This is a genomic window from Niallia circulans NBRC 13626 (genome assembly GCF_001591585.1).
Classification (GTDB): domain Bacteria; phylum Bacillota; class Bacilli; order Bacillales; family Cytobacillaceae; genus Niallia; species Niallia circulans.
Genome location: NZ_BCVE01000016.1, coordinates 1 through 57671, shown reverse-complemented (window position 1 = coordinate 57671; position 57671 = coordinate 1). Strand labels below are relative to the sequence as shown.

The 57671-nt window shown below is 36.0% G+C and carries 51 protein-coding genes, 1 tRNA gene and 1 other RNA gene (1 of these 53 running past the window's edge); 46 read left to right on the top strand and 7 right to left on the bottom strand.

Annotated features, from left to right (window positions below; translation table 11 throughout):
* Positions 1-2044, bottom strand: partial view of an MMPL family transporter gene (locus tag BCI01S_RS17510; protein ID WP_061800367.1) — the 5' portion only. Its footprint begins 158 nt before the window's first position; 2044 of the gene's 2202 nt are visible here — the first part of the coding sequence; the start codon lies at positions 2042-2044; its stop codon lies off the left edge, out of view.
* Positions 2045-2164: 120 nt separating this feature from the next.
* Positions 2165-2794: a TetR/AcrR family transcriptional regulator gene (locus BCI01S_RS17505; RefSeq protein WP_047943755.1), complete on the bottom strand. Its 630-nt coding sequence runs from the start codon at positions 2792-2794 to the stop codon at positions 2165-2167.
* A gap of 369 nt (positions 2795-3163) precedes the next feature.
* Here BCI01S_RS17505 and adhE point away from each other — a divergent pair, with 369 nt between their 5' ends.
* Positions 3164-5776, top strand: a complete 2613-nt coding sequence (adhE, locus tag BCI01S_RS17500) for a bifunctional acetaldehyde-CoA/alcohol dehydrogenase (protein ID WP_047943756.1) — start codon at positions 3164-3166, stop codon at positions 5774-5776.
* A gap of 59 nt (positions 5777-5835) precedes the next feature.
* On the opposite strand, the gene BCI01S_RS17495 is transcribed toward adhE, so the two are convergent.
* On the bottom strand, positions 5836-6861 hold the full coding sequence (locus BCI01S_RS17495; RefSeq protein ID WP_061800364.1) for an HD-GYP domain-containing protein: 1026 nt from the start codon (positions 6859-6861) through the stop codon (positions 5836-5838).
* Between the two features lie 248 nt (positions 6862-7109).
* On the opposite strand from BCI01S_RS17495, the gene BCI01S_RS17490 reads away from it, so the two are divergent.
* From BCI01S_RS17490 to trxB, 21 genes are all read left to right on the top strand, one after another.
* Positions 7110-7397 carry a hypothetical protein gene (locus BCI01S_RS17490; RefSeq protein WP_235844534.1) on the top strand — a complete coding sequence of 96 codons (288 nt, stop codon included), beginning with the start codon at positions 7110-7112 and terminating at the stop codon, positions 7395-7397.
* A gap of 215 nt (positions 7398-7612) precedes the next feature.
* Positions 7613-8479 carry an STAS domain-containing protein gene (locus BCI01S_RS17485; protein WP_061800362.1) on the top strand — a complete coding sequence of 289 codons (867 nt, stop codon included), beginning with the start codon at positions 7613-7615 and terminating at the stop codon, positions 8477-8479.
* 12 nt (positions 8480-8491) lie between these two features.
* On the top strand, positions 8492-8725 hold the full coding sequence (locus tag BCI01S_RS17480) for a CsbA family protein (RefSeq protein ID WP_047943757.1): 234 nt from the start codon (positions 8492-8494) through the stop codon (positions 8723-8725).
* A gap of 416 nt (positions 8726-9141) precedes the next feature.
* Entirely contained in the window at positions 9142-11121 is a 1980-nt protein-coding gene (gene uvrB / locus BCI01S_RS17475) for an excinuclease ABC subunit UvrB (protein WP_095258576.1), read from the top strand.
* Between the two features lie 7 nt (positions 11122-11128).
* The gene (gene uvrA, locus BCI01S_RS17470) at positions 11129-14005 is read left to right on the top strand and encodes an excinuclease ABC subunit UvrA (protein WP_061800359.1); all 2877 of its coding nucleotides are present in this window, start codon (positions 11129-11131) and stop codon (positions 14003-14005) included.
* A 356-nt stretch (positions 14006-14361) separates the two neighbouring features.
* Entirely contained in the window at positions 14362-15486 is a 1125-nt protein-coding gene (locus BCI01S_RS17465; protein WP_047943760.1) for a DUF4097 family beta strand repeat-containing protein, read from the top strand.
* Between the two features lie 124 nt (positions 15487-15610).
* On the top strand, positions 15611-15964 hold the full coding sequence (locus BCI01S_RS17460; protein WP_047943761.1) for a phage holin family protein: 354 nt from the start codon (positions 15611-15613) through the stop codon (positions 15962-15964).
* Between the two features lie 197 nt (positions 15965-16161).
* The gene (gene hprK, locus BCI01S_RS17455; RefSeq protein ID WP_047943762.1) at positions 16162-17091 is read left to right on the top strand and encodes an HPr(Ser) kinase/phosphatase; all 930 of its coding nucleotides are present in this window, start codon (positions 16162-16164) and stop codon (positions 17089-17091) included.
* Between the two features lie 47 nt (positions 17092-17138).
* On the top strand, positions 17139-17951 hold the full coding sequence (gene lgt / locus BCI01S_RS17450) for a prolipoprotein diacylglyceryl transferase (protein WP_061800357.1): 813 nt from the start codon (positions 17139-17141) through the stop codon (positions 17949-17951).
* Positions 17952-17972: 21 nt separating this feature from the next.
* Entirely contained in the window at positions 17973-18626 is a 654-nt protein-coding gene (ppaX, locus tag BCI01S_RS17445; RefSeq protein WP_095258577.1) for a pyrophosphatase PpaX, read from the top strand.
* Positions 18623-19156: an acyltransferase gene (locus BCI01S_RS17440; protein ID WP_061800355.1), complete on the top strand. Its 534-nt coding sequence runs from the start codon at positions 18623-18625 to the stop codon at positions 19154-19156. The genes ppaX and BCI01S_RS17440 overlap by 4 nt, the downstream gene beginning before the upstream one ends.
* A gap of 297 nt (positions 19157-19453) precedes the next feature.
* On the top strand, positions 19454-20638 hold the full coding sequence (locus BCI01S_RS17435; RefSeq protein ID WP_061800353.1) for an ATP phosphoribosyltransferase regulatory subunit: 1185 nt from the start codon (positions 19454-19456) through the stop codon (positions 20636-20638).
* Positions 20635-21279 carry an ATP phosphoribosyltransferase gene (gene hisG, locus BCI01S_RS17430; protein WP_047943767.1) on the top strand — a complete coding sequence of 215 codons (645 nt, stop codon included), beginning with the start codon at positions 20635-20637 and terminating at the stop codon, positions 21277-21279. Before BCI01S_RS17435 ends, hisG begins: the two co-directional genes overlap by 4 nt.
* Before the next feature lie 19 nt (positions 21280-21298).
* The gene (gene hisD, locus BCI01S_RS17425; protein WP_061800349.1) at positions 21299-22567 is read left to right on the top strand and encodes a histidinol dehydrogenase; all 1269 of its coding nucleotides are present in this window, start codon (positions 21299-21301) and stop codon (positions 22565-22567) included.
* Between the two features lie 41 nt (positions 22568-22608).
* Entirely contained in the window at positions 22609-23196 is a 588-nt protein-coding gene (gene hisB, locus BCI01S_RS17420) for an imidazoleglycerol-phosphate dehydratase HisB (protein ID WP_061800347.1), read from the top strand.
* Positions 23197-23820, top strand: a complete 624-nt coding sequence (gene hisH / locus BCI01S_RS17415; protein WP_061800345.1) for an imidazole glycerol phosphate synthase subunit HisH — start codon at positions 23197-23199, stop codon at positions 23818-23820.
* A 5-nt stretch (positions 23821-23825) separates the two neighbouring features.
* Positions 23826-24551: a 1-(5-phosphoribosyl)-5-[(5-phosphoribosylamino)methylideneamino]imidazole-4-carboxamide isomerase gene (gene hisA, locus BCI01S_RS17410; RefSeq protein ID WP_061800343.1), complete on the top strand. Its 726-nt coding sequence runs from the start codon at positions 23826-23828 to the stop codon at positions 24549-24551.
* Between the two features lie 26 nt (positions 24552-24577).
* Entirely contained in the window at positions 24578-25336 is a 759-nt protein-coding gene (gene hisF / locus BCI01S_RS17405; RefSeq protein WP_047943772.1) for an imidazole glycerol phosphate synthase subunit HisF, read from the top strand.
* Complete coding sequence (gene hisIE, locus BCI01S_RS17400; RefSeq protein ID WP_061800341.1) at positions 25333-25974, top strand: bifunctional phosphoribosyl-AMP cyclohydrolase/phosphoribosyl-ATP diphosphatase HisIE; 642 nt, start codon at positions 25333-25335, stop codon at positions 25972-25974. The genes hisF and hisIE overlap by 4 nt, the downstream gene beginning before the upstream one ends.
* Positions 25975-26170: 196 nt before the next feature.
* Positions 26171-27688, top strand: a complete 1518-nt coding sequence (locus BCI01S_RS17395) for a tetratricopeptide repeat protein (protein WP_061800338.1) — start codon at positions 26171-26173, stop codon at positions 27686-27688.
* A 526-nt stretch (positions 27689-28214) separates the two neighbouring features.
* Positions 28215-29165 carry a thioredoxin-disulfide reductase gene (trxB, locus tag BCI01S_RS17390; RefSeq protein WP_047943775.1) on the top strand — a complete coding sequence of 317 codons (951 nt, stop codon included), beginning with the start codon at positions 28215-28217 and terminating at the stop codon, positions 29163-29165.
* Between the two features lie 267 nt (positions 29166-29432).
* Here trxB and BCI01S_RS17385 read toward each other — a convergent pair whose 3' ends face one another.
* Positions 29433-30386 carry a nuclease-related domain-containing protein gene (locus BCI01S_RS17385; protein WP_082138400.1) on the bottom strand — a complete coding sequence of 318 codons (954 nt, stop codon included), beginning with the start codon at positions 30384-30386 and terminating at the stop codon, positions 29433-29435.
* A gap of 169 nt (positions 30387-30555) precedes the next feature.
* Here BCI01S_RS17385 and BCI01S_RS17380 point away from each other — a divergent pair, with 169 nt between their 5' ends.
* The 5 genes from BCI01S_RS17380 (at position 30556) to BCI01S_RS17360 (ending at position 34294) form a co-directional block, all read left to right on the top strand.
* A complete protein-coding gene (locus tag BCI01S_RS17380; RefSeq protein WP_047943777.1) occupies positions 30556-31014 on the top strand; it encodes an NUDIX hydrolase in 459 nt (152 codons plus the stop codon).
* Between the two features lie 21 nt (positions 31015-31035).
* Entirely contained in the window at positions 31036-31908 is an 873-nt protein-coding gene (gene rapZ, locus BCI01S_RS17375) for an RNase adapter RapZ (protein ID WP_047943778.1), read from the top strand.
* Entirely contained in the window at positions 31905-32861 is a 957-nt protein-coding gene (gene mgfK / locus BCI01S_RS17370; protein WP_047943779.1) for a gluconeogenesis morphogenetic factor MgfK, read from the top strand. The genes rapZ and mgfK overlap by 4 nt, the downstream gene beginning before the upstream one ends.
* Positions 32862-32927: 66 nt before the next feature.
* Positions 32928-33872 carry a DNA-binding protein WhiA gene (gene whiA, locus BCI01S_RS17365; protein ID WP_047943780.1) on the top strand — a complete coding sequence of 315 codons (945 nt, stop codon included), beginning with the start codon at positions 32928-32930 and terminating at the stop codon, positions 33870-33872.
* Between the two features lie 173 nt (positions 33873-34045).
* Positions 34046-34294 (top strand): HPr family phosphocarrier protein, encoded by a 249-nt coding sequence (locus BCI01S_RS17360; RefSeq protein ID WP_047943781.1) that lies wholly within the window; start codon positions 34046-34048, stop codon positions 34292-34294.
* Between the two features lie 127 nt (positions 34295-34421).
* On the opposite strand, the gene clpP is transcribed toward BCI01S_RS17360, so the two are convergent.
* Positions 34422-35024 (bottom strand): ATP-dependent Clp endopeptidase proteolytic subunit ClpP, encoded by a 603-nt coding sequence (clpP, locus tag BCI01S_RS17355; RefSeq protein WP_047943782.1) that lies wholly within the window; start codon positions 35022-35024, stop codon positions 34422-34424.
* A gap of 319 nt (positions 35025-35343) precedes the next feature.
* Between clpP and BCI01S_RS17350 the strand changes: the two genes are divergently transcribed.
* From BCI01S_RS17350 to BCI01S_RS17260, 19 genes are all read left to right on the top strand, one after another.
* Positions 35344-35415, top strand: a tRNA-Arg gene (locus tag BCI01S_RS17350).
* 571 nt (positions 35416-35986) lie between these two features.
* Positions 35987-37003: a sugar-binding transcriptional regulator gene (locus BCI01S_RS17345; RefSeq protein WP_047943783.1), complete on the top strand. Its 1017-nt coding sequence runs from the start codon at positions 35987-35989 to the stop codon at positions 37001-37003.
* Positions 37004-37057: 54 nt separating this feature from the next.
* On the top strand, positions 37058-38068 hold the full coding sequence (gap, locus tag BCI01S_RS17340; RefSeq protein WP_047943784.1) for a type I glyceraldehyde-3-phosphate dehydrogenase: 1011 nt from the start codon (positions 37058-37060) through the stop codon (positions 38066-38068).
* Between the two features lie 112 nt (positions 38069-38180).
* Positions 38181-39365 carry a phosphoglycerate kinase gene (locus BCI01S_RS17335; protein ID WP_047943785.1) on the top strand — a complete coding sequence of 395 codons (1185 nt, stop codon included), beginning with the start codon at positions 38181-38183 and terminating at the stop codon, positions 39363-39365.
* Positions 39366-39399: 34 nt separating this feature from the next.
* Positions 39400-40161: a triose-phosphate isomerase gene (gene tpiA / locus BCI01S_RS17330; protein WP_047943786.1), complete on the top strand. Its 762-nt coding sequence runs from the start codon at positions 39400-39402 to the stop codon at positions 40159-40161.
* Positions 40154-41689 (top strand): 2,3-bisphosphoglycerate-independent phosphoglycerate mutase, encoded by a 1536-nt coding sequence (gene gpmI / locus BCI01S_RS17325; protein WP_047943787.1) that lies wholly within the window; start codon positions 40154-40156, stop codon positions 41687-41689. Before tpiA ends, gpmI begins: the two co-directional genes overlap by 8 nt.
* Positions 41690-41714: 25 nt before the next feature.
* Entirely contained in the window at positions 41715-43010 is a 1296-nt protein-coding gene (gene eno / locus BCI01S_RS17320; protein ID WP_047943788.1) for a phosphopyruvate hydratase, read from the top strand.
* Positions 43011-43365: 355 nt separating this feature from the next.
* Entirely contained in the window at positions 43366-43599 is a 234-nt protein-coding gene (secG, locus tag BCI01S_RS17315; protein ID WP_031540682.1) for a preprotein translocase subunit SecG, read from the top strand.
* A 245-nt stretch (positions 43600-43844) separates the two neighbouring features.
* On the top strand, positions 43845-44588 hold the full coding sequence (locus BCI01S_RS17310; protein ID WP_047943789.1) for an alpha/beta hydrolase: 744 nt from the start codon (positions 43845-43847) through the stop codon (positions 44586-44588).
* Between the two features lie 66 nt (positions 44589-44654).
* Entirely contained in the window at positions 44655-46946 is a 2292-nt protein-coding gene (gene rnr, locus BCI01S_RS17305; RefSeq protein WP_373694335.1) for a ribonuclease R, read from the top strand.
* Between the two features lie 119 nt (positions 46947-47065).
* A complete protein-coding gene (gene smpB / locus BCI01S_RS17300) occupies positions 47066-47533 on the top strand; it encodes an SsrA-binding protein SmpB (protein WP_016203855.1) in 468 nt (155 codons plus the stop codon).
* Between the two features lie 158 nt (positions 47534-47691).
* Positions 47692-48050: a transfer-messenger RNA gene (gene ssrA / locus BCI01S_RS17295) on the top strand.
* Between the two features lie 480 nt (positions 48051-48530).
* Positions 48531-50381 carry a BglG family transcription antiterminator gene (locus BCI01S_RS17290; RefSeq protein ID WP_047943791.1) on the top strand — a complete coding sequence of 617 codons (1851 nt, stop codon included), beginning with the start codon at positions 48531-48533 and terminating at the stop codon, positions 50379-50381.
* A 62-nt stretch (positions 50382-50443) separates the two neighbouring features.
* On the top strand, positions 50444-50890 hold the full coding sequence (locus BCI01S_RS17285) for a PTS sugar transporter subunit IIA (RefSeq protein ID WP_144546312.1): 447 nt from the start codon (positions 50444-50446) through the stop codon (positions 50888-50890).
* 25 nt (positions 50891-50915) lie between these two features.
* A complete protein-coding gene (locus tag BCI01S_RS17280) occupies positions 50916-51218 on the top strand; it encodes a PTS sugar transporter subunit IIB (RefSeq protein ID WP_061800333.1) in 303 nt (100 codons plus the stop codon).
* Positions 51219-51236: 18 nt separating this feature from the next.
* Complete coding sequence (locus BCI01S_RS17275; RefSeq protein WP_061800330.1) at positions 51237-52661, top strand: PTS galactitol transporter subunit IIC; 1425 nt, start codon at positions 51237-51239, stop codon at positions 52659-52661.
* 158 nt (positions 52662-52819) lie between these two features.
* A complete protein-coding gene (locus BCI01S_RS17270; protein WP_061800329.1) occupies positions 52820-53878 on the top strand; it encodes a galactitol-1-phosphate 5-dehydrogenase in 1059 nt (352 codons plus the stop codon).
* Positions 53879-53946: 68 nt separating this feature from the next.
* The gene (araD, locus tag BCI01S_RS17265) at positions 53947-54642 is read left to right on the top strand and encodes an L-ribulose-5-phosphate 4-epimerase (protein WP_047943795.1); all 696 of its coding nucleotides are present in this window, start codon (positions 53947-53949) and stop codon (positions 54640-54642) included.
* A gap of 465 nt (positions 54643-55107) precedes the next feature.
* A complete protein-coding gene (locus BCI01S_RS17260; protein ID WP_061800328.1) occupies positions 55108-56586 on the top strand; it encodes an aldehyde dehydrogenase family protein in 1479 nt (492 codons plus the stop codon).
* 83 nt (positions 56587-56669) lie between these two features.
* Here the strand turns inward: BCI01S_RS17260 and BCI01S_RS17255 are convergent, their stop codons facing one another.
* Together BCI01S_RS17255 and BCI01S_RS25805 are read right to left on the bottom strand one after the other, a co-directional pair.
* Positions 56670-56876: a YozQ family protein gene (locus tag BCI01S_RS17255; protein WP_047943797.1), complete on the bottom strand. Its 207-nt coding sequence runs from the start codon at positions 56874-56876 to the stop codon at positions 56670-56672.
* Between the two features lie 611 nt (positions 56877-57487).
* Positions 57488-57671, bottom strand: a 184-nt coding sequence (locus BCI01S_RS25805) for a hypothetical protein (protein WP_218009479.1), incomplete at its 5' end; no start/stop codon positions are given.

Genomic DNA, 57671 nt, shown 5'->3' with positions numbered 1-57671 from the left:
GTAAAGTCGTAAGTACCATAAAGGTAGCAGCTAAAATGACTCCAGCAGAAGTAATAACACCGCCAGATTCTGCTACACCTTCTTTCACCGCTTGTAAGAGGGGCTTTTCTTTGCGTTTCTTCCATATGCTTGAAATCATGAAGATATTATAATCTTCTCCTAATGCCACAATGAATACAAAAGAGTATAGCGGAATTAATCCTTGAATTGCCTCCACTCCGAATCCGTAATGAAGGATAATCCAGCCCAATCCTAATGCGCTAAAATAGGAAAGCAGAACGGTTGCAATCAAATAGATGGTTGCTGTTATAGAGCGTAAATAAATAAGTAAAAGGATGGCAATCATGGTTAAAATAACAGGAATGACCATTTGCGCATCATCATTTGTTAATTCTCTTGTATCGTATTGCTCTGCAGTAATTCCAGCAATCCAAACATTATCGTTCGCATTTTTGATACTATTCTCCTGAAGCACTTCTTCCAATGTTTCCCGAATTGCTGGTAGTTTATCCATCGCTTCATTTGAATAAGGATTAGTTTGAAGCTCCACTGAATATTTGATTAAATCAGGATTCTTTTTCCCTGCTTCACCCTCTGAAACCTTTGCGATAAAATCTAATTGCTTCAATGACTCCTCGACTTTTACAGCTTCTCCTTCGGTGTTAATAATAACCGATAAGGGAGCAAGTTCCCCTGCATTAAAATGATCTTCAATTAAAGTAAAGCCTTCTCTTGAGGGCATATCATCCGGAAATGAGGATAATAAGTCATACGTATACTCTGTTTTAAGAGAAAAAAGAGCAAAAATTCCAAGTAATATTGTCGTGAGAATCGTCACTTTCCATGGATGTTTTGTTACTACTGTACCAATCGCGTTTCCAAGTGATTTTCTTTTTTTCGCTGTTTTTTTCATGCCCTTTTTTGCTAATAATTCTTCTGTTCTAGGAACGAATGGATAAAAAGATAGTCTCCCGATAATAGCTAAAATGGCAGGGACAATACTTAAACTAGCAATCATCATTATGAGTATAGATAAGCTAAATGGAATGGCAAATCGGTGAACTGCCCCATATTGAGCTAATAATAATGCAATGAGGGAGAAAAATACTGTTAAACCACTCATCGCCACGGCTCCGCCAGAACGTTTTAAGGCTTTTTGCATCGCAATTTCCTTTACTGATTCTTGTGTTAGTAACGTACGATATCTACTGATAATGAATAAACAATAGTCTGTACCGGCTCCAAAAAGCAATACGGTCATAATAGCAATGCTTTGAGAATCAAATTCAATCCACCCTAACTCACCTAAGAAGCCAAGTAAAGGACTGATAACTCCATAAGCGATTCCAACTCCGATTAGCGGGATTAACGCTAATACTGGAGAACGATAAATGACAAGCAAACAAATTAAAACTATCATAACTGTGCCAATGAGTAATGATAAGTCACCTTGGCTAAACAGCTCTGTCGCATCAATAGAGATACCTACTGGACCGGTTGTTCTTGCATGTAATTTTGTTTCATCTTTTATAGAGGTGTTAAAAGGATTTTCTCCCCATAAGTTACTAGCAGCTTTTTCTAATTCCTGAACACCTGTCTTGAGTTCACTTGTTGCTAAATTATTTTCAAATAAAAGCGGGAGAACGAATGTTGTTCCATCTTCAGAAATTTGTCGCTTTACTGCCTCTATCGGTAGTTGATGATAGGGAATAATCATTTCTTGATGGATTAGCGGCTTCTCTGTTAGTTGTTTGGTAAGCTCTTGGATTTGTTGTAAATCTTGATTAGATAATCCTGTTGATCGATACCAAGCAATTAATGCCGGCGTTCCTTGTTCATTGGGAAATTCTTCTTTCATTTTTTCCTCTGCCTGCTGTGATAAAGCAGTAGTGGGAATATTTCTAGCTAAATCATTTTTCTGTGAGCTAGCCTGAGGTAAAAACATGCTTACTATTCCGACAAGGAGAAGCCAGGCAATTAAAGTAATCCACTTTCCCTTTTTACTGGTTACTGCAGTAAAATATCGCTGAATATAATGTTTCATTTTTCCACTCCTTAAAGACGTAACTTATCAATCGATAAGTAAGATGTAAAAAAACTTATCGATTGATAAGTTGAGTATATAATTAATACAGAAAGAAATGAAGTGTTTTTTACAAAATCATTACCTATCTACTAGGCCGAATAAAAATAAATGAACAATTAACTTTGCCTTTCGCTGGATTTCTTTTTTTTGTTGATTAGAAGATAGTTCTTTCATATAAGAAGGCTGCATTGCTGTTTGAATATATTGAAGAAACATCAAGGCAATTTCTTTGCTATTAGTGTCTATTTTATTGTAGGAAATATTTGCATTGTTTTTTTCCTCTTGATCAAATACATGTATAATGGGATTCAAAAATCCTTCCTGCCAGCGAATTCTTAAATGTGTTTGGACATCAGACGGCATTTCATGCTGTAAGTCATGAAACATTTGCATTAAATCCTCTTGATAATTTTCTAAAAAGTAAATAGCAATTTGATAGAGACATTCTTCAAGATTCTCAAATTCTTTCGTAATGTTTAAGAGAGCATGTTCTGTTTGCTTTATAGATGTATTAATTACTTCTTTATAAATATCTTGTTTATTTTTAAAATGATGATATAAAGCTGGCTGTGTAATTCCACAATGTTCTGCAATCATCCTTGTACTAACCTTCCGATATCCTAATTCCATAAATAACTGATAGGAAACATGGATAATGAAATGATAGGTATCATGATTGGTATTTGACTTAACTATTTTTTTATTCACATTGTAAACCCTTTCATTGTTGAATTTATCACATTTAATATTATAGAAAAAATAAAGGGATATTTCAAATTTGAATAAAATGTGAACAAGTTTGTGAAAATATGAACAATTTTATTTAAATAGGCTTGAAGGTTTTTGCGAGTCGTTATATGATAAGCATGTAAAGAAAAACTAACGAGAATTTGCAAAAAAGCAACAAGAACTGTAAGTTGGTAGGAAAATTAAACTACTATATTAGTAGTTTTTCTTTAAAGAAGAATTTGTGAAAATAATCACAAACAGACTGCTTTTGTAAAGTGGTTTTTTCTTTAAAGTTATATGTGAAAACATTCACATAATTATCATTCTCTATAATTGGAGGGATCTACAATGTCAGTTGTTGAAAAAGAAGTAAAAGGGAAAAATGAACAAGTTGATGTGCAAGCAGTTATTGATGAAATGGCAGCGAAAGGAAAAAAAGCACTAAAGGAGTTTATGTCCTTAAATCAAGAGCAAGTAGATGAAATTGTAAAAGCAATGGCTCTTGCTGGCTTAGATAAGCATATGTATTTAGCTAAACTAGCAGTAGAAGAAACCGGAAGAGGTATTTATGAAGATAAAATAACAAAGAATATATTCTCTACTGAATATATATACCACAATATTAAATATGATCGTACAGTTGGGGTAATAAATGAGGACCAACAAACAGGAATTGTCGAAATCGCTGATCCAGTTGGAGTGATTGCAGGAGTAACACCTGTTACAAATCCTACATCTACTACAATGTTTAAAGCTATTATTGCTATTAAAACACGCAATCCAATTATTTTTGCTTTCCATCCTTCTGCACAAAAATGCAGCAGTGAAGCGGCTCGAATCTTAAGGGATGCAGCTGTAAAAGCAGGAGCACCAGAGAACTGTATTCAATGGGTTGAAAAGCCTTCGATTGAAACAACAAAAGCACTAATGAACCATAACGATATTGCGCTGATTCTTGCAACTGGTGGACCAGGTATGGTTAAATCTGCATACAGCTGTGGCAAACCAGCACTGGGAGTTGGAGCCGGTAATGTACCTTGTTATATTGAAAAAACAGCAAAAGTTAAAAGAGCAGTCACTGATTTAATTCTTTCTAAAACATTCGATAATGGAATGATTTGTGCCTCTGAACAAGCAGTAATCATTGATAAAGAAATCTATGAAGAAGTGAAAAATCTATTAGTTCGTAATAGCTGTTACTTCTTAAATAAAGAGGAATTAGCTAAAGTAGAAAAACTAGTAATTAATGAAAACACATGTGCTGTAAATCCTGATATCGTTGGTAAATCTGCTCATTATATCGCAGGATTGGCAGGAGTAAAAGTTCCGGAAGATACTAAAATACTTCTTGCAGAATTAGAGGGTGTGGGACCAAATTACCCGCTATCAAGAGAAAAATTAAGTCCAGTCCTTGCATGCTATAAAGTAGAATCAACAGAAGAAGGAATCAAACGTGCAGAAGAAATGCTAGAATTTGGCGGTTTAGGACACTCAGCAGTTATTCACTCTGAAGATCCAAAAGTAATCGAAAGCTTTGCGCTAAGAATGAAAGCATGCCGCATTATTAACAACGCACCATCTTCTCAGGGTGCGATCGGTGATATCTACAATGCCTTCATGCCATCTTTAACACTTGGTTGTGGATCTTATGGTAAAAACTCTGTATCTACTAACGTAACAGACATTCATTTATTGAATGTAAAAAAACTAGCAAAAAGGAATGTAAATATGCAATGGTTTAAAGTTCCATCAAAAATCTATTTTGAGAAAAACTCTGTACAGTATTTACAAAAAATGAAGGACATTTCTAGGGTGTTTATCGTAACTGATCCATATATGGTCAAATTTGGATATGTAGATAAATTACTTTATAACTTAAGAAAACGTTCAAATCTAGTGCAAGTAGAAGTATTTTCCGATGTAGAGCCAGATCCATCTATTGAAACAGTTGTTAGAGGAACAGAAATGATGGCTAAATTCCAGCCAGATTGTATTATCGCTCTTGGTGGGGGATCTCCAATGGATGCAGCAAAAGGAATGTGGTTATTCTACGAACATCCAGATGAAGAGTTCTTCGGCTTAAAGCAAAAGTTCTTAGATATCCGTAAAAGAGTATATAAATATCCAGCGTTGGGAGGAAAAGCTAAATTTGTGGCAATTCCAACTACTTCTGGTACTGGTTCTGAAGTAACATCCTTTGCGGTTATTACAGATAAAGAGCAAAATATTAAATATCCTTTAGCAGATTATGAGCTAACACCAGATGTAGCAATCATTGATCCACAATTTGTGATGACAGTTCCACCATCCGTTACAGCAGATACAGGTATGGACGTACTAACACATGCTGTGGAGGCATATGTATCAAATATGGCAAATGACTATACAGATGCATTAGCAGTTAAAGCTGTTCAATTGATCTTTGAATATTTACCAAGAGCATATCGCAATGGAAATGATGAAGAAGCACGTGAAAAAGTGCATAATGCTTCTACGATTGCTGGTATGGCGTTTGCAAATGCGTTCTTAGGAATTAACCATAGCTTGGCACATAAATTAGGAGCCGAATTCCATATCGCACATGGTCGTTCCAATGCAATTTTATTGCCACATGTTATCAGATATAATGCAGAGAAACCAAAAAAATTCATGTCATTCCCTAAATATGAATACTTTAAAGCAGATGAACGTTATGCAGAGCTTGCCAGAATTCTTGGATTGCCAGCAAATACAGTTGAACAAGGTGTAGACAACTTTGTGAAGGCAGTAATTAGACTAGGGAAAGAACTGAATATTCCTATGAGTATTGCTGCCCAAGGCGTAGATGCAAAAGAATTTGAAGCAAAAGTGGATTATTTAGCGGACCGGGCTTTTGAGGATCAATGTACAACAGCTAACCCTAAATTACCATTAGTTACAGAGTTGGCAGATATTTATCGTAAAGCCTATAAAGGGGTTTGAAAAATCCCTGAATAATAAAAAAAATGGTCAAATCTTTGTGATTTGACCATTTTTTTTATTCAATTTGCTAATCCAGTAATCTTCAAAGAGGAAGTCCTGCGTAAATCAATATAGGAATCCTTTAGCCGAATCAATGGTAAATGAGGTTCATTTTGATGAATAAAGATAATTTCTGCCGTTTCATTATTAGATAGTATGACTTTTTTAAAGAGCTGCTTTCTCATAATGAAATTGGTAAATGGAATAACAATAGCAGGATTTAAAGCATTTCCATAGGATTCATTTATTAATTCATCGATAGCTTCAATGTAGGTTTTCTTGTCTTTATACGTATTAGAAGTACACATGCTATTAAATATGTCTGCAACGGAAACGATTTGGATCAAGAAGGGAATATCCTTTTCTGTACGCTGAGAGGGATAGCCTTTGCCATTTATTTTTTCATGATGTAACAGAGCAGTTCGCGATATTAATATATCCAATTGCGGAACTTGAAATAAGATGCCTTTTCCATAGATCGTGTGTTTTTGCATTTCTTTATATTCTGTTTGTGTTAAACGAGCAGATACTTTTAAAATGGATGGATCCAATTTTAACATGCCGATATCATGAAATAATCCCATTTGACTAAGCAGATGGCATTGCTTTTTAGGTAATCCTAAAATTTTCCCAATAATGGCAGAAAGGATTCCAACATTAATACTATGCTGGTAAATATAATCATCTGGTGAGACTTCTTTATGAAGAATTTCTAAAATAGCTAATTCTTGAAGAGAAGAATTAATAGTGTTTTTAAAATCATGCAGAAGTTTCTCCACCGTGCTGTTATCTTGTTTGATGATGCGATGGAAAGTTTCTTTTACCTCATCTAGCAAATTAGTAAATTCCTTATTATCGGAGGAGGCAGAGGTTTCATCTGTAGGTTCAATTACATCAAATGGATTAACCTGATGCTTTGTAAGTAAGTCAATATGCTTCTTCGTTAAGATGGAGTTCTTTTTTAGTAGAAATAAGCCTTCAATAGAGTTTGAATAAACATCCCTTTTTATACGATACCCAACAATATTCATAGTTCCTTTTCCCATATTATTTGTCTCCTTTACATAATGGCTATATATTGCTGCTTCGCATCCCCTTATTAGTAAATATTACCTTAGCTCTATCGTAGATAAAACAGACTTTCTGACTAGTTATCACACTTCTTATTGCCTATTTTAGTAGAATTTACTAGGGATTAAGGCCTTCTGTATATTTTTCCTATTATAATAGCTATATATTTAACAAAAATAGAATAGAAGAAGATGCATAGATACATATAGAGAGGAGCATAAGGATGAAGAAGAATCGATTGAATAAAAATACATTTTCTTTACATAAGCAAAAGAAATATCAACATCATATTAATTTCATTCATAATGAATTGAGGAAGTATCGTACGATTGATATACCAAATCGTACGATAGTCATTAAGAATCAGGATTTGGAAGATTGGATTGTGGAAGAGTTAAGTCATGAAGAAGTAGATGATATTATTGTATTGCTAGAGCATGCTAAGAAAAGAGCATCTTCTGTGAAACCAATCTTTCAAGTGATTGCAACAAGCTTGTTAAAAAATACATAAGGATTCTACTTCTAGAAAAAAGACTTCTTGCTTGTTTCACTATGAGGAGAACTATATAATAGTATATATTTATCGATAAACACTAGAACGGTTTTTAAGAAAACAAGTAGAATATCAACAATAGACAGTTGTGGATGCTACTGTTATTGTATTGTGAGAAATAGCCATATAGAAACCTAATGAAGCCTTGTTTCTTGAATTAGGAGGAGAATTAGTTGGAACCTTGTATGCAAAGTTTATATACTTATTTAAATGACCATCTTGTTGATATGCGTAAAGAGTGGCTAAGCAAGATAGAAAATAGTATTTCATCCTTTTATTCAGTCAATAAATCAGCAGAGAATATGGAAGAACTAATTACCGCACATCAAACTCTTTTAGAAAATGTAATAAAGGTTTTTATTGAGGAAGAAGAAGTGTATTCAGCAAATATTTTTGAATGGGCTATTAAAGTTGCAGAAAAGCGGGCGAAAGAATTAGTTCCGATTTTAGAATCTATTGAACAGCTTAACACGGTTAAAGGGATTCTTTTATCATATGTAGAGAAGTTTTCTGCGGAGACTACTGCTCATTTAACAATTCCTACACTCTTTGAATGGATACGATTAATTCATTATGCATTTGATTTATTTGTAAATATTTTTATTGATTCTTATGATAAATATAAATTTCAGCAATTGATGGCACAGCAAGAAACTATATATGAATTAAGCAGCCCAGTTATCCCGATTACGGAGGGAATTGGTGTTCTTCCATTAATCGGAGATATTGATACAAAGAGAGCGCAATTAATTATGGAGAATACACTAAAGGAATGTAACGAGAAACGATTTAATCACTTATTTATTGATTTATCGGGTGTGCCCCTAATTGATACAATGGTTGCGCATCAAATTTTCCAAGTGATTCATGCTTTGCGATTAATTGGTGTCAAAGGTTATCTTTCAGGATTAAGACCAGAGGTGGCACAAACAGCTATTCAACTAGGTGTAGATTTTAGCCAGATACCAATATTTAATAATTTAGCAAGTGCGCTAGGAAAATTTGGATTAACGGTCAATGAAGTGAAATTTGTTAAATAGAGGTGTATATAGATGGGGAAATATCTAGCTGCACTATTTTTCCCGTGCCTATTGGTAATCCTTTTTTCAAAAGCAACCTATTATCCAATTATTGGTTTAGTCTTAACCGTAGCTTTAATAGCTGCTTCGGTTTATAGAGGATATACTGATACATTTTTATTAATTGTTGTTGATGCTTTTTCTATGACTATTGGTTATATGATCAGTAGAAATTGGAAAGAGAGATTAGCAAGTAAGGATACTTAATAGAAGAAATATAAAAAAGAATAGAGAAGAAGAATGACTAAACGATTTTCCGTCGATAAAGAGGATAGGTATTCGTGTAGTCATTTTTTTATAGGGAAATGTTTTTTGTCTTAATTCTAAATTATATTCAAAAATAAATCGAATGTTTGTTCTCTTTTTTGTGGTTTGAAATGGAAGGTTTGTGGTAGAATGATGTTATATTGATTACATAGGTAGGAATTATAAAAAAGAAATGGTAAAAATCGCCTTTTCCATTTTTGTTGTTTTCCTTAATATGACGCTTTTTGTGAAGAATTTAAATCCTTAAAACAACAGAGTTACGAAAATAACTTCTAAATATAATGGATTATTAACATAAAGCAGCAAAGGAATGGATGAATAAGCAGGCGTGCTTATATAGATCGGAGGATGGTTTAGTGAGTCATGATTTTGAATTAGTTTCAAAGTATACTCCTCAAGGAGATCAGCCAGAAGCAATCAAAAAATTAGTCTCAGGTATACAAGCAGGAGAGAAGATTCAAACCTTGCTGGGGGCAACTGGGACGGGTAAAACGTTCACCATAAGCAATGTGATTAAAGAAGTTAAAAAGCCAACTTTAATTATTGCTCACAATAAAACCTTAGCAGGTCAATTATATAGTGAGTTTAAAGAATTTTTTCCTAATAATGCAGTAGAATATTTTGTTAGCTACTATGATTATTACCAACCAGAGGCTTATGTCCCGCAAACGGATACGTTTATTGAAAAGGATGCAAGCATCAATGATGAAATTGATAAGCTCCGTCACTCAGCAACATCTTCTTTATTTGAAAGGGATGACGTAATAATTATTGCCAGTGTATCTTGTATATATGGATTAGGTTCTCCAGAAGAATATCGAGAAATGGTTGTATCATTAAGAACCGGTATGGAATTGGAAAGAAATCAATTGCTTCGTAAATTAGTGGATATTCAATACGATCGAAATGATATTGATTTTAAACGGGGAACTTTTCGTGTCCGTGGTGATGTAGTCGAAATTTTCCCAGCGTCCCGAGATGAACATTGTATTAGAGTCGAATTTTTTGGAGATGAAATTGATCGGATTCGGGAAGTGGATGCATTAACTGGTGAAATTTTAGGAGAACGAAATCATATTGCTATTTTTCCGGCGTCTCACTTCGTAACAAGAGAAGAGAAAATGAAAATAGCAATTGAAAACATTGAAAAAGAATTAGAAGAACGATTAGAGCAATTAAGAGCAGATAATAAATTATTAGAGGCTCAGCGTCTAGAACAACGCTCCCGCTATGATTTAGAAATGATGCGAGAAATGGGATTCTGTTCAGGAATAGAAAATTACTCAAGACATTTAACATTAAGACCTCCTGGATCTACTCCTTATACATTGCTGGATTATTTTCCAAAAGATTTCTTACTTGTGATTGACGAGTCTCATGTTACATTGCCGCAAATTAGAGGAATGTATAATGGTGACCAAGCGCGGAAAAACGTATTAGTAGAGCATGGTTTTCGCCTGCCGTCAGCACTTGATAACCGCCCGTTAACGTTTGGAGAATTTGAGAAGCATATTAATCAAATGATTTGTGTTTCTGCAACACCAGGACCATATGAAATCGAACATACTCCTGTTATGATTGAACAAATAATCCGTCCAACTGGATTGCTTGATCCAACCATTGATGTTCGTCCAATTGAAGGACAGATTGATGATTTAATAGCGGAAATCCATGAGAGAATTAAACGAAATGAACGGGTATTGGTAACAACACTAACGAAAAAAATGTCAGAGGATTTAACAGATTATCTGAAAGAAATAGGGATAAAAGTACAGTATCTACATTCCGAAGTAAAAACATTAGAACGGATTGAAATTATTCGAGAGTTACGTCTTGGGAAATACGATGTATTGGTAGGAATTAACCTATTGCGAGAAGGCTTGGATATTCCTGAAGTCTCACTCGTTACGATTTTGGATGCAGATAAAGAAGGATTCCTTCGTTCAGAGCGGTCCCTTATTCAAACAATCGGACGTGCAGCGAGAAATTCTAATGGTCAAGTCATCATGTACGCTGATAAGATAACCCATTCAATGGAAGTCGCCATCAGTGAGACGAAAAGACGTAGAGAAATTCAAGAAAAGTATAATGAAGAACATGGAATTACCCCGCAAACTATTCAAAAAGGAATTAGAGACACAATCCGTGCTACGCAAGCAGCAGAGGAGCCTGAAGAGTATGGAACAACTACAAAACTTGATAAATTAACGAAAAAAGAAAAAGAAGCAATGATTGCACAAATGGAGAATGAAATGAAAGAAGCAGCAAAAGCATTAAACTTCGAAAGAGCTGCAGAACTTCGCGATTTATTGCTTGAATTAAAGGCTGAGGGGTGAGAGAACAATGGCAAAAGATAAACTTATTGTAAAAGGTGCACGTGCAAATAATTTAAAAAATATTGATATAACAATACCGAGAGATCAATTAGTAGTGATAACTGGTTTATCTGGTTCAGGAAAGTCTTCTCTTGCTTTTGATACGATTTATGCAGAAGGACAAAGAAGATATGTAGAATCTTTATCCGCCTATGCGCGGCAGTTTTTAGGACAAATGGATAAGCCTGATGTTGATTCAATAGAAGGCTTATCTCCCGCTATTTCCATTGATCAGAAAACGACAAGTCGAAATCCCCGCTCCACTGTGGGGACTGTAACCGAAATTTATGATTATTTGAGATTATTATTTGCGAGGGTAGGAAGACCAACTTGTCCAGAGCATGGTATTGAAATTTCTTCTCAGACAATAGAACAGATGGTAGACCGTATTCTCGAATATCCTGAGAGAACTAGACTGCAAGTACTTGCGCCAGTTGTATCAGGGCGCAAGGGTACACATGTGAAAGTACTTGAAGATGTAAAAAAACAAGGGTACGTTCGTTTGCGCATCGATGGAGAAATGTTTGAAATTGGTGATGATATTTCTCTAGAGAAAAATAAGAAACATAATATTGAAGTAGTTATCGATCGACTTGTTGTCAAAGAGGGAATAACTGCTCGTCTGGCAGATTCATTGGAATCAGCCTTACAATTTGGGAATGGAAAAGTCATTATTGATGTGATGGGACAAGAGGAATTACTGTTTAGTGAACATCACGCTTGTCCAATTTGCGGTTTCTCTATTAGTGAATTAGAACCAAGGTTATTTTCTTTTAATAGTCCATTTGGAGCTTGTCCAGATTGTGATGGCCTCGGAAATAAACTAGTTGTAGACGTAGATTTAGTTATTCCTGATTGGAATTTAACTTTAAAGGAAAATGCGATAGCTCCATGGGAATCTATTAGTTCTCAATACTATCCGCAGCTTCTTGAAAGTGTATGTAATCATTATGGGATTGACATGAATATACCTGTAAAGAACATTCCGAAGAATCTAATGGATAAAATCCTTTATGGATCTGGAAAGGAATATATCCATTTCCGTTATGAAAATGACTTTGGCCAAGTGAGAGAAAATGATATCCAATTTGAAGGCGTTATTAAAAACGTGGAAAGAAGATATAAAGAAACTAGTTCTGACTACATCCGTGAGCAAATGCAAAAATACATGGCGGAACAGCCTTGTCGCACATGTAAAGGATATCGCCTAAAGAAAGAGGCTTTGGCTGTTTTAATTAACGGACAGCATATCGGTAAAATAACTGAAAAATCAGTGGTGGAATGCTATGAATTTATGGAGAAGGTTGATTTAACAGATAAAGAAAAACAAATTGCTAACTTAATTCTTCGAGAAATAAAAGAAAGAGTTGGATTTTTGATCAATGTTGGATTAGATTATCTAACACTAAGTAGAGCTGCAGGAACTTTATCTGGTGGAGAAGCACAAAGAATACGTTTAGCAACACAAATTGGTTCAAGGCTTACGGGTGTACTTTATATTTTGGATGAGCCTTCTATTGGGCTTCACCAAAGAGATAATGATAAATTAATCGATACACTAAGACAGATGCGTGACATAGGGAATACATTGATTGTTGTAGAACATGATGAAGACACTATGATGGCTGCTGACTATTTAATAGATGTAGGACCAGGTGCGGGTGTCCATGGTGGCGAAATTATTTCTGTTGGAACACCAAAAGAAGTAATGAATGATCCGCAATCGATAACTGGTCAGTACTTATCTGGAAAGAAATTCATTCCACTTCCATTAGAGAGAAAACAAAGTGATGGCAGATTTATTGAAATTACCGGGGCAAAAGAAAATAATTTAAAGAATGTAAATGTAAAAATACCGCTCGGAATGTTTATTGCTGTGACAGGGGTTTCTGGTTCAGGAAAAAGTACTTTAATTAATGAAATTCTTCATAAAGGCTTGGCTCAAAAGCTAAATCGTGCGAAGGCAAAGCCAGGTGCCCATAAGGAAATTAAGGGAATTGAACAATTGGAAAAAGTCATTGATATTGACCAATCTCCAATTGGCCGAACACCAAGATCGAATCCGGCAACCTATACTGGAGTGTTTGATGATATACGTGATGTTTTTGCGACAACCAATGAAGCAAAGATACGCGGTTATAAAAAAGGACGCTTTAGTTTTAATGTCAAAGGTGGAAGATGCGAAGCCTGCCGTGGAGACGGAATCATAAAAATTGAAATGCATTTCCTTCCAGACGTTTATGTTCCTTGTGAAGTTTGTCATGGCAAACGATACAATAGGGAAACATTAGAAGTGAAATATAAAGGGAAAAATATTTCCGATGTATTGGAAATGACAGTAGAAGATGGCGTATCCTTTTTTGAAAATATACCGAAAATTCATCGTAAATTGCAAACAATTGTGGACGTTGGTTTAGGATATATTAAACTCGGACAACCAGCGACTACTTTATCAGGCGGAGAGGCACAAAGGGTAAAACTAGCATCAGAACTACACCGCCGATCTACGGGTAAGTCCTTTTATATTTTGGATGAGCCGACAACAGGCTTACATGTTGATGATATTTCAAGACTATTGATTGTTCTTCAGCGACTAGTCGAAAATGGAGATACAGTACTAGTTATTGAACATAATCTCGATGTCATTAAGACAGCAGATTATATTATCGACTTAGGACCAGAAGGCGGAGATAAAGGTGGCACAATATTAGGAACAGGGACTCCTGAGGATATTGCCAATCTAAAAGGGTCTTATACAGGGAAATATTTAAAGCCAATCCTAGAGAGAGAACGGCAAAGAATGAAGGATAGTATCATAGAAGCTGAAAAGATCGCTACAACTTAAATCAAGAGACGAGGAAAGTAGAAAAGCTGAATTAATTATTCAATTCGGCTATCTGCTAAGCCTCGTCTCTTTTTTTCTTACTTACGCAGAAGTTCTTCTGAATTAGAAAATCGCTACATAAAATAAAAAGGTCAGAAAGTATTCAGATTGAAACTTTTGCAGGGGTGATTCCGTATTAACATATAGGAGTCCGTACTGTTGATTAGTAATTTCAACCACTGAGCGGCTTTGGAAGTGTTTTTTCCTTTAACAAAATAGTCTTTACATTAGCAAATGAAAATAAGCAGTGTTTTAACGTCTTATTTATGTGAAAAGTACTAAAAAGAATAAAATCGTTATTTTGAGGAGGATTTACAGTGGCAGACGAGAAAAAGCGAATTTTAGAATTAGTGGAAAGTGGAAAATTAACTGTAGATGAAGCGTTAAAGCTAATGGAAAAGGTTGATGAAGTGAATGAGAAGAAGTCTTTAAATGAAGAAGAAAAGATAATTTTAGAAGATTTTCAAAAGGAAACAAAGTTTCATGAAAAGAAGAAAGAAACATCTTCAAATTATGGATTTAATTTTCAAGCAGCGAAAGATAAGCTTTTTGACATAGTTGATACAACCATAAAAAAGGTGAAGGAAGTAGACCTTGATTTAAACTTTGGTCATTTTGAAGAAGTTTCTCACATTTTTCAATACCATAATATTGCCCCAAAAAAGGTGGATATCGATATTCCCAATGGGGAAGTGGAGCTGATTCCATGGGATCAAGAGGAAGTAAGTATTGAGTGTAAAGCTAAGGTCTATCGAGTGAATTCTTTAGAGGAAGCAAAAAAGGTATTTCTCAAGGAAGTAGATGTAATCGTAGATGAGGAGCGCTTAGTATTGAAAACGAACCATAAGTGGATGAAAGTGAAAACACAGGTTTATATTCCACAAATTTCATATGAATCGGCCATTATCCGTTTATTTAATGGACCAATTACTACTTTTGATGTTAAAGCGGAAAAATTGTATGCTAAAACAGCAAATGGTAAAATAACGCTAAAAGCTGGTGAAAATAAAAAAGTGGAGGCAGACGCTGCAAACGGCAGTATTAAAGTTGAAAAAGGAAAGATGGAAAAGCTGGATGCAGAAACAATAAATGGCTCTATTACGGTTGATGGTTATTTTAATAAAGTTGATTTACAAGCCTTCAACGGCAGTATTTCTTGTGTGAATCATTCAGAAGCCTGTGACATCCTTGAACTTCAAGGAACAACAGGAAGCATTGAAGTAAGTTTACCAGAATCTTTAGCGGTTAGTGGTGAATTAAAAACGAATTTTGGTGGATTCAATGTAGAATTAGAGGGAATACAAATAATAGAAGAAAAAAATGAAGTTCTGCAAAAAACGTTACAATTTAAATCAATCCAATCAAGTGAGCATCATACAAAAATTGAAGCTAATACTAAAACAGGATCGATTAAAGTGAAGAAAATTGATAAAAGCAATTAATTTTAATAGAAGAATTGGATAAGATACATGGACTGCACGTTGGAGAAGACAAGAAATAAAAAGTTGTCTTCTTCTGTATCTTAAATTAATCAGCTTCTTCTGTGTTTAATAAGGAGTAATTGGAATGAGATGGATAATCGGAATACTGATTAATGCTATTTTCTTTGTAGCATTAGCTGGTTTATTTCAGGAACAATTTTATTTATCGGGAATAGGTGCGGCAATTGGGGCAAGTGTGATTTTATCCTTGCTAAATATTATTGTCAAACCAATTTTAATTTTATTGACGTTACCTGTAACAGTGTTATCGCTTGGGCTATTTTTATTTGTCATCAACGCTATTACGCTGTCATTAACAGACAGGCTAATGGGAGATAGTTTTGAAATTTCGAGTTTTGGTATGTGTTTACTTTTTAGCATTCTGCTGTCACTTTGCAATATAATTGTTCAAAACACAGTTCTGCGAGGAAAAGGATAAAAGCTGCCGAGTAAAGGAGTGGAGAAAAGACCATTGCTTTACTTAGCAGCTTTTCTTATTATTTTGACTGAATTCTAGCATATATTTAGAGTTTAATGCTAAAATAAGGTGAATATGGAATTCTAAAAAAAACTACCTTAAACACCCTATACTGTTTATAAAAACTTAACAGCAATGACCTTTAAAGGAGGAGCTTCATGGCAGCGAAAGTACTAATAAAAGATGTTATCGAAGAGTTTGATTTAGAAATTGTAAGTGGAGAAGAGGGAATTAATCGACCAATTACAGTTAGTGATATATCAAGACCAGGTCTCGAGATGGCCGGCTATTTTAATTATTATCCAGCAGAACGTGTTCAGTTGTTAGGGAAGACAGAACTGACCTTTGCCGAACGGTTAAGTGAGGAAGATAGAGCAAATCGCTTAACTAAATTATGTAGTGATACAACGCCTGGAATTATCATTACACGAAATATGGAGGTGCCTCCTCAATTAATAGAGGCATCAGAAGAATTAGCTGTACCTGTACTACGATCCAAGCATAAAACATCGCTTTTTTCCAGTCGTCTTACAAACTTCTTAGAAAGAAAATTAGCACCAACGACAGCAGTTCACGGGGTACTTGTTGATATTTATGGTGTGGGCGTTTTAATTACTGGTAAAAGTGGTGTTGGTAAAAGTGAAACAGCCCTTGAGCTTGTAAAGCGCGGGCATCGATTAGTTGCTGATGATTGTGTGGAGATACGCCAAGAAGATGAGAATTTAATTGTTGGTAGTTCACCAGAGTTAATTGAACATCTATTGGAAATCCGTGGATTAGGTATCATTAATGTCATGACGCTTTTTGGAGCTGGGGCTGTACGTACCCACAAAAAGATATCTTTAGTTATGTCTCTGGAATTATGGGAGCAGAACAAGCAATATGACCGTTTAGGTTTAGATGAAGAAAAAATGAAAATAATTGATACAGAAGTAACAAAGCTGACAATTCCAGTTCGCCCTGGGCGAAATTTAGCGGTAATTATTGAGGTCGCAGCAATGAATTTCCGTTTAAAAAGAATGGGTGTTAATGCAGCCGAACAATTCACGAATAAATTAAACAATGTTATATCTGACGAACGAAAATAAATAGCTAGAAGTAAATAGTAAAAACATGGGAAATAGGAGGAAATCGAATGGAAGATATACAACCAATTGATCCAATTGCTTTTTCGTTAGGGCCGATTGATGTTAGATGGTACGGACTTATCATTGGCTCTGGATTGATTCTTGCTCTTATTATTGCAATGCGAGAAGGAAATAGAAGAGGACTTGGAAAGGATGACTTCCCTGATTTAATGTTATGGGCAATCCCGATTTCCATTATATGTGCGCGAATTTACTATGTCATTTTTGAATGGAGCTACTATAAAGATCATCTAGGGGATATACCGAAAATTTGGAATGGTGGAATTGCCATTCATGGAGCTTTAATTGGTGCAATCGTAACTACTTATATTTTTACAAAGAAAAAGGATATTTCCTTCTGGAAAATGGCAGACATCGCTGCACCTAGTCTAATTCTGGGACAAGCTATTGGCCGTTGGGGCAACTTTATGAATCAAGAGGCACATGGCGAAGAAGTCACACGTTCCTTTTTAGAAGGCTTACATTTGCCGAATTTTATTATCGATCAAATGTATATTAACGGCACTTACTATCATCCTACTTTTTTATATGAATCATTATGGAATATTGTTGGATTCGTGATTTTACTAGTTTTACGGAAAGTGAACTTACGTAGAGGAGAAATCTTTTTATCTTATGTTATTTGGTATTCGATTGGAAGATTCTTTATCGAAGGAATGAGAACAGACAGCCTTATGATAGGTGACTTACGGATGGCTCAATTAATTTCTTTAGCGTTAATTGTCATTTCTATTATCTGTATCGCTTATAGACGGAAAACGGGTATTGCGAGTGAACGTTATTTAGATGCAAATGGTTAATCATGGAAAGGAATGTTTAGGTTGACTGGAAAGATTAATACAGCATTATTTGATTTGGATGGAACGCTAATAAATACAAATGAATTAATTATTTCCTCCTACTTACATACATTAAATCATTATTACCCAGGAAAATATAAACGAGTTGATGTCATTCCTTTTATGGGACCACCATTATTGGAAACATTTGAGTCGATTGATAAAATGCGTGCTCCAGAAATGATGGCAATGTACCGCTCTTATAATATTGCGAATCACGATAAGATTGTTACGATATTTGATGGTGTGTACGATGCTATGAAAGAATTAAAGCAAAGAGGCTTTAAGCTGGCAATTGTATCAACGAAACTTTCCGATGTAGTGGAAATGGGCTTGAAATTGACGAAGCTAGATGAATTTTTTGATGTAGTGGTTGCTTTAGATCATGTAACAAAAGCTAAACCAGATCCCGAGCCGGTTCTTCTTGCTCTTGAAAAATTAAAGGCTTCCCCTAGCGAAGCGATTATGGTTGGAGATAATAAACACGATATTTTGTCTGGGAAAAATGCAGGTACTTTAACAGCGGGTGTTGCTTGGACGCTAAAGGGGAAAGAATTTTTGCAGGCATATAATCCTGATTATATTTTTGAGAATATGAAAGACATCCTTTCTATTCCTGAAGTACAACAAACATGAGAAAAACGACGAGATATCCGGTTAGTGGATCAAATTCCTTATGGCATGTTTATAAAACAGTTCCGTTTTTGAAAGTAATTAAAAATTTTATTGTTATTCAGACAGCAAGATATATGCCTTTTTTGAAAGTGAAAAATTGGATGTACCGAAAGCTATTAAAAATGCGGGTGGGAGAACAAACCTCCTTTGCTTTAATGGTAATGCTTGATATTATGTTTCCAGAAAAAATTAAGGTCGGCAAGAATAGTGTCATAGGCTACAATACCACTATTCTTGCCCATGAATATTTAATAGAGGAATATAGGCTAGGAGAGGTTGAAATTGGCGATGAAGTCATGATTGGCGCCAATACCACTATTCTTCCAGGTGTGACAATTGGTGACCGTGCGATTGTATCTGCAGGTACATTAGTACATAAGGACGTCCCGGCAGGAAGCTTTGTTGGGGGAAATCCGATGCAAATCATTTATACCGCAGAACAAATGGAAGAACGTAAACGAAATGAGCCTTCCTATGTTTTAGATGAATAAATAGAAATACCTATCTGTCCATTATTTCAAGAATAAGTTTCTAGGAGTAATGAAAAGATAGGTCTTTTTTAAAATATCAGAATAAATAAAAAATAAAGAGGGGTATAACAATAAATGGAATTTATCGAAAGAATTATATAAGGAATTTATTAGTCTTGGATTTTTTAGAAAGATCTAATAAATGAAACTTTTCTCTTGACCTCGAATCAGACGAAGAGTACACTAAAAACAACTCTTTAATTTGGTAGTATATTAGCGAACTAAAGCATTCGGAATTTTAAAACACGAGGTGTAATGATGAGTAGCTTATTTATGTTTGAAAAGCCATTAGGCATGAGAGATACATTACCAGCGATTTACGAAAGAAAATATAAAGTAAAACAAAAAATAGATACAGAAATTAAAAAATGGGGTTATCAATTTATTGAAACTCCGACATTAGAATACTATGAAACAGTCGGCACAGCCTCCGCTATTTTAGACCAGCAGCTTTTTAAATTATTGGATCAGCAGGGACACACACTAGTTCTTCGCCCAGATATGACCGCGCCAATAGCAAGAGTAGCGGCATCTAAGCTTCTATCAGAAGATTTGCCATTACGCCTTGCCTATAATGCGTCCGTGTTTCGAGCACAGCAGCGGGAAGGCGGCAGACCGGCGGAGTTTGAACAAATAGGTGTTGAATATATTGGCGATAAAACCATTAGTGCGGATGGAGAAGGAATTTCTCTACTTATTTCCTCTCTTCAACAAGCAGGAGTGAAAAACTATCAAGTTTCGGTAGGACATATTGGCTTTGTCCAATCATTTTTCCAACAAATTCTTGGAACAAAAGATAGAGTGGACAGTTTAACCAAATACCTATATGAGAAAAATTATGTCGGCTATCGTCAGCATGTAGAACAGCTTGCTTTATCAAGTATTGATAAACAGCGCTTAAATGACTTCCTAACGCTTAGAGGAAAAGAAGAAGTGATTAACCTTGCCTATCAATTAATGGAAGGAGATCAAGGCATAAAAGCAATAGATGACTTAAAACAGCTAAAGGACATTCTCATAGATTACGAAGTAGCAGATAGAGTGACATTTGATTTATCACTTGTCAGTCATATGAGCTACTATACTGGCATTGTATATGAGGTATATGCAGAAGGCGTGGGCTTTCCCATTGGAAGTGGGGGCCGGTATGATTTGCTATTAGAAAAATTCGGCAAAGACACTGGAGCAACTGGTTTTGCTATTCGAGTGGATCGACTATTAGAAGCATTAGGTAAGGTGGCAAAAACGACCATAATCGAATGTATTTTATTTAGTAATGAACGCAGAAAAGAAGCGTTTCTATTAGCACAAGAAAAAAGGCGTGCTGGCATCCATGTCATTACGCAAGATATTAATGGAGTGAAAGATGTAGATGCCTGTACAAAACAGTATAGTGAAATCACACTATTGGTCGGGAAAAAACGGGTGGAGGTGATCAAATGAATGACATGCTAACTATCGCAATGCCAAAGGGAAGAATTTTCGAAGAGGCAGCTGATTTATTAAGAGATGCAGGCTTTCGTTTACCAGCAGAGTTTGACGACTCCCGGAAATTAATTATAGAGGTTGAAGAAGAAAACTTTCGCTTTATCTTGGCTAAGCCCATGGATGTTCCTACCTATGTGGAGCATGGAGTAGCAGATTTGGGGATTGCAGGAAAGGATGTCATGCTTGAGGAAGAAAGAGACGTATATGAATTGCTAGATTTACATATTAGTGCCTGTTATTTAGCAGTAGCAGGGCTTCCTCATACAGAACTGAATGAAATTGCTCCTAGAATTGCGACAAAATATCCTAATGTGGCAGCAGCCTATTTTCGTGAACAAGGCTCTCAAGTAGAAATTATTAAGCTGAATGGTTCCATTGAGCTTGCACCAATTATCGGCTTAACAGATCGAATTGTCGATATTGTTTCGACAGGAAAGACACTCGCTGAGAATGGCCTGATTGAATACGAAAGAATCGTAGATATTACTTCAAGATTAATTGTCAATCCTGCAAGCTATCGATTGAAGGACAGACGAATTAGTGAATTAGTAGAGCGGCTTCAGCCAGTAGTAAAGTCGAAACAAAGTGTGAAATAACGAATAAGGAGTATTCTAGATGAGAATTGTGACAGATATTGAGAATATTAGTTTAAAGCGCTCTGTTGATGCAGGTACGGAAGAACAGCGAAAAGCGGTCCGGGAGATTATGGGAGAGGTAAAAAGAAGTGGTGATCAAGCTTTAATTGAATATACAAAAAAATGGGATAAAGCCGAATTGACATGTCTTCGGGTGAAGGAAGAAGAGGTAGCAGCTGCTTACAATCATGTAGAAGAGGAAATGGTTTCAATTATAAAAGAGGCAGCCGCAAATATTAAAGAATACCATCAAAAGCAGCTGAAAACCTCATGGGATTTTACCCAAGACAATGGCTCCGTTCTTGGTCAACGGATTCTCCCATTAGATTCCGTTGGTGTTTATGTTCCAGGGGGAACAGCAGCTTATCCTTCGTCTGTATTAATGAACGTCATTCCAGCATTAGTTGCAGGAGTTCAGCGGATAGTTATGGTATCTCCACCGAATGAAAATGGAATTCTTCCTAGTGCTGTCTTAGTAGCAGCTGATATTGCTGGGGTAAAGGAAATTTACAAAGTGGGAGGCGCTCAAGCTATTGCAGCATTAGCGTACGGCACGGAATCAATTGAGAAAGTTGATAAGATTGTCGGCCCTGGAAATATCTTTGTTGCCCTTGCAAAAAGAGAAGTTTTTGGCGATGTTGCTATTGATATGATTGCAGGACCAAGTGAAATTGCCATTATAGCTGATGAAACAGCAAGTGCCAAAGAAATTGCTGCAGACTTATTATCACAGGCAGAGCATGACGAAAGAGCTTCCTCTGTTCTTGTTACTACTTCTATTTTATTAGCTAAAGAGGTCTCTCAAGAAGTGAAGCAGCAGTTAAATGATTTACCACGTAAGGAAATAGCGGAAAAATCAATTGACCAATATGGATTAATAGTGGTTGTAGAAACATTGGATAAGGCTGTCGCAGTCATCAATACCATTGCGCCAGAACATTTAGAAATCCTAACAAAGAATCCATACGATATCCTCGAACATATCCGTCACGCAGGATCCATTTTTATAGGAAGATATAGCTCAGAGCCAGTCGGAGATTATTTTGCTGGAACAAACCACGTTTTACCGACAAATGGAACAGCAAGATTCTCCAATCCACTAAACGTAGATGATTTCCAAAAGAAATCAAGTATCACTCATTATAGTGAAGCAGCATTTAAAGAAAACGCCCATAAAATAGCCAAATTTGCCCGCTTAGAAGGGTTAGAAGCTCACGCAAGAGCAATAGAAGCGCGATATGATGATTAGACGCTAGTTGAAAGACCTACATAATAAAAGGAGGAAGGAAAATGGCAAGGACGGCTGCAATTAGTAGAAAAACAGGTGAGACGAACATTCAGTTATCGTTTAATGTAGACGGAGAAGGAGTTTCTGAACTAGATACAGGTGTACCATTTATGAATCATATGCTCGACTTATTTACCAAACATGGCCAATTTAATTTAACAGTCCAAGCGAATGGAGATATTGAAGTAGATGATCACCATACGACAGAGGATATTGGGATATGTTTAGGATTGGCTATTAAAGATGCGCTTGGAAATAAAAGAGGGATTAAACGCTATGGGAATAGCTTTGTGCCGATGGATGAAACATTAGCACAAGTGGTTATCGATTTAAGCAATAGACCTCATTTAGAATTCCGAGCAGAGTTTCCAAATGATAAAGTAGGAACCTTTGATACAGAACTGGTTCATGAGTTTCTCTGGAAACTAGCGTTAGAAGCTAGAATGAATCTTCACGTTATTTTGCATTATGGGAAAAATACTCATCATATGATCGAAGCAATCTTTAAAGCAATGGCACGAGCATTAGATGAAGCAACAACAATTGACCCTAGAATAAAGGGGATTCCTTCCACGAAAGGGATGCTGTAAATGATCGGAATTATTGACTATGGAATGGGGAATTTGTTCAGCGTAAGTAAAGCGTTAGAAAGATTAGATGCTCCCTATTTTATTTCAGAGGATAAAGATAGATTACTTCAGGCAGATGCATTGATTCTTCCAGGCGTAGGAGCGTTTAAAGATGCAATGGAAAAATTAAAGAAGACGGGCCTATCTGAAATGATTTCTGTATTTGTTGATAGTGGGAGGCCTTTGTTAGGCATTTGCTTGGGGATGCAGTTATTGTTCGAATCAAGTGAGGAGTATGGATATAGTGAAGGGTTAAATTTATTACCTGGAAAAGTGGTTCGCTTTCCTGGCATTACAGGTGATGGTACTGCCTATAAAGTTCCTCATATGGGCTGGAATAAGCTGCATTTTAAAAGAGAGTCTTTAGTCACACCTGATTTGAACGATGATTTCGTTTATTTTGTGCATTCTTATTATGCAGAAACAAAAGAAGACGTTATTATAGCAAGCTGTTCCTATGATAAAGAGGTTCCAGCAGTAGTAGGAAGAAACAATGTGTTTGGCATGCAATTTCATCCAGAGAAAAGTAGCAAATTGGGAATGCAATTATTAAGCAACTTCGCTAATTTAATACAGAAAGGATAAACAAGATGACCTTTACTTTATATCCAGCCATTGATATGCGAGGCGGAAAGTGTGTTCGTTTACTGCAAGGGGATTATGAAAAAGAAACTATTTATGGAGATTCACCATTTGATATGGCAAAAAGCTTTGTAGACCAAGGTGCGAAGTGGATTCATATGGTTGATCTAGATGGTGCGAAGGACGGCAAGAAAGTAAATGATCAATTTGTCATTGATACAGCAACAAAATTAGGGGTAAAAGTGCAAATTGGTGGCGGTATTAGGAAAGAAGAAGATATTGTCCATTACCTTGAGAATGGGATAACAAGAGTAATAATTGGCAGTATCGCTGTTTCACAGCCAGACTTTGCGATCAAGATGATCCGCAAATATGGAAAGGGAATAGTGATAGGTATCGATGCAAAAAATGGATTTGTTGCGACACATGGTTGGCTGTCCACTTCAGAAGTAAAAGCAGTAGAACTTGGAAAACGCTTTGCAGATGCTGGGGCGGAAACTTTTATTTTTACGGATATTGCAACAGATGGAATGCTAAGTGGACCCAATGTTAAAGCGATTGAAGAAATGGCTCTGATAACGAAAAAAGAAGTGATCGCATCTGGAGGAATCAGCAGTATACAAGATTTGAACCAACTAAAGGAAAGCGACTCTAAAGGTGCCATTATTGGTAAAGCATTATATGAAAAAAAATTCACGCTCCGAGAGGCTTTAGAACGATTGAATGGGAAGTAACTGGATATGGTGAGAGGAGTTTATTAATGTTAACGAAGCGAATTATTCCATGTTTAGACGTAAAAGAGGGACGTGTGGTCAAAGGAATTCAATTTGTTCAATTAAGAGATGCGGGGGATCCCGTTGAATTAGCGCGTTTCTATGATGAACAAGGAGCAGATGAGCTTGTATTTCTCGACATTTCTGCATCACATGAAGGTAGAAAAACAATGGTGGAGGTAGTAAAAGAAGTTGCATCCGAGCTTGCCATTCCTTTTACTGTTGGAGGAGGAATAAACTCCCTAGAAGATATGAAGAAGATTCTGCGGGCTGGTGCCGATAAAGTATCTTTAAATACAGCAGCAGTGTTAAATCCTGCTTTGATTGAAGAGGGAGCTAATTTTTTTGGATCTCAATGTATCGTTGTTGCCATTGATGCTAAATATGATACTGAGCTTGGTACATGGCGTGTCTATACCCATGGTGGAAGGAAACCAGTAGATAAGGATGTAATCACATGGGCAAAAGAGGCTGTTGCTTTAGGAGCAGGGGAAATATTATTAACAAGCATGGATACGGATGGGGAGAAGAAGGGATTTAACTTAGCATTGACCAAAGCGGTAAGTGAGGCTGTTTCTGTTCCAGTAATCGCTTCTGGAGGAGCCGGCAACGCCGCACATTTTGAAGAGGCATTTAAAGATGGCAAAGCTGATGCTGCACTTGCGGCTTCCATTTTCCATTATAAAGAAACATCTGTTTTGGAAGTGAAGAGCTATTTAAAGGAAAAAGGAGTGCTTGTAAGATGATATTAGATGAATTGAAATTTGATGAAAAAGGATTAATACCTGCTGTCGTACAGGATGTTGTGACAAAAGAGGTGTTAACCCTGGCTTATATGAATAAAGAATCATTAGAAAAATCCATGAGCACCGGAGAGACATGGTTTTATAGCAGGTCTAGACAGGAATTATGGCATAAAGGAGGAACAAGTGGAAATACACAATCTATTGTAGAAATAAAATACGACTGTGATCAAGATGCATTAGTAGTACTGATTCAACCGAATGGACCCGCTTGCCATAATGGAACAACAAGCTGTTTTGTAGACAGTATGTATCAAAACAAAGAAAGGGATGTAACTTCAGCGGACTTTCAAATTCTTGCTAACTTAGAAAAAGTTATTGAAGAAAGAGATATTAAGCGCCCAGAAGGTACCTATACAACGTATCTATTTGAAAAGGGAGTAGATAAAATTCTCAAGAAAGTTGGCGAAGAAGCCGCCGAAGTTATTATTGCTGCAAAAAATCGCGACTCAGAAGAATTGAAGTGGGAAGCATCTGACCTTCTTTACCATTTATTTGTCTTATTACGAGAACAAAAACTTCCATTTTCTGAGATTTTGCAGGTGCTAGAAGCGCGCCATGAAGAAAAGACAGGGAAGTAAGCAAACTAGAGAATGGTTCATCTAGAGGGCCGCTCTCTTTTCCACACATGTCTCTTTTATTTAAATTCTCTCCTCTAAAAGTTTTTCCAAAAAGGCATTGACTCTTCTCGGATTTGTATTTAGTATGGTATACTTGTTGAGTTAATAGGAACTTTATAATGCAGCTTGATAAGGGAACATATATATTGGAGGATTTATGAATAAAAACTCAGATAGAGTACAACCAGTGGGTAAACTTATTACATTTAATCCTACAGGCGAATTTTATTTTAACAAAGGAATTAAGGCATATCATCAAAGAGATTATTATAAATCCCTTAAATATTTGCAAAGAGCACTGGCGTTAGAACCGGGAGAACCAATGATTGCATGTCAGCTTGCAGTCGTTTATGCAGATATTGGAGAATATCAAAAATCTAATGAACTTCTCCATGTTATTATTGAAGAATTAGATGAGGACATGGTTGAGTGTTATTATTTCCTAGCGAATAATTACGCCCATTTGGGATTTTTTAAAGATGCATATTATCATGCAAAACTATATTTAAGTTTAGATAAAGATGGGGAATTTGTAGAGGATACGGAAGATCTTATGGAAGTGTTATCTCTTGAATCAGAGGAGCTCGAGGAAGAGGAAGCTAACGAGGAAGAAGATCTTATTACAAGACAGGAACTGGCAAGGGCTCTGCTTGAATCTGGTAACTTTGCGCAGGCTGTGGAAGCTTTAACAAAGGTTATTCAAGATTATCCAGAATATTGGTCAGCATATAACAATTTAGCGTTAGCACACTTCTACCTAGGACAATCGGAAAAGGCCAGTGAGATTTTGGAGCATGTTTTAACGAATAATATCGGAAACTTACATGCTTTATGTAATAAACTTGTATTTGCTTATTATCAAAATAACGATAGGCATGTGAAAGAAATGGCTGCTATATTAAGAAAAATCAACCCTATTTCTATTGATCATCAGTTCAAACTAGGGACCACTTTCGCACTTATTGGTGAATATGATACAGCCTATTTCTGGTTGAAGAAGATTTATAAACAAGGATTTCAGGGAGACGGTTCTTTTTACTATTGGTTATCTTACGCAGCTTATTACACAGGAAATAAGCAAACGGCAAAGAAAGCATGGAAAAAGGTAATGGATATTCATCCTGAAAAAGAAGGACAAGAGCCTTGGAATAATTTGGAATATACAATCAATGGATTTGAGGAGCATGTAAGCTCCATTCTCAAAAGATTTGAAAGCAGCCATGCTGAGGAGCGAATGTTTGCTACTTTTTTAACTTCAATATCTTCTCAAAAAGATAAGATTCTGTCTTCTTCTGTTTTTCAGCAACAGAATGTTTTTACACAAATAGAAAAAGATTATCGTGATTTTGTGAAGAATGGCACTGAGATAGAGGATCCATTCTTATATGTTGCACATCATACAGCCGAACAAATTTATACCAACTATCATCCAATTGGTACGGAAGAAACTAGTTTATATTTATTATGGTTTTCAGCTGTCATGGAAATGCAAACAGCTGGAGCTTTATTTAAAAATTGTATTGCGAGTGCAGCTGCTATTGACTATCTGTGGAGTCAATCTCGCGAGAAGAAAAAAACTCAGCAAGAAATTGCTAATCATTATGGACTTTCTACCTCTACTTTACAAAAATATATAAAATCAATGAAGAATTTTATGCAGCCCATCTATAGCTAAGATTCCATTATTTTGATGTTTTATGCATTTATTGAATAAATAGTAGTAAGAAGCAGTTAGGAATTGGACTGCTTCTTTTTTATAAGCTTTTAAAAAGCCTAATTAAATATATAATAAAAACAGTTATAATTAATCTATGTGATGCATGATATGAAGTTTTCCATATAAGTAAAATCCAAGATGTTGAGTGCCATACAATTTATCTCCTCGTTTTAAGAGTAATTTTTAAGTAAAAAGGAGAATTAAAAATAAAAATTGGGGAATTTTTAAATTCGGCATGATAAAGAACTAGATTTATTAAATCCAAATTGGGAAAATAATAAAAAGGCATATAGTGATAAAGAAATCAAGAAGAAAATGAGGCAAAGAAATTAAAGAACTTATTATAACTATTTATGAGCAGATATTTGGACGGATAAGGGATTGTTTTATAGGATAGTAATAGATAATCATACTTATAATAATAAATGGACAATGTGGATTCTAATAGATGCATTGGGTAGTTAATGGAAAAGGAGTTTTTGAAATGACGGAAGAAAAAATTTATGATGTTATTATAATTGGAGCAGGACCAGCTGGAATGACAGCTGCCGTATATACATCTCGTGCTAATCTTTCTACATTAATGATTGAAAGAGGAATACCAGGCGGGCAAATGGCAAATACAGAAGATGTAGAAAATTTCCCTGGATTTGAAAGTATCTTAGGACCAGATTTATCCAATAAAATGTTTAATCATGCGAAAAAATTCGGTGCAGAATACGCATATGGTGACATTAAGGAAATAGTGGACGGAAAAGAATATAAAACAGTTAAGGCTGGATCAAAAGAATTTAAAGCAAGATCTATTATTATCTCAACAGGAGCAGAATATAAAAAAGTTGGAGTTCCTGGGGAAAAAGAATTAGGTGGACGCGGCGTATCTTATTGTGCTGTTTGTGACGGAGCATTCTTTAAGAATAAGCGATTATTCGTCATTGGAGGCGGAGATTCAGCTGTTGAAGAAGGGGTATACTTAACTCGTTTTGCTTCCCAAGTTACCATTGTGCACAGACGTGACGAATTAAGAGCACAGAAAATCCTGCAAAAAAGAGCGTTTGATAATGAAAAAGTGGACTTTATCTGGAACCATACCATTAAGTCCATTAATGAAAAAGAGGGCAAAGTCGGCAGTGTGACACTTGTTTCAACAGTAGATCAGACCGAGCAAGAATTAGAGGCAGATGGTGTCTTTATATACATTGGCATGGTACCATTATCTAAACCTTTCGAAAGCTTAGGAATTACCAATGAAAATGGTTATATTGAAACGAATGACCAAATGGAAACGAAGGTGCCTGGAATTTTTGCAGCTGGTGATATTCGTGAAAAAACACTTCGTCAAATTGTTACAGCAACAGGAGACGGAAGTATCGCAGCGCAAAGTGCACAGCACTATGTAGAAGAGCTGGCTGAAGAGCTAAAACAACAAGCATAAGAAAGTGTCATTACGTTTTAATTGGAATGTAACAGTAGTGAAACATAGTTAGGATATCATAGAAATAGAAATTGACCCCCTTTTAAGATATATTTTTTAGCATAGGCTCAAAAATGGAGCCTATGCCTTTTTTTATGGATTTTGCTCGATTTAGGCTTTGGCTGATAAATGTTATTTTTCGCGAATAACAGGAATGTTTTCGCGAATACTTTGTGTATTTCGCGAATTTAAGAGGTAATTACGCGAATATAGTGTAATAACTGCTACTTATTCCAAAAAATCTTTTGTCGGGTAATAAATTCTTCCTCGATTTTCACCTGTATAAGGTAATTTCATCGAGACAAGAAGTCGATTAGCGGTATCTTTGGAAGAAATATGGACAAATTCACGAAATTCCTTACTGGTTATAGAAGGTTTGATTAAAAGGAAATAATCTTCCACTGCTTTAATATGGGCTTTTCTATCAAATGTGGAACAGGATGGACAAAACCAGCTGCGCTTTTTTCTAACCATTGCAAATGCCATGCAATGTGGACACTGAACGCCTGTTATAATATCCTCTTTGCTTAAATTGTATTTTTCCAATACATTAGTATGATCTGGAGTGTGATGCTTGCGCAGGAATTTGGAGATTTTGCGAAGGTTTTTGTCATCGAGAATATTTCCTTTGTATTTTCTTTGTAATTGATCCCATTTTTCAAGAAAACTATGACTGTGTAGAACATGACTTTTTATCGAGGGATTTCCTTTTATGATAGTAGAAGGTTTGGATATAATAACGATTGGCTCGATAGGAGGAATAGGAAAGTGGCGTTTTTGTAAGAATGATTCTAGTTGGTGCTTTAATCTTTTTACTTGAGAGATGGGATCCAGGTAACCCTCTTCTTGATTATTTCGTGTTCGGGTAAATTGGTTTAAGTTTGTATCAAATAGTAATGTGCCTAAATAGTTTTTACAATCAATAATAATAAAAAAGCAATGTGTCAACAAGAGATAGTCGATTTGAAAATAAGATTTTCCATCGTATAAACGAAGGTTATGAATAATAAAGCAATCTTTCTCAGGGATAAAATCGAGATAATAGGTTAGATGCTTTTCTCCTTTATAGCCGCGTAAATAAATCGAAACATCTTTTTTGATGGCCGAATGTTTATCTCCGCGTTTTAAGAGTGCTTCTAATTTTCTTAACTTTAAATCCTTTTTAACAAGGTTAACATACAAAAGTACCCACATCCTTTTCTAAAGATATATAATCATTTCTCTGTCAGGAATAAAGAATCCTTCATAATTGGAAAAGGCAATTGATTGTGGGGGCATGACAATAATAGTATAATAAAAGGAATGGATAAAAAGCAGTGCCTACATATAGAGAAAATTGGGGTGAATAATTTTGCAACGTGTGACGAATTGTTTGTTACTTAAAGATAATAAAGTCTTATTGCTACAAAAACCAAGACGTGGCTGGTGGGTAGCGCCTGGCGGAAAAATGGAGCCGGGAGAGTCTGTGAGAGATTCCTGTATTCGTGAGTATAGAGAAGAAACAGGTATTTATTTACGAAATCCTAACATCAAAGGAATTTTTACCTTTATTATTAAAGAGGGAGATAAAATTATATCGGAGTGGATGATGTTCACCTTTTTCTCTACGAATGCAGATGGTGTCAATGTAGACGAATCAGCTGAAGGGAAAATTGTCTGGCACGATTTAGATGATGTGAAAAATTTGCCAATGGCTGAGGGCGATTATCATATTTTAGATTACATGATCCATGGAAATGGAATAATCTATGGAACATTTACTTATACACCAGATTTCGAATTAATTAGTTACCGATTAGATCCAAGCTAAAGATTTATAGGGGGAATTAAAATGGAACCACAAGTCGTAATCATCACAGGAATGTCAGGAGCAGGAAAGACAGTTGTTATTCAAAGCTTTGAAGACTTAGGTTTTTTTTGTGTGGACAACTTACCACCTACACTTTTACCTAAGTTTCTCGAACTTATGAAAGAGTCGGAGAATAAGATGAATAAGGTTGCTCTTGGGATGGATTTGCGGGGGAGAGAATTTTTTGATGATTTGTTTACTGCATTAGATGATTTGGCAACTTCCTGGGTTGTTCCCAAGATTCTTTTTCTTGACGCTGATGACAGCGCCCTTGTTAGAAGATATAAGGAGACTAGAAGAGTTCATCCCCTTGCACCGGCTGGGCTTCCTTTAGAAGGAATTAAATTGGAACGAGAATTGTTAGAAGAACTCAAAGGGAGAGCACAAATTATTTATAATACATCACAAAGCTCTCCGAGAGAACTACGCGAAAAGATTTTAAAAGAATTCTCTGTTAATAAACAATCTATCTTTACTGTAAATGTGATGAGTTTTGGATTTAAACATGGACTTCCTATTGATGCGGATTTAGTATTTGATGTGCGTTTTTTACCAAACCCTCATTACGTTGAGCATATGAGACCAAAAACTGGATTAGATGTAGAGGTATCTAGTTATGTATTGAAATGGACGGAAACAGGCCAATTTTTAGAAAAAGTCATTGATTTATTAACATTTATGCTGCCCCAATATAAGAGAGAAGGAAAATCGCAGCTTGTTATTGCGATTGGCTGTACCGGGGGACAGCATCGATCTGTTGCATTAGCTGAGTATATCGGCCATCATTTTGAAAAAGAATATAATATTGCTATTGCTCACCGTGATATGGAGAGGAGAAAGGACCAACAGGCATGAGTGAAAAGGAACAGCCAAGAATTGTAATCATCGGAGGAGGAACTGGCCTTTCTGTGCTTCTGCGTGGATTGAAAAAGTATCCAGTAGATATAACGGCAATCGTAACAGTAGCCGATGACGGAGGAAGCTCTGGAAGGTTAAGAGAGGACCTCGATATCCCTGCTCCTGGAGACGTTCGTAATGTGTTAGCCGCGTTATCGGATGTCGAGCCCTTAGTGGAGGAAATGTTTCAACATCGCTTCACGAATAGCAAGGATTTAGATGGACATTCATTAGGTAATTTAATCTTAGCTGCCATGACTTCCATTACTGGTAATTTTACCTATGCGATTCAAGAAATGAGCAAAGTACTTAATGTTCGTGGTAAAGTATTACCTGCGACTAGTCATAGTGTTATCTTAAATGCGGTAATGGAAGATGGAACGGTAGTAGTGGGAGAATCTAATATTCCGGAGGCTGGTAAAAAGATAAAGAAAGTTTTCCTTACTCCCGAAGATTCTGAGCCGCTTCCTGAAACGATACATGCTATCGAGCAAGCCGACTTAATTGTGATGGGGCCTGGAAGCTTATACACTAGTATCTTGCCAAACTTAGTAGTTCCAGAAATCAAAGAGGCAGTCCGAGAAGCGAAAGCAAAAAAAGTTTATGTGTGCAATATAATGACACAAGCAGGAGAAACATCCGATTATACGGCGAGTGATCATGTGAAAGCATTATATGAACATGTAGAAAAGCCATTTATTGATACAATAATCGTGAACAAAACGAATATTCCTGCAAATATACAACAAAGATATGATGAAGAAAAAGCAAAGCCTGTAGTTTTTGATATTAATCGGCTGGAACGGATGGATTTGGATGTAATAGCTGGTGATATCATTAAGCTTGATCAAGGTGTTATTCGCCATAACACACTAGAAGTGGCGAAAATTCTCTATTCAATTATTGATTGAAGGAAGAGTAACTTTTTAGACAAGGTATTGGAAAAATATGCTCCGAGTCTATAAGGGGGGAAGGACATGTCTTTTGCTTCAGAAACTAAAAAAGAATTAACAACAATTGAAGCCAAAAATTGTTGTGGAAAAGCAGAATTATCAGCACTAATTCAAATGAATGGGACACTTTCCTTTTCTAACCAGAGGCTAGTTGTAAATATCCAGACAGAGAATGCAGCTATCGCAAGAAGAATTTATACTCTAATAAAAAGATATTTTGATATCCCGGTTGAACTATTAGTCCGCAAAAAAATGCGTTTAAAAAAGAACAATGTCTATATTGTGCGCATTTCTAATCAGGGCAAAGAAGTGCTTGAGGAACTGAGTATACTTAAAGAAGGTTTTGTGTTTACTCATGAAATCTCACCAGACCTAATTAAGAAAAAATGCTGTAAACGATCTTATTTACGCGGAGCCTTTCTAGCAGGAGGTTCGGTTAATAACCCAGAAACTTCTTCATACCATTTGGAAATTGCTTCTTTATATAAAGAACATATTATCGCGCTCAGTGATTTAATGAATACATTTGGATTAAAAAGCAAGACGCTAGAAAGAAAAAAAGGTTTTATTGCTTATTTAAAGGAAGCAGAAAAAATCACCGAATTTCTTAATATTATCGGAGCCCATGGAGCACTTCTTCGTTTTGAAGACATTCGAATTGTGAGAGATATGAGAAATTCAGTTAACCGCTTAGTCAATTGCGAGACGGCTAATTTAAATAAGACAATCGGGGCTGCATTACGACAGGTTGAGAATATTCGTTATATTGATAAAACAGTTGGCTTACAAATTCTACCTGATAAACTTAGAGAAATTGCAGAACTTCGAGTTGCCTATCAAGATGTAACTTTAAAAGAATTAGGAGAAATGGTGTCATCTGGTAATATCAGTAAATCTGGCATCAATCACCGTCTAAGAAAAATAGATGAAATTGCCGATGCACTTCGTCGTGGAGAAAAAGTCAATTAATAAGAATGGATAATATATCAAGTAAACGATATATATTATCCATTTTTATTTTTTAGAATTATTATCAGAAAAATTATTCTAAACTGAATATTATTGGAGGTGAATCGAGCAAAAATTTCCTTTTCCTTGTATAATAGATATTATTACTACATTGATGAAGGGGAGGATGTTCGATGGTAGAGCAAGAGATTACAGTGGACTTAAAATCTGGACTTCAAGCACGACCCGCAGCTTTATTTGTTCAAGAGGCAAGTAACTATTTATCTGAAGTGTTTATTGAAAAAGATGGAAGAAGAGTGAATGCAAAGAGTATCATGGGGATAATGGGTTTAGCCATTCATTCAGGAGCAACAATAAAATTAATAGTTGATGGCAGCGATGAAGTGGAAGCGCTTCAGAATTTAAAAGGATTATTAAAGTAAAGCTGTTTAATATGTAGAATACTCTCCTAATAAAAAAGGCTGTTCCAAATAGGAAGATTTTATAGAGGATATCATCTATAGAAATCTAATTTGGAACGACCTTTTTTAATTATTAAGAGTTCTTTTATTAATTTTTCTTGTCTTCAAGAGAATTACGACTGATAACATGGTCAACTAAACCATATTCTTTTGCTCTTTCAGCAGTCATAAAGTTATCGCGTTCTGTATCTCTTGCGATTACCTCCATTGGTTGACCAGTTCGCTCAGATAAAATACCGTTTAATTTATCGCGTAGGAATAAGATACGTTTAGCAGCAATCTCAATTTCAGTTGCTTGACCTTGTGCTCCGCCAAGTGGTTGGTGAATCATCACTTCACTATTAGGCAATGCATAACGTTTACCTTTTGCACCAGCAGCAAGTAAGAATGCACCCATAGAAGCAGCCATACCAATACAAATTGTTTGGACATCCGGCTTAATATACTGCATTGTATCATAAATTGCCATACCTGCAGTGATGCTTCCACCAGGGCTGTTGATATAAATAGATACATCTTTTTCTGGATTTTCTGTTTCTAAGAATAAAAGCTGTGATACGATAGAGTTAGCAACATTATCATCGATAGCACTGCCAAGCATAATAATACGGTCTTTTAATAAACGAGAGTAGATATCGTAAGCACGTTCTCCTCTATTTGTTTGCTCAATAACTGTAGGAATTAAATTCATTTAAAATCCTCCTTTTTAATATCTGTTCGTAAAGCATAAGTATTTGTTTCTTCAGAAAGATGCATAACATCTAAACTGTATGTATTCCTAATGATACACGGATGGTCAATTAAGGTCAAACGTTAAAGCTTGATTCCCTGAAAATATCATTCGACATCTTTTTCATTATTGGAGATATAGAAAGCTATTATCAAATACCATCCCTTTATTCCGGTTACAATCCTTTCTCCATGATACCCACTGCACCTTTTTTTAAACATCTTCTATTGCAATAAACGGAAAGTTCGCTTATAATATGAAAGCGTAACTTTAACATAATGCCCTCGTGGTGCAACGGATAGCACGTAAGATTCCGGTTCTTAAAATGGGGGTTCGATTCCCTCCGAGGGTGCTAAGCATTCCTGTAAAAGGGTTTATCTAAATTTTTGGGGGTATTCATCCAATTATTTAGATAGACTCTTTTTTCAATCAGTTAACGCTCTTTTCAGATTTATCCTTTCCTTATTAATATTCTACCCTTTTTGGTTTTGCAGATAAATCAGAAGTATGGATGATATTCCCATAATTAAGGCTGAAAACTCTAATTTGTGGCTAATCCTCAGCGTTACTGCTAAAATACCCAAACTTTATCCGATTTCGTATCATGATGAAAGTTATTCTCATAAAATGATTAGTATAGTAAATGAAGGCTTTTCTTATAAAGAAAGCATATTTAAAGGTATATTTTCTTAACAAATCAATAACATGAATAATAATTAGTTTTTTCCAAATAATATGAAAAGATAGAACGACACTTTTTCGCCAAATTTAACAAAAAATAGACACTTATCAGTTGAATTCATACTATACTGGTGTTAGAATTGTTCTTGTAGCAAGGAATTATTTTTTTGTAGTACCCGGGACGGAAAATGTCTATGTGGGACTTCTGACGACCACTGTAAGTGAAGGAGCGCATCAAAAGCATGGTTTCATTTATTGAGATTCAAAAAAGATTATTACCAGATTTACTTACAGTTATGCAAAAAAGGTACTATATTCTGCAGTATATCAAGAATATGCAGCCTGTCGGAAGAAGAAGTCTGGCAGTGAGCCTAGGACTGACCGAAAGAGTCTTGAGAAGTGAAGTCGAGTTTTTAAAGGATCAGCAGCTTATACATATTTCAAACATCGGCATGACAGTCACTTCGATAGGGGAAGAGGTGTTGGAAAGTCTTTCCAGTGTAATGAGAGAAGTAACGGGTATTAACGAAATGGAGCAGCTGCTGCAAAGAAAACTAGGTATTAACCGAGTTATCATTGTAGCTGGGGACAGTGATCACTCTCCATGGGTAAAAAAAGAATTAGGACTTGCCACAGCAAATTGTATGAAATCTCTTCTAAAGGGAAATAATATCATCGCAGTTAATGGTGGGACTACTATGTCCTCTGTTGCAGAGGCACTGACACCTAGTATTGCAGATGGAGAATTATTATTTGTCCCTGCACGTGGTGGAATAGGAGAAGATGTTAAAAATCAGGCAAATACAATTTGTTCCATGATGGCAGATCATACTGCATCTAAACATCGAGTTTTATACGCTCCTGATGAGGTCAGCGAAGAAATGTACAAAAGCATTTCCACAGATCCTCGTATAAGCGAAGTATTAAAACTCATTCGTTCCGCAAATCTTTTAGTTCACGGCATTGGCGAGGCGCTTACAATGGCGAATCGCAGAAATACCAGCAAAAGTGATCTAGAAAAGATTAAAAATGCAGAAGCTGTTGGCGAAGCATTTGGGTACTATTTTAATGAAGATGGAGAAGTTGTCCACAAGGTTCAAACAATTGGCCTTAGACTGGAAGACTTATCTACTGTACCTAATATCATCGCTGTAGCAGGTGGAGCATCGAAGTCAAAGGCTATTCGTGCTTATCTTAAAGAAGCACCAACTTCAACTATTTTAATAACAGATGAAGGAGCCGCCAAAAAGTTGATATAATGGGAAATCCCTTTATATATTTAATACTCTTAAAATTAGAGGAGGAAATTTACAATGACAGTAAAAGTAGGTATTAACGGTTTTGGACGTATCGGACGTTTAGCATTCAGAAAAATCATGGAAAACCCAGAATTAGAAGTGGTTGCAATCAATGATTTAACTGATACTAAAATGCTAGCACATCTTTTAAAATATGATTCATCTCAAGGAACTTTCCAAGGTGAAATCGAAGTACACGAAGGTTACTTCTTAGTAAATGGTCAAAAAGTTGTTACAACTGCTGAAAGAAACCCAGCTGATCTTAAATGGGGAGAACTTGGTGTAGATACAGTTATCGAATCTACTGGTTTCTTCACAACAAAAGAAAAAGCAGAAGCTCACATTCAAGCAGGTGCTAAAAATGTAGTTATCTCTGCTCCAGCAACTGGCGAAATGAAAACAGTTGTTTACAATGTTAACCATGATGTTCTTGATGGAACTGAAACAGTTATCTCTGGTGCTTCTTGTACTACTAACTGTCTTGCTCCAATGGCACAAGTTCTTCAAAATAAATACGGTATCGTATCTGGTTTAATGACTACAATCCATGCTTACACTGGCGACCAAAACACTTTAGATGCTCCACATCCAAAAGGTGACTTCCGTCGTGCTCGTGCAGCTGCTGAAAACATTATTCCTAACTCAACTGGTGCTGCAAAAGCAATCGGTTTAGTATTACCTGAACTACAAGGTAAATTAGACGGAGCTGCTCAACGTGTTCCAGTTAAAACTGGGTCATTAACTGAGCTTGTAACTGTTCTTGATAAAAAAGTTACAGTTGAAGAAATCAACGCTGCAATGAAAGAAGCTGCTAACGAATCTTTTGGTTACACTGAAGAAGAGCTTGTTTCTTCTGATATTATCGGAATTAGCTACGGTTCATTATTCGATGCAACTCAAACAAAAGTTATCACTGTTGGTGATCAACAACTTGTTAAAACAGTTGCTTGGTATGACAACGAAATGTCTTACACTAACCAATTAGTAAGAACTGTTAAGCACTTTGCACAACTTGCAACAAAATAATTTCCCTTTATAAATGGAATTATGTGCGAGTTAATAAGCACCCCCTTTAATCTAACAGCGGAAACAACTTTGTTTCCGCTATTTTAAAAATATGCAGTGGAGGGTACCTATAATGAACAAGAAAACAATTCGTGATATTGATTTAAAAGGGAAAAAAGTATTTGTTCGTGTTGACTTCAATGTACCGATGAAAGATCAACAAATTACGGACGAAACAAGAATTCAAGCAGCACTTCCAACAATTAAGGAATTAGTTGAGAGTGGTGCAATTGTTATTCTAGCAAGTCACTTAGGACGTCCAAAAGGTGAAGTTGTAGAAGAGCTGCGTTTAACTCCTGTTGCAAAACGCCTTTCTGAATTACTAGGGAAAGAAGTTGCGAAAGCAGATGAGTCATATGGTGAAGCTGTTAAAGCACAGATCAGCAAGTTATCAGAAGGGGATGTAATCCTTCTTGAAAACGTACGTTTCAATGCTGGTGAAGAAAAAAATGATGCAGAATTAGCAAAACAATATGCAGAGCTTGCAGATGTATTTGTAAATGATGCATTTGGTGCTGCACACCGTGCCCATGCTTCAACAGAAGGAATTGCTCATTATATTCCAGCAGTATCTGGATTATTAATGCAAAAAGAACTAGATGTTCTTGGCAAAGCTTTATCCAATCCTGACCGTCCGTTCACAGCAATCATTGGGGGAGCGAAAGTTAAGGATAAAATTGGTGTAATTGATAACCTTCTTGATAAAGTAGATAACTTAATTATCGGCGGAGGCTTAGCTTATACTTTTGTTAAATCTCTTGGCCATGAAATTGGTAAATCTTTATTAGAAGAAGATAAAATCGATCTTGCTAAATCTTATATGGAAAAGGCAAAAGAAAAAGGCGTTAAATTCTATATGCCTGTTGATGTTATCGTTGCAGATGATTTCTCAAATGATGCAAACATCAAAGCTGTTTCTATCGAAGAAATCCCAGCTGATTGGGAAGCATTAGATATCGGACCTAAAACACGTGAAATCTATGCAGATGTTATTAAAAATTCTAAATTAGTAATTTGGAATGGACCAATGGGTGTGTTCGAATTAGATGCATTCGCAAATGGTACAAAAGCAGTAGCTGAAGCACTTGCTGAATCTCAAGATACATATTCAGTAATTGGTGGTGGAGATTCTGCAGCAGCAGTTGAGAAATTTGATTTAGCAGATAAGATGAGTCATATTTCTACTGGCGGCGGTGCTTCATTAGAATTTATGGAAGGTAAAGAACTTCCAGGGGTAGTGGCTTTAAACGACAAATAATATCTTTATAGATATGCATGAAAGGATGTTTAACATGCGCAAACCAATTATTGCGGGTAACTGGAAAATGAACAAAACGCTTCCTGAAGCTGTTGAGTTTATCCAAGAAGTAAAAGCATCTGTTCCATCAAGTGAAAAAGTGGATACAGTTGTTTGTGCGCCTGCGTTATTTTTAGGACAATTAGTAGAATTAACTGATGGCACAGATGTAAAAATCGGTGCACAAAATATGCATTTCGAAAAAAATGGTGCATTCACTGGCGAAATCAGCCCAGTTGCATTAGAAAATATCGGTGCAAAATATGTAGTACTTGGACATTCAGAGCGTCGTGAGTTCTTTAATGAAACAGATGAGTCTGTTAACAAAAAGACAATCGCTGCATTTGAAAATGGTTTAACTCCAATTGTTTGCTGTGGGGAAACACTAGAGCAAAGAGAAAATGGCGAAACAAATGACTTTGTTGCAACTCAAGTAACAAAAGCACTTAATGGTTTAACTCCAGAACAAGCAAAAGCAACAGTTGTTGCATATGAGCCAATCTGGGCAATTGGAACAGGTAAATCTTCTACTTCTGCAGATGCAAACGAAGTATGTGCACATATTCGTAAAGTAGTAAGTGAACAATTTTCACCAGAAGTTGCAGAAGAAATCCGTATCCAATACGGTGGCAGCGTTAAGCCTGAAAATATTAAAGAATATATGGCGCAGCCAGATATTGACGGAGCATTAGTAGGCGGAGCTAGCCTAGAAGCTCAAAGCTTTTTAGCTTTATTGGAGGCAGGTAAGAATGAGTAAATCTCCAGTAGCTTTAATCATTTTAGATGGTTTTGCTTTAAGAAGCGAACGCATGGGTAATGCAGTAGCACAAGCAAATAAGCCTAATTTCGATAAATATTGGAATTCTTATCCTCATGCTACTTTAGTAGCCAGCGGGGAAGCTGTTGGTCTTCCAGAAGGACAAATGGGTAACTCTGAAGTTGGACATTTGAATATCGGTGCCGGCCGGATCGTATATCAAAGTTTAACAAGAGTGAATCTGTCTATAAGAGAAGGCGAATTTTACAAAAACGAAACTTTTGTTAATGCAATTAAGCATGTAAAAGAAAAAGGCAAAAATCTTCATTTATTCGGATTATTATCCGATGGTGGAGTTCATAGCCACATTGAGCACATGTTTGCACTTCTTCGATTAGCTAAAGAAGAGGGAGTAGAAAATGTATACATTCACGGTATCTTAGATGGTCGAGACGTCGGTCAAAAGACTGCTGAAAAATACATTAAAGCTACACAAGAAAAAATCGCTGAATACGGTGTAGGCGAATTTGCTACTATTTCTGGACGCTACTATTCTATGGATAGAGATAAGCGTTGGGACCGAGTAGAAAAATCATACCGCGCAATGGTATATGGAGAAGGACCAGCATATTCCGATCCATTACAGGTAGTGGAGGATAATTACAATAACGGAATCTTTGATGAGTTCGTGCTTCCATCTGTTATCACAAAAGAGAACGGCGAACCAGTTGCAACGATTGAAGATGAAGATGCTGTAATTTTTTATAACTTCCGTCCTGACCGTGCTATTCAAATCTCAAATACATTCACAAATGAGGACTTCCGTTCATTTGATCGTGGAGAAAAACATCCAAAAAATCTTTACTTTGTATGTTTAACTCATTTTAGTGAAACAGTAAACGGGTATGTTGCATTCAAGCCAACAAACCTTGATAACACTTTAGGGGAAGTTCTTGCACAAAATGGCTTGACTCAGCTTCGTATTGCGGAAACGGAAAAATATCCACATGTTACATTCTTTATGAGCGGTGGACGTGAAGCAGAGTTCCCTGGTGAAAAACGTATTTTGATCAATTCACCAAAAGTAGCAACTTATGATTTAAAACCTGAAATGAGCGCATATGAAGTAACAGATGCGCTATTGAAGGAAATTGAAGCAGATAATTTTGATGCAATTATTCTAAACTTCGCAAACCCTGATATGGTTGGGCACTCCGGAATGCTTGAACCAACAATCAAAGCGATTGAAACAGTGGATGAATGTTTAGGAAAAATTATCACTTTAATTGAACAAAAAGGTGGTAAAGCTATTATCACTGCTGACCATGGTAACTCTGATGAAGTGGTAACACTTGAAGGAAAACCAATGACAGCACATACAACAAATCCAGTACCTGTTATCGTAACAGATAAAAATGCTGAATTACGTACAGATGGTATTTTAGGAGATTTAGCTCCTACAATGTTAGATTTATTAGGTGTAGAAAAGCCAGCAGAAATGACTGGAACATCTATTATTAAAAAATAAGATATTTTAAAAGGAGAGAAAAATTATGCCTTATATTCAACAAGTATATGCTCGTGAAGTATTAGATTCACGTGGTAACCCAACAGTAGAAGTAGAAGTATTAACTGAATCAGGATTCTTTGGTCGTGCACTAGTTCCATCTGGTGCTTCAACTGGTGAATACGAAGCAGTTGAATTACGCGATGGTGACAAATCTCGTTACCTTGGTAAAGGTGTTCTTAAAGCAGTAGAAAACGTAAACGAAGTAATTGCTGAAGCAATTATCGGTATGGACGTTACAGATCAAGTTGGAATCGACAGAACAATGATCGAACTTGATGGTACAGAAAACAAAGGTAAATTAGGTGCTAACGCAATCCTAGGTGTATCTATGGCTGTTGCACATGCTGCTGCTGAAGTAGTAGGTCTTCCATTATACCGTTACCTTGGTGGATTCAACGCGAAGCAATTACCAACTCCAATGATGAACATCATCAACGGTGGTTCTCATGCTGATAACAACGTTGATTTCCAAGAATTCATGATCTTACCAGTAGGAGCTCCAACTTTCAAAGAAGCTCTACGTACTGGTGCTGAAGTATTCCATGCATTAAAAGCAGTTTTACATGCAAAAGGTTTAAACACTGCTGTAGGTGACGAAGGTGGATTCGCTCCAAACCTTGGTTCTAACCGTGAAGCATTAGAAGTAATCATCGAAGCAATCAAAAAAGCTGGATACGAGCCTGGTAAAGATGTATTCTTAGGTATGGACGTTGCTTCTTCTGAGTTCTACAACAAAGAAACTGGTAAATACGATCTTGCAGGAGAAGGCCGTACTGGTTTAACTTCTGAAGAATTAGTAAGCTTCTATGAAGAATTAGTTAACGAATTCCCAATCATCTCTATTGAAGATGGTTTAGATGAAAACGACTGGGAAGGTCACAAATTATTAACTGACCGTATCGGTTCTAAAGTACAACTAGTAGGTGACGATTTATTCGTTACAAACACGAAAAAATTAGCTGAAGGTATCGAAAAAGGAATTGCAAACTCAATCCTTATCAAAGTTAACCAAATTGGTACTTTAACTGAAACTTTTGAAGCTATCGAAATGGCTAAACGTGCTGGTTACACAGCAGTAGTTTCTCACCGTTCTGGTGAAACAGAAGATGCTACAATCGCTGACATCGCGGTTGCTACAAACGCTGGTCAAATCAAAACTGGTTCATTATCTCGTACAGACCGTATCGCTAAATACAACCAACTTCTTCGCATCGAAGACGAGCTTGGCGAGTTAGCAGTATACGATGGTCTTAAATCTTTCTACAACCTTAAAAAATAAGGAAGTTAAGCCTGTCTTAACTTGATAAGCACTCTAGCTTTAGGAGTTTTCCTTTAAGCTAGAGTGTTTTTGTTATAGTTGAGAATGTGCTTTTGTTAGGAGAGATGGAGTATCCATTAGCTAGCTGGATACCTGAAGAAGGGAACAGAGAGTCATTCTCTCTACTCGTAAACATAACAGACATAAAAACGAAATACCTATATCCTTTTTAAGAGACTTCTCAATCATTATCTACTATCCCAAAGTGTATTCTACTAATTATTATGACAAAGAGGCGACATACTATTGTGACAAAACATAAAATATGATACATTTAAATTAATGTAGGTTGGTTTTAATGGAGGTGTTTGATATGATACACACAGTTTTGATTACTTTATTGATTATCGTTGCGATTGCATTAATCGTAGTAGTACTTCTTCAAAATGGTAAGAGTGCTGGACTATCTGGAGCAATTTCTGGTGGTGCAGAGCAGTTATTTGGTAAACAAAAAGCACGTGGTTTAGAATTAATCCTTCACAATGCAACAATCGTTTTAGCAATTTTATTCTTTGTCTTAACGATTGCAGTTAGTTATTTTGATCTATAATAACGAAATTCGGTATAGATGAAAAAAACCTGGCCAAGAAAGGTCAGGTTTTTTTTCGGAAAACAAGTGGAGTTGTACATAAATAAGATTTATAAAGAGCTATAGGAAGGTGTAATCATATCACTGGATTCTTTCTTTTCTTTTTTACTAAAATAAAAGGATAGTTCTTTTTCGAATAAATTGGTCACTTTATATTATAGAATAGGGCGAAGGAGAAAATAATAAGACAAAGGAGCGTTTATCTAATGAAAATAGTAGAACAGAAACCATTAACTTTTAAAGGAGATAATAAACGTGCAGTGCTTTTATTGCATGGCTTTACGGGAAATACATCAGATGTACGCTTACTTGGCAGATATTTAAATACAAAGGGCTACACTTGCTATGTACCTTTATATAAAGGTCATGGGGTACCGCCAGAGGAATTAGTGGAATACGGTCCAAAGGATTGGTGGAAGGATGTCACGGAAGGATACCAGCATTTAAAGGAGATGGGGTTTGAAGAAATTGCCGTCGGAGGTCTTTCTTTAGGAGGGGTATTTTCCCTTAAATTAGGTTACACTGTACCTGTAAAGGGTATCGTAACTATGTGTGCTCCAATGTACATTAAAAGTGAAGATGTTATGTATGAAGGCGTACTTGAATATGCTCGTAATTATAAGCAGCGAGAGAAGAAATCAGAAGAAGTTATTGAGCAGGAAATGGCTCAATTTAAGCCAATGAATACATTAAAGGAATTACAAAATTTAATCAAAGAAGTAAGAGAATCGGTTGATCTTATTTATTCACCAGTTTTTGTTATTCAGGCACGACATGATCAAATGATTGATACAAATAGTGCGAATATCATATATGAAGAAGTGGAATCGATTCAAAAAGATATTAAATGGTATGAAAACTCTGGACATGTTATTACACATGATAAAGAAAAAGAAAAAGTTTTTGAAGATTTCTATCAGTTTTTAGAAAAACTAGATTGGAATGAATAAGATGTAAAGGAGGTTTTTTGTTTGGAAGATATAATTAAGGAAAATGTCGAGAAGCTATTAACTTATATGAAAGATGAAGCATATAAACCACTAACCGTGCAAGAGCTAGAGGAAGCTTTCGGAATAGAGGATTCTTCTCACTTTAAAGATTTTGTCAAGGCACTTGTACAGATGGAAGAGAAGGGGCTAGTTGTTCGGACAAGAAGCAATCGCTATGGACTTCCAGAGAAGATGAACCTTATTCGGGGGAAATTAGCTGGTCATGCAAAAGGATTTGCTTTTGTTATTCCTGAAGAACAAGGCATGGATGACATTTTTATCCCGCCAAATGAAGTTAAAACTGCGTTAAATGGTGATATTGTATTAGCACGTGTCACTTCTGAAAGCTCTGGACAAAGAAGAGAAGGAACGATTGTACGAATTATTGAAAGAGGCGTACAGCAAATTGTTGGTACATATTCAGAGAGCAAGCATTTTGGCTTTGTGATCCCTGATGACAAAAAAATCGCGACAGATATTTTTATTCCAAAAGGCAGCACAAAAGGGGCAATAGAAGGTCATAAGGTTGTCGTAAAATTAACTTCTTACCCTGAAGGCAGAAAGAATGCTGAGGGAGAAGTTGTTAAAATACTAGGACATAAAAATGATCCTGGTGTCGATATTTTATCGGTAATTCATAAGCATGGATTACCACTTGCCTTTCCAGATAACGTGTTAGAACAAGCGAATAGTGCACCAGATACGATTGATGAAAAGGAAATTGCCAATAGACGTGATTTGCGCAATGAAACTATTGTCACGATTGATGGGGCAGATGCGAAAGATTTGGATGATGCCGTTACAGTCACAATGTTAGGGAACGGTAATTATAAATTAGGAGTTCATATTGCAGATGTTTCTTACTATGTAACGGAAAACTCACCAATAGATGTAGAAGCCGAGGAGAGAGGTACTAGCGTCTATTTAGTTGACCGTGTTATTCCAATGATTCCGCACCGTTTATCTAATGGAATTTGTTCCTTAAATCCCAAGGTTGATCGCTTAACTCTTTCCTGTGAGATGGAAATTTCGCCTGAGGGAGAAGTAGTTTCACATGAAATTTTTCAAAGTGTCATTAAAACAACGGAACGTATGACATATGCTGATGTGAACTCGATTCTACATGATAAAGATGAAGAGTTGAGAGCCAAGTATGAAGGTCTTGTCCCGATGTTTGAACGAATGGAGGAGCTAGCAGCCATCCTGCGCAAAAAACGGATGACTCGTGGTGCCATTGATTTTGACTTTAAAGAATCTAAAGTAATTGTAGATGAAGATGGAAAGCCACAGGATGTTATTTTAAGAGAACGTTCTGTCGCAGAAAAACTAATTGAAGAGTTTATGCTTGTTGCCAACGAAACAGTTGCGGAACATTTTCATTGGATGCAGGTTCCATTTATTTACCGTATTCATGAAGATCCAAAAGAGGAAAAGCTGAGAAGATTTTTCGAGTTTATTACAAACTTTGGTTATATCGTGAAAGGTACAGCGAACTCTGTTCATCCAAGAGCGTTACAAGAAATTATTGAGTCAGTACAGGGAACTCCTGAAGAGATGGTCATTTCGACTGTCATGCTGCGTTCCATGCAGCAGGCTAAATACTATCCAGAAAGCTTAGGGCATTTTGGTTTATCAACAGAATTTTATACGCATTTTACATCGCCGATTAGACGGTATCCGGATTTAATCGTACATCGTTTAATTCGTACGTATTTAATTGAAGGGGATATTAGTTCTGCTACACAAGAAAAGTGGAACAGCCGCCTAACAGAAATTGCTGAGCACTCCTCTAGTATGGAAAGAAGATCAGTAGAAGCAGAACGTGAAACGGATGAACTGAAAAAATCAGAGTACATGCTTGATAAAATTGGCGAAGAATATGATGGTATTATTAGTTCTGTTACGAATTTTGGTATGTTTGTGGAACTTACGAATACGATTGAAGGACTTGTCCATGTAAGCTATATGACGGATGATTACTATCGTTATGATGAGCGTCATTTTGCTATGATTGGCGAGCGAACAGGGAAGGTTTTCCGTATTGGAGACGAAATTACTGTTCGCGTTGTGAATGTTAACAAAGAGGAACGTGCCATTGACTTTGAAATAGTTGGAATGAAGGGAACACGCCGCAGAGATCCGAAGAAAGAAGGGAAGGTATTTTCTACTGGCAGTGTCTCTCGTGCCCCGCGTAAAGGCAAATCAGATAGAGATACGGATCGTAAAGGAAAAACAGGTGAATCAAGACGTAAAGGAAAGAATGATAGAAAACACTTCGAGAATGCTCCAAAAGCAAAGAGAAAGAAAAAGAAACGCTAAGAGATAAATAGATGCATTTATGCATGTGGTTTCTTTTGGATGAAGAAGCCACATGCAGAGGATGTTTGTATATTAAGCGTTCTTTTGATAAAATTATTGGCAGAGTAGGGGGAAGAGACATGCCAAAAGGTGAAGGGAAATTAGTAGCACAGAATAAAAAAGCAAACCATGACTATTTTATTGAAGAGACTTATGAGGCAGGAATTGTTCTCCAAGGAACAGAAATTAAAGCGATTCGTGCAGGAAGAGTAAATTTGAAGGAATCATATGCGCGGATTATTAATGGCGAGGTATTTCTATTAGGGATGCATATCAGTCCATATGAACAAGGAAATCGCTATAATCATGATCCATTAAGAACAAGAAAGCTTTTATTACATCGCAAACAAATTAATAAGTTAATCGGGGATACAAAAGAAGCGGGCTATGCTTTAGTTCCACTGAAACTGTATTTTAAAAATGGCTATGCAAAGGTTTTGATTGGTCTAGGTAAGGGTAAAAAGAACTATGACAAGCGTGAAACTTTAAAACGTAAAGAAGCAAATCGCAGTATTGAACGTGCTTTACGTGAAAGGCAAAAAATGTAATCCAAAACTTTACAATTGAAATACGCTCCAGTTATGTTATAATAATTTATGTCGATAAGACAACATAACTTTAAGCTCCTATTTCAGAGCTTCCGAAACGTTAAGCTTAAATGCTAAGAATCTTGTAATGTAACAATTACTTGATTTTATCCTATAATGGGGACGCTACGGATTCGACAGGGATAGTTCGAGCTTAGGTTGCGAGTCGAGGGGATCGGCCTCGTTAAAACGTCAAAGCCTATAACTGGCAAACAACAAAACAACTTCGCTTTAGCTGCTTAATAGCGCTTAGCGGTTCCTCCCTCCATCGCCCATGTGGTAGGGTCAGGGACTCACTTTAAGTGGGCTACGCCGGATTCCACCGTCTGAGGAAGAAGGAAGAGAACAACCAGACTAGCTTATCGGACGCCTGTCAACAGGCAGAAGAATAAGCGAAATGCGAATATGTTGACTACACTCGTAGAAGCTTAAGTGCCGATATTTCTGGACGTGGGTTCGATTCCCACCGTCTCCACCAAATACATATTTGGTGGTTTTTTATTTTTTATTAAATACTAGATCTAATGGAAATGAATAGACTTTTCATTTCCCATTTATTTTTGGTCCAAAAAGACAGTGATTTCTGTACTATAGGAATCCTGTCTTTTTGTTTTTGTTAAATAGGAAAGGGCTTTTAATTATATTGAGTGGAAGTATAGATTCTAAAACAAGTTTCCTCTAGTTATTAATTATAACACTCCTGTGCGTTATCATTCTTTTCTTAGACTCCTCTTTTTAATCTTTTCCATCAATGCTTTTCGATTCAATTCACTAATGACAAATGAACCAGCAGCTAAAACATTTGCACACAAAGTTTCATTGTAACTATCATTAAAGTTTGCCATTATCAATAGGAAAAGTTTTGTTGTAGTCTTTCATTTCCTTACTAATAGGAAAAAGAACAAAATAGCGTTAAAATGCTTTCTTTTTTATGATGTAGATACAGGAGGTATTCACTATGAGAGACAGATATACCAAGCTTCTTCACATACTTCAAAATTCAGATGGGTTTGTAACAGGAAATGATATTAGTGAACAGCTAAATATTAGTTCCAGAACGGTGAGAAACGACATTAAAGATTTGAATGATAACTATCTCATTGGTGCACGCATTATTTCAAATAAACGCCAAGGTTATCAACTTGAAGGTGAGTTAGTTGGTTTTAAACAGAGACATCATATTGAATTTGAGGAGCGTGCATTTTATATTGTAAAGGCACTTCTAGATACAAAGGAATGGACAACATACGAACAATTATCCCAAATGATTTATTTCTCTCCACAAACGATTCGGTCAGATATTCAACGAATCTCTCAAATGATTACCTCCCAAAAAAGAAATTTATCCGTGGAAGCATTAGTTTTTCAAGGGATTCGATTAGAGGGGGATGAATTTGACAAAAGATTACTACTTGAGAGTTTAGTAGAAAAAAACTTTATGACAATAAAAGAGCTGTATAAAGAATTACTAGTTCGCTTCGGTGGCTGGGTTTTAGAAGAAGAATTAAATTTACTGTCAGCAGTGGTGATTGAGAATCTAAATAAGTATATTCACGATATTCCCACAGGGAAATTAAGTAGTTTGTTAGTGCATTTAATTATTGCGATATACCGTATCCGACATGGATATGAGATCCGCGAAGGAAAGGAAGTAGAGCAATCTTTAGATTATGAAGAATTTGAATTGGCATCTAAGATTTTAGAGGATGTTCAGGAGATATTTCAAATAGATATTGGAAATCAAGAGAAAATGTACTTTAGCCTACACCTAATAAGCCAGCGTATAATAGTTAGTTTTTATAATAATGAAACCAATATTCCTCAGGAACTGAAACGAGAGTTAGAAAAAAGCTTACATGATCTTGGAAAGCAATACGATTTTCGCTTTAATGAAGATCGCCTACTTGTGTCAGGATTGCTTTTTCACTTAGCAAAAGCCCAATATCCTCTTCAATATCAGCTTTATGTAGAAAATCCTTATATTTCTCATATTAAGATGGAGTACTTATTGGCTTATCACATTGCAGTTCTCTTAGCACATCGTTTGGAGAAACATTTAACCTTTGTTGTGCCAGAAAGTGAAATCGGATACATTGCTCTTCATATTGCTGCACATATTGAACGAACAAAAAGAAAAAAAGTAAGAGTCGCAATCGTTTCTGGAAGTGGAATTGGTGCTTCGATGATATTGAAGCAGAAAATTCAAAGACATTTTTTAGATATTGAAATTGCAGGAGAATATTCTTTACAAATGTTAGATCAAATAGAAGAAAATATTTCATTAATTATTTCAACAATGGATGTGAAGAAGAATGGTATTCCCATTATTCATGTTAATGAGTTTCTTGATGAACAAGACTTAAAGAAAATAGCTGTAGCTATTAATCAAGGCTTTCTTGATCGGACTTTAAGTGAAAACCGATTCATTCTTTTAGATGAAAACAACAAACATGACTTCTTATTAAGATTAACAGAAAAAGTTAAAATGGAATATTTGCTAGACGGTATTTTAACAAGAGAAGAGATGTCGTCAACAGAAGTTGGGAATTATGTAGCTATGCCACATCCTATTGCAAGAACGGAAAATGAGGAAACGATGATTTATATAGCTATCAATCATAAACCTATCCCATGGGGAAAAACAAATGTGCAGCTTGTCTTTTTGATTTTACCAAGTGAAGTAGATCGAGAAAATCACTATAAGGTTTTTAAACAACTTTATCAATTGGTTAAATCTAAAGATAAAGTTCAAGAGTTAATTCAAACAAAAGATTTTCATTCATTTATGGAGGTGCTGCACACTAATTAATAATTGGATTAACACAAGTGCTTATTATTTTCATTAGAAATGTGAAATGTGAGGAGACAATCATGGTTTTAGACTTAGTAAAAGTAAAATTAAAAGTAAATAGCTCTGAGGAAGTAATTAAGATTTTGGGAGAGATGTTATTAGAATCTGGTTATGTTACGGACACTTACATTGATGCAGTGCTTCAACGAGAGCTGTCTTTGCCTACTGGTCTGCAAATAGGCCACATTAATGTTGCTATTCCACATACAGACTCAACACATGTAAAGGAATCAACCATTGCTTTAGCTACTTTAGAAGAACCGGTCAGTTTTCAATTAATGGCTGATCCTGCCCAGGAAGTTGATGTGAAACTAGTTTTTTTACTAGCAGTTAAAGAACCAAAAAAGCAAGTGAAATTATTAAAGCAGCTAATGGCTATATTTCAGAACGAAGAGCTTTTAAATAGAATGGAAAAGGCTGAAGATAGTCGAGTTATCTCTGCTATTTTAAGTAATGCTTTAGCTTAAATAAATTTGAATTGGGGGGCTTTTAATGAAAAGTTACAACATATTGTCCGTATGTGGTTCAGGAACGGTTACGTCATCGATGGTAGCTGAGAAGCTGAAAGAGGAAATGGAGACTAGAGGCTTCCATGTTAGAACTACAGAAGCAAAACCAACAGAAGCTCTAAATTATGCTCAAAGTGGAAATTATGACTTAATTACACATACTAGTCCATTGCCAGTTGAGGATTATGGTATCCCAACCATTAGTGCTAGCAGCTGTTTAACTGGAATAGGAGAAGAGGAGTTTTATGAGGAAGTGGAAAAAGTGCTTAAAGCACTAAATAAATAATAGACTGGGGGAATGGGAATGTTTTTAGAAACGTTGAAAGAAGTTTTTGATACGTTTGGCGCTCCAATTATAGTTCCAATCATTATTTTTATTATTGCATTATTACTTAAAGTATCGATGAAGAAAGCATTTATTTCCGCTCTCTATGCCGGTATTGGATTACAAGGATTTACAATGGTTCTAGGTGCCTTTACGCCAATTATTTCACCTGTAATTCAAAACATGGTTGATATTACTGGAATGGAATTAACGGGTTTTGATGTGGGATGGCAAGCCACAGCAATAGTAGGTTTTTCTACCGAACCTGGAATGATATTCCTAGCGGTTGGCTTAATTCTGCAGACGGTATTATTCCTGGTGAAATGGACAGATGTTTTCCAGCCTTCAGACTTATGGAATAATTATTCCTATGTTATTTGGGGATCAATGGTTTATCTTGTCACAAATAATATGCTTTTATCGATTGGATGTATGATTGTTCTTAACCTCTATAGCTTATTGAATGCAGAGTTGATGGCAAGAAGATGGTCAAAATATTACAATTATCCAAATGCAACAATTATTGCGATGCATAATATTGAACCTACTATATTTGGAGTTTTAATGGATCCCCTTTTAAATAAACTAGGATTCCATAAAATCAAATTAAATCCAGCAACCTTGCAAAAGCGGTTAGGATTTTTAGGTGAACCTATTACTTTAGGTTTGTTTCTAGGAATATTCATTGGAGTATTAGGTAATTTAACTACATTAAACAGTTTGGATGCTTGGGGATCCATTGCTTTGGTTGGAATTGCAACAAGTGCGGTAATGGCAATTTTCCCACGCGTTGCTGGACTTTTTGCTCAAGCATTTAGTCCAATTACAGAGGCTGCTAGAAAAAATACAGTCAAAAAAGAAAAGGGCTCTAATCGGGAATGGTATTTAGCGGTAAATGATGCTGCTGGTTTTGGGGAACAAGCAACTTTAATGACGGGAGTGTTACTAATACCAGTGATGGTATTCCTAGCAATGGTTCTTCCAGGGAATAAAGTGCTTCCAGTTGTTGACTTATTAGCTATTCCCTTTATGGTTCAAGGTCTGGTAGCTATTTCAAATGGCAATATCGCTAAGATTATGGTCAATGGAGCTATCTGGTTTGGCCTTGGATTATACATGTGTACGTATACAGCTCCTCTATTTACTGAAATTGCCAAAGATGTCGGCATTGCTTTACCAGCTGGAGCATTGTTAATAACAAGTTTCAATATACTAGGAAAGCCATTAATGGGATTAATTTTTTTAGCATTTTTAAGTCAGAATCCTATTTTTATTGGATTAACGATTGTCGCTTATTTCATTCTATGGTTCTTTTTTAGAAAAAATAAAATGGCGATTTATGATTATTTAGATCGTCAAGCTGAAAAAAATTCTCAAGACAGAGAAACATCTTCCGCAGCATAGATAGAGATTTCTGCATCCTATTGTGTGGCTAGTCAGCACGGGAGAATAAGGGGGAAGTTTTCAAATCGAGTTGACTGGTATACCGGATAAATGGTTGGTAATTACAATCTTATATAATTACAGAAAGTGTTCATACAAATTGAGAAAGGAGTTTGAAAATGCAACAAAAAATGCAAGCCGCAGTTTTACACTCATTGGGAGATATCAAAACAGAGTTAATAGACATACCGCAAATCAATGAAGATGAAGTTTTGATCAAGGTAGTTTATTGTGGTATTTGTGGTTCTGATGTACCGCGTTCTATGGTAAGTGGAGCGCGGACATATCCGCTTATTTTAGGGCACGAATTTACTGGGAAAGTCGCTAAAATTGGTGGAAATGTAATGAATGTAAAACAGGGAGATAGAGTAGTAGTTGCTCCACTTGTACCTTGTGGGGAATGTAAATTTTGCCAGGCAAGTGATTATGCATTATGTGAAAATTATAAAATAATTGGAACGGGAAGTAATGGAGCTTTTGCAGAATATGTAAAAGTACCCCAAAAGCATGTTCTGCAAATCGATGATCGGCTAGATTATGAAACGGCAGCAGGAGTGGAACCTGCTACTATTGGTTATCATGGCTTACAAAAAGCACAAATTCAACCGGGTGAAACGGTAGTCGTGATGGGGTGTGGACCCATTGGACAATTAACAATACAATGGGCAAAAATCTTTGGAGCATCTACTGTGATTGCGGTAGATATATTTGAAGAAAAACTGGAACTTGCTAGAGATTTAGGAGCAGATATTGTAATAAATGCAAAAGTATCTGATGTTGTTCAACAAATCCACAAGTTTACTGATGGAGGAGCAGACGTCGTTGCTGAAACTGCCGGAAGTAAAATTACACAGCAACAATCCATATTAGCAGCCAAGAAAAAAGGACGTGTAGTTTTTTTGGGTATTGCACATTCAAATCTTCCATTAGCAGAAGAGGCAATAGAGCATGTTCTTCGAGGTGAGATAAAAATTCAAGGTACATGGAATTCATATACAGCACCCTATCCGGGAATTGCTTGGAAAGCAACTTTAGATTTCATGACAAAAGGCACTCTGAAATTTAAACCAATGATTTCTCATAAGATTACTGTTGATGAAGTTGGTGCATATTTAAAAAAAATGGCAGGGCGAACATTGAAATACAATAAGGTTTTAGTATCTTTTGATGATAACTAGTAGATTGATAGATAAAATTTTCGCAAAGTCGTAAAAATAGGGAATCATTAAGGAGAGGTGGAAAAGCTATGCTTGAAAAATTAAAAGAACAAGTCTTAGAAGCAAATCTAGGTTTACCTCAACATCATTTAGTGACATTCACTTGGGGAAATGTAAGTGGTATTGATCGTGATTCGGGACTAGTTGTTATTAAACCAAGTGGAGTGGAATATGAGAGATTGAAAGTAGGTGACTTAGTTGTAGTTGACCTTGAAGGGAAAGTAGTTGAGGGTCATTTAAAACCTTCATCTGACACTAGTACTCACATAGTGTTGTACAAAAACTTTAAAGATATCGGCGGAATTGTTCATACACATTCCCCATGGGCTACTATTTGGTCTCAAGCAACTAAGGAATTGCCTGCTTTAGGTACTACACAAGCAGATACATTTTATGGTTCTGTTCCATGCACCCGAAGTTTAACAGAAGAAGAAATCAAAGGGGACTATGAGCGAGAGACAGGGAATGTCATTGTAGAGACATTTTATAAAAACGGAATAAATCCCAATGAAATTCCATCAGTTTTAGTATCTAGTCATGGCCCATTTGCTTGGGGAAAGAATGCAAAAGATGCACTTCATCATGCTGTTATTTTAGAGGAAGTATGCAAAATGGCATATCACACACTTAATCTAAATCCAGCTATTCCTTCTATGGATCAGCATTTATTAGATAAGCACTATCTTAGAAAACACGGAGCATATGCTTACTATGGCCAAAATTAACCTATAAAGAGAAAAGCTTCCAGTCGAAGAGATTCCGAACAATTTTACAGAGAGCCAATATGCGTATAATTGTTCGGTTTTTTTTTTTTAATATATAAATGTTTGTGCATTTAGTAACTGCTGCAAATTGAAATATACCTTCTCTTCCATAGAGTGAGTGTCCAAAATTCCCTCTCCAAATATCCGTGCGAACTAGTTTCAAATAATAGTTAAAGGAGGAAATGTTCGCCTTTACAGACAAACTGCTTAGTCCTTATTCATCTACTTTTCACAAAAAAGTAGTTTTTTTAGATTAATCCCCTACTAAAAAGTGTATAAGTTAATATAGTGTTACTGTATTTCAGTTATAGGGATTATTAGTCTCTCAAGAAAATCTATTTGTTTTTATCGTTTTCACTGTATATACCTAAACAACCTAATTCATACTAATGAAGTAAAATAGTTCCTGCAAGGAGGATTCGGAATATGCAAACAGAACCAATTACTATACATGCCATTATCAATGGAGAGAAAGTACCAACTGAAAAGCAAGCTCCACGTGAAAATCCAACACATCCGGATGAGATTGTAGGATATGCACCTCTTAATACGAAAGAAGAAACGGTACTAGCGATTGATGCAGCTTATGATGCGTTAAAAGGCTGGGCTTGGACGGATGTAGATGAGCGGATCGAAAGAATGGAACGAGCTATTCAAAAATTAAAGGATGCAACACCTGAAATAGCTACTTTGTTATCTCGGGAACATGGGAAAGCTTTATATGATTCCAAAGGTGAAATAGCAATCTCTATCATGTGGATGGAATTTGCATGCAAGAATGTAAAGAAAGTTGTTGCTCCCCAAGAAAAAGAGCATGAAAATGGGAGAACAATCATTACATTTGATCCAGTAGGTGTGGTTTCCGCTATTTCTCCATGGAATTATCCTATTTCTTTATCCACTATTAAAATAGCACCAGCCTTGTTAACTGGAAATACAATGGTTGTAAAACCAAGTCCCTTTGCTCCTTTAGCTGTCAGTAAAGTAGTAGAAATTATCGCAGAAGAATTTCCTCCAGGTGTGCTCAATCTTGTCCATGGGGATGCAGAGGTAGGGGTAGAGCTTACATCGAATCCAAAAGTTGCAAAGATTGCTTTCACGGGTGGAACGAAGACAGCTAAGAGTATTATGAAGGCTGCTTCGGAAACGATTAAAAAGATGACGCTGGAGCTAGGAGGAAATGATGCCGCGATCGTGCTAAAAGACTTTGATGTAAATGATGAAAAAGCGATGCGAAGAATGGTAATTTCAAACTTCCTTACCGCAGGACAAATATGTATGATAGCGAAACGCATTTATGTTCATCGATCAATCTATGATGCTTTCGTAGAGAAATATATCGAAGCAGCGAATAAGTGGATTCGCGTTGGCGATCCTTTTCATCCTGATGTAACAGTAGGACCAGTAAATAATAAAAATCAGGTGAAATATGTTAAAAGTCTTGTAGAAGATGCAAAAAGTAAAGGGGCTAAAGTGATTCCATTAGGGGAAATTCTCAATCCCGAATTAATGGATAATGGATATTTTCTGCAGCCTACATTAGTATTAGGCGCTGATTTTCATGATCCAATTGTTGTAGAAGAGCAATTTGGACCGACTGTGCCAATTTTGCCTTTTGATGATGAAGAGCAAGTAATTGAGTTACACAATGAGAGTATTTATGGTCTAACAAGTTCTGTTTGGGGCGAAGAAGAACATGCAATTAAAGTTGCCCGTCGCATTGAGGCAGGCACAACAATGATTAATACTGCAGCTGTTCAAGGCTTGGATGTGCGATTCCCATTTGGCGGGGTGAAACAATCTGGAGTTGGAAGAGAGTATGGAGAAGAAGGATTAAAATCTTATGTAGAGACCCATGTAATTAATATCCCGAAAACACTTGAATTACCATATATTCCAGAGTAACAATTTCTTAGCAAGCATAGCATAGGCATGAAAAATAGAAAAAGGATGCTTTCTCTCAAAAGTATGCATCCTTTTTCTATTTGTTATTTAGTTCTATTCTTCCCTATCTCTATATCCTCGCCATCCACATCATCAATTACAGCGCCAATTTCTCCTTCTGTATATGTATCAGTAGCTTGTTCATGAGTAGTTGCCAAGCCAGAAGAAAGTTGGTCTTTTTTTTCATAATCACTTGGGTTATAGTAACGTCCTGCAAGTTCAGTACTTTGATCGGAATTCTGTTTTTTCATTTCAATCACTCCTTGTTTAAATTAATAGTACAGGTTTATTTTTTTCTTAATGCTAAAAATTACTCATGGAAGTTTTATACTTGTGAAAAATGGAATATAATATATCAATTATTACTATCTGTATTGGATTCTACCTAAGTATTTTATCCATTCAAAAATTCGCAATTGTTGACTTAGAGTTAATGTCAAATGCAGTTGCTGAAGAAGTCTTATTTAATGAAAAATATCAACAATAACCATTGGAGTGAAGAGAATGTCAAAGAAAATGAGGTACTAGACTAACCTAAATAAATGAGATGCATAAAATACCTTCTAAAATGGCACGATTAGACAAAAACTAATTCAGGGTGTTAAAAGTGGTCAGTTTACGAATAAGGAAATCATGCAGAAATATGGGATTAAAAATGTTTCTCAAATTAAAAAGTGAATGAAAGCTATCATGAAAATCAATTTCATAGATTCGACCAACTAATTGGAAAACAGTATTCATATGGGGGTATCACAGCAGCTATCTCTATTCGCTTCCTAACTAAAAGTTAAAAATAACAAAAAAAAGACGGGGGTCTAAAAATTAATGAACACATCCCATCTTAATTATCCTTGCTAAACTTCTAAACGAATTTAACTATCCTTTTACTGATTGATTTACTTTCTTTTAGACTTATTTTTGCCAATCTAAGATTTACAGCCTCTGGACTTATCCTTTTCTCCGTGAGATTTACAGCCTCTGGATTTATCCTTCTCTCCATGAGATTTACAGCCTCTGGATTTATCCTTCTCTCCATGAGATTTACA

Bases quoted from the DNA above. Each gene is read 5' to 3' on its own strand.
- adhE (WP_047943756.1), top strand. From the start codon at position 3,164: ATGTCAGTTGTTGAAAAAGAAGTAAAAGGGAAAAATGAACAAGTTGAT.
- BCI01S_RS17495 (WP_061800364.1), bottom strand. From the start codon at position 6,861: ATGGGAAAAGGAACTATGAATATTGTTGGGTATCGTATAAAAAGGGAT.
- BCI01S_RS17490 (WP_235844534.1), top strand. From the start codon at position 7,110: ATGAAGAAGAATCGATTGAATAAAAATACATTTTCTTTACATAAGCAA.
- BCI01S_RS17480 (WP_047943757.1), top strand. From the start codon at position 8,492: ATGGGGAAATATCTAGCTGCACTATTTTTCCCGTGCCTATTGGTAATC.
- uvrA (WP_061800359.1), top strand. From the start codon at position 11,129: ATGGCAAAAGATAAACTTATTGTAAAAGGTGCACGTGCAAATAATTTA.
- BCI01S_RS17460 (WP_047943761.1), top strand. From the start codon at position 15,611: ATGAGATGGATAATCGGAATACTGATTAATGCTATTTTCTTTGTAGCA.
- hprK (WP_047943762.1), top strand. From the start codon at position 16,162: ATGGCAGCGAAAGTACTAATAAAAGATGTTATCGAAGAGTTTGATTTA.
- lgt (WP_061800357.1), top strand. From the start codon at position 17,139: ATGGAAGATATACAACCAATTGATCCAATTGCTTTTTCGTTAGGGCCG.
- BCI01S_RS17440 (WP_061800355.1), top strand. From the start codon at position 18,623: ATGAGAAAAACGACGAGATATCCGGTTAGTGGATCAAATTCCTTATGG.
- BCI01S_RS17435 (WP_061800353.1), top strand. From the start codon at position 19,454: ATGAGTAGCTTATTTATGTTTGAAAAGCCATTAGGCATGAGAGATACA.
- hisG (WP_047943767.1), top strand. From the start codon at position 20,635: ATGAATGACATGCTAACTATCGCAATGCCAAAGGGAAGAATTTTCGAA.
- hisD (WP_061800349.1), top strand. From the start codon at position 21,299: ATGAGAATTGTGACAGATATTGAGAATATTAGTTTAAAGCGCTCTGTT.
- hisB (WP_061800347.1), top strand. From the start codon at position 22,609: ATGGCAAGGACGGCTGCAATTAGTAGAAAAACAGGTGAGACGAACATT.
- hisH (WP_061800345.1), top strand. From the start codon at position 23,197: ATGATCGGAATTATTGACTATGGAATGGGGAATTTGTTCAGCGTAAGT.
- hisA (WP_061800343.1), top strand. From the start codon at position 23,826: ATGACCTTTACTTTATATCCAGCCATTGATATGCGAGGCGGAAAGTGT.
- hisF (WP_047943772.1), top strand. From the start codon at position 24,578: ATGTTAACGAAGCGAATTATTCCATGTTTAGACGTAAAAGAGGGACGT.
- hisIE (WP_061800341.1), top strand. From the start codon at position 25,333: ATGATATTAGATGAATTGAAATTTGATGAAAAAGGATTAATACCTGCT.
- BCI01S_RS17395 (WP_061800338.1), top strand. From the start codon at position 26,171: ATGAATAAAAACTCAGATAGAGTACAACCAGTGGGTAAACTTATTACA.
- trxB (WP_047943775.1), top strand. From the start codon at position 28,215: ATGACGGAAGAAAAAATTTATGATGTTATTATAATTGGAGCAGGACCA.
- rapZ (WP_047943778.1), top strand. From the start codon at position 31,036: ATGGAACCACAAGTCGTAATCATCACAGGAATGTCAGGAGCAGGAAAG.
- mgfK (WP_047943779.1), top strand. From the start codon at position 31,905: ATGAGTGAAAAGGAACAGCCAAGAATTGTAATCATCGGAGGAGGAACT.
- whiA (WP_047943780.1), top strand. From the start codon at position 32,928: ATGTCTTTTGCTTCAGAAACTAAAAAAGAATTAACAACAATTGAAGCC.
- BCI01S_RS17360 (WP_047943781.1), top strand. From the start codon at position 34,046: ATGGTAGAGCAAGAGATTACAGTGGACTTAAAATCTGGACTTCAAGCA.
- clpP (WP_047943782.1), bottom strand. From the start codon at position 35,024: ATGAATTTAATTCCTACAGTTATTGAGCAAACAAATAGAGGAGAACGT.
- BCI01S_RS17345 (WP_047943783.1), top strand. From the start codon at position 35,987: ATGGTTTCATTTATTGAGATTCAAAAAAGATTATTACCAGATTTACTT.
- gap (WP_047943784.1), top strand. From the start codon at position 37,058: ATGACAGTAAAAGTAGGTATTAACGGTTTTGGACGTATCGGACGTTTA.
- BCI01S_RS17335 (WP_047943785.1), top strand. From the start codon at position 38,181: ATGAACAAGAAAACAATTCGTGATATTGATTTAAAAGGGAAAAAAGTA.
- tpiA (WP_047943786.1), top strand. From the start codon at position 39,400: ATGCGCAAACCAATTATTGCGGGTAACTGGAAAATGAACAAAACGCTT.
- gpmI (WP_047943787.1), top strand. From the start codon at position 40,154: ATGAGTAAATCTCCAGTAGCTTTAATCATTTTAGATGGTTTTGCTTTA.
- eno (WP_047943788.1), top strand. From the start codon at position 41,715: ATGCCTTATATTCAACAAGTATATGCTCGTGAAGTATTAGATTCACGT.
- BCI01S_RS17310 (WP_047943789.1), top strand. From the start codon at position 43,845: ATGAAAATAGTAGAACAGAAACCATTAACTTTTAAAGGAGATAATAAA.
- rnr (WP_373694335.1), top strand. From the start codon at position 44,655: ATGAAAGATGAAGCATATAAACCACTAACCGTGCAAGAGCTAGAGGAA.
- smpB (WP_016203855.1), top strand. From the start codon at position 47,066: ATGCCAAAAGGTGAAGGGAAATTAGTAGCACAGAATAAAAAAGCAAAC.
- BCI01S_RS17290 (WP_047943791.1), top strand. From the start codon at position 48,531: ATGAGAGACAGATATACCAAGCTTCTTCACATACTTCAAAATTCAGAT.
- BCI01S_RS17285 (WP_144546312.1), top strand. From the start codon at position 50,444: ATGGTTTTAGACTTAGTAAAAGTAAAATTAAAAGTAAATAGCTCTGAG.
- BCI01S_RS17280 (WP_061800333.1), top strand. From the start codon at position 50,916: ATGAAAAGTTACAACATATTGTCCGTATGTGGTTCAGGAACGGTTACG.
- BCI01S_RS17275 (WP_061800330.1), top strand. From the start codon at position 51,237: ATGTTTTTAGAAACGTTGAAAGAAGTTTTTGATACGTTTGGCGCTCCA.
- BCI01S_RS17270 (WP_061800329.1), top strand. From the start codon at position 52,820: ATGCAACAAAAAATGCAAGCCGCAGTTTTACACTCATTGGGAGATATC.
- araD (WP_047943795.1), top strand. From the start codon at position 53,947: ATGCTTGAAAAATTAAAAGAACAAGTCTTAGAAGCAAATCTAGGTTTA.
- BCI01S_RS17260 (WP_061800328.1), top strand. From the start codon at position 55,108: ATGCAAACAGAACCAATTACTATACATGCCATTATCAATGGAGAGAAA.
- BCI01S_RS17255 (WP_047943797.1), bottom strand. From the start codon at position 56,876: ATGAAAAAACAGAATTCCGATCAAAGTACTGAACTTGCAGGACGTTAC.